General features: G+C 75.5%; 47 protein-coding genes and 1 pseudogene (2 of these 48 only partly in view). 18 read left to right on the forward strand and 30 right to left on the reverse strand.

Features of this window, described 5'->3' with window-relative positions:
- Both J0910_RS18440 and J0910_RS18445 read right to left on the reverse strand, forming a co-directional pair.
- Positions 1 to 433: the 5' end (the start) of a protein kinase domain-containing protein gene (locus tag J0910_RS18440; protein WP_420159778.1), read on the reverse strand. The gene continues 1259 nt to the left of window position 1, outside the view; the window shows 433 of its 1692 coding nt (coding positions 1–433); the start codon lies at positions 431 to 433; its stop codon lies beyond the left edge, outside the window.
- A 496-nt stretch (positions 434 to 929) separates the two neighbouring features.
- Complete coding sequence (locus J0910_RS18445; protein WP_420159779.1) at positions 930 to 1865, reverse strand: DsbA family protein; 936 nt, start codon at positions 1863 to 1865, stop codon at positions 930 to 932.
- 613 nt (positions 1866 to 2478) lie between these two features.
- Here J0910_RS18445 and J0910_RS18450 point away from each other — a divergent pair.
- Complete coding sequence (locus tag J0910_RS18450) at positions 2479 to 3150, forward strand: uracil-DNA glycosylase (RefSeq protein WP_420159780.1); 672 nt, start codon at positions 2479 to 2481, stop codon at positions 3148 to 3150.
- Between the two features lie 84 nt (positions 3151 to 3234).
- Here the strand turns inward: J0910_RS18450 and J0910_RS18455 are convergent, their stop codons facing one another.
- Complete coding sequence (locus J0910_RS18455; protein ID WP_420159781.1) at positions 3235 to 3633, reverse strand: VOC family protein; 399 nt, start codon at positions 3631 to 3633, stop codon at positions 3235 to 3237.
- 155 nt (positions 3634 to 3788) lie between these two features.
- Between J0910_RS18455 and J0910_RS18460 the strand changes: the two genes are divergently transcribed.
- The 3 genes from J0910_RS18460 to J0910_RS18470 all read left to right on the forward strand — a co-directional run bounded on the left by J0910_RS18460 (position 3789) and on the right by J0910_RS18470 (position 8235).
- Positions 3789 to 7055 (forward strand): NACHT domain-containing protein, encoded by a 3267-nt coding sequence (locus J0910_RS18460; protein WP_420159782.1) that lies wholly within the window; start codon positions 3789 to 3791, stop codon positions 7053 to 7055.
- A 29-nt stretch (positions 7056 to 7084) separates the two neighbouring features.
- Complete coding sequence (locus tag J0910_RS18465) at positions 7085 to 7561, forward strand: nucleoside deaminase (RefSeq protein WP_420159783.1); 477 nt, start codon at positions 7085 to 7087, stop codon at positions 7559 to 7561.
- Positions 7562 to 7656: 95 nt separating this feature from the next.
- Entirely contained in the window at positions 7657 to 8235 is a 579-nt protein-coding gene (locus tag J0910_RS18470) for a GNAT family N-acetyltransferase (RefSeq protein WP_420159784.1), read from the forward strand.
- Between the two features lie 595 nt (positions 8236 to 8830).
- Here the strand turns inward: J0910_RS18470 and J0910_RS18475 are convergent.
- Both J0910_RS18475 and J0910_RS18480 read right to left on the reverse strand, forming a co-directional pair.
- Entirely contained in the window at positions 8831 to 9934 is a 1104-nt protein-coding gene (locus tag J0910_RS18475) for a hypothetical protein (protein WP_420159785.1), read from the reverse strand.
- Positions 9935 to 10099: 165 nt separating this feature from the next.
- Positions 10100 to 10597, reverse strand: coding sequence for an FBP domain-containing protein (locus J0910_RS18480; protein WP_420159786.1), 498 nt, complete (start codon positions 10595 to 10597; stop codon positions 10100 to 10102).
- Between the two features lie 79 nt (positions 10598 to 10676).
- On the opposite strand from J0910_RS18480, the gene J0910_RS18485 reads away from it, so the two are divergent.
- Both J0910_RS18485 and J0910_RS18490 read left to right on the forward strand, forming a co-directional pair.
- Positions 10677 to 11264: a TetR/AcrR family transcriptional regulator gene (locus J0910_RS18485; protein WP_420159787.1), complete on the forward strand. Its 588-nt coding sequence runs from the start codon at positions 10677 to 10679 to the stop codon at positions 11262 to 11264.
- A gap of 509 nt (positions 11265 to 11773) precedes the next feature.
- Positions 11774 to 12247 (forward strand): hypothetical protein, encoded by a 474-nt coding sequence (locus J0910_RS18490; RefSeq protein WP_420159788.1) that lies wholly within the window; start codon positions 11774 to 11776, stop codon positions 12245 to 12247.
- 70 nt (positions 12248 to 12317) lie between these two features.
- Here the strand turns inward: J0910_RS18490 and J0910_RS18495 are convergent, their stop codons facing one another.
- A complete protein-coding gene (locus J0910_RS18495) occupies positions 12318 to 12980 on the reverse strand; it encodes a hypothetical protein (protein WP_420159789.1) in 663 nt (220 codons plus the stop codon).
- On the opposite strand from J0910_RS18495, the gene J0910_RS18500 reads away from it, so the two are divergent.
- Both J0910_RS18500 and J0910_RS18505 read left to right on the forward strand, forming a co-directional pair.
- Positions 12952 to 13872, forward strand: coding sequence for a hypothetical protein (locus J0910_RS18500; RefSeq protein ID WP_420159790.1), 921 nt, complete (start codon positions 12952 to 12954; stop codon positions 13870 to 13872). The two genes, J0910_RS18495 and J0910_RS18500, sit on opposite strands and share 29 nt — an antisense overlap.
- A gap of 124 nt (positions 13873 to 13996) precedes the next feature.
- Positions 13997 to 16873, forward strand: a complete 2877-nt coding sequence (locus J0910_RS18505) for a PEP/pyruvate-binding domain-containing protein (protein WP_420159791.1) — start codon at positions 13997 to 13999, stop codon at positions 16871 to 16873.
- A 12-nt stretch (positions 16874 to 16885) separates the two neighbouring features.
- On the opposite strand, the gene J0910_RS18510 is transcribed toward J0910_RS18505, so the two are convergent.
- The gene (locus J0910_RS18510) at positions 16886 to 17656 is read right to left on the reverse strand and encodes an SIR2 family NAD-dependent protein deacylase (protein WP_420159792.1); all 771 of its coding nucleotides are present in this window, start codon (positions 17654 to 17656) and stop codon (positions 16886 to 16888) included.
- A 124-nt stretch (positions 17657 to 17780) separates the two neighbouring features.
- Positions 17781 to 18617, reverse strand: a complete 837-nt coding sequence (locus J0910_RS18515) for a TetR/AcrR family transcriptional regulator (RefSeq protein WP_420159793.1) — start codon at positions 18615 to 18617, stop codon at positions 17781 to 17783.
- A 71-nt stretch (positions 18618 to 18688) separates the two neighbouring features.
- Here J0910_RS18515 and J0910_RS18520 point away from each other — a divergent pair, with 71 nt between their 5' ends.
- Positions 18689 to 20374, forward strand: a complete 1686-nt coding sequence (locus J0910_RS18520; protein WP_420159794.1) for a right-handed parallel beta-helix repeat-containing protein — start codon at positions 18689 to 18691, stop codon at positions 20372 to 20374.
- Positions 20375 to 20513: 139 nt separating this feature from the next.
- Complete coding sequence (locus J0910_RS18525) at positions 20514 to 20804, forward strand: MazG nucleotide pyrophosphohydrolase domain-containing protein (RefSeq protein WP_420159795.1); 291 nt, start codon at positions 20514 to 20516, stop codon at positions 20802 to 20804.
- Between the two features lie 13 nt (positions 20805 to 20817).
- Here the strand turns inward: J0910_RS18525 and J0910_RS18530 are convergent, their stop codons facing one another.
- Both J0910_RS18530 and J0910_RS18535 read right to left on the reverse strand, forming a co-directional pair.
- Positions 20818 to 22182 carry an MATE family efflux transporter gene (locus J0910_RS18530; protein ID WP_420159796.1) on the reverse strand — a complete coding sequence of 455 codons (1365 nt, stop codon included), beginning with the start codon at positions 22180 to 22182 and terminating at the stop codon, positions 20818 to 20820.
- A 506-nt stretch (positions 22183 to 22688) separates the two neighbouring features.
- Positions 22689 to 23507 carry an NAD(P)H-binding protein gene (locus J0910_RS18535; RefSeq protein WP_420159797.1) on the reverse strand — a complete coding sequence of 273 codons (819 nt, stop codon included), beginning with the start codon at positions 23505 to 23507 and terminating at the stop codon, positions 22689 to 22691.
- Positions 23508 to 23945: 438 nt separating this feature from the next.
- Between J0910_RS18535 and J0910_RS18540 the strand changes: the two genes are divergently transcribed.
- Positions 23946 to 24713, forward strand: coding sequence for an AfsR/SARP family transcriptional regulator (locus tag J0910_RS18540; RefSeq protein ID WP_420159798.1), 768 nt, complete (start codon positions 23946 to 23948; stop codon positions 24711 to 24713).
- Positions 24714 to 24716: 3 nt separating this feature from the next.
- Here J0910_RS18540 and J0910_RS18545 read toward each other — a convergent pair whose 3' ends face one another.
- From J0910_RS18545 to J0910_RS18600, 12 genes are all read right to left on the reverse strand, one after another.
- The gene (locus J0910_RS18545) at positions 24717 to 26438 is read right to left on the reverse strand and encodes an ABC transporter ATP-binding protein (protein WP_420159799.1); all 1722 of its coding nucleotides are present in this window, start codon (positions 26436 to 26438) and stop codon (positions 24717 to 24719) included.
- A gap of 80 nt (positions 26439 to 26518) precedes the next feature.
- Entirely contained in the window at positions 26519 to 29074 is a 2556-nt protein-coding gene (locus J0910_RS18550) for an ABC transporter permease (protein ID WP_420159800.1), read from the reverse strand.
- A gap of 106 nt (positions 29075 to 29180) precedes the next feature.
- Positions 29181 to 29888: an ABC transporter ATP-binding protein gene (locus tag J0910_RS18555; RefSeq protein WP_420159801.1), complete on the reverse strand. Its 708-nt coding sequence runs from the start codon at positions 29886 to 29888 to the stop codon at positions 29181 to 29183.
- 200 nt (positions 29889 to 30088) lie between these two features.
- Positions 30089 to 30562 (reverse strand): lasso peptide biosynthesis B2 protein, encoded by a 474-nt coding sequence (locus J0910_RS18560; protein WP_420159802.1) that lies wholly within the window; start codon positions 30560 to 30562, stop codon positions 30089 to 30091.
- The gene (locus J0910_RS18565) at positions 30504 to 30743 is read right to left on the reverse strand and encodes a lasso peptide biosynthesis PqqD family chaperone (protein ID WP_420159803.1); all 240 of its coding nucleotides are present in this window, start codon (positions 30741 to 30743) and stop codon (positions 30504 to 30506) included. Before J0910_RS18565 ends, J0910_RS18560 begins: the two co-directional genes overlap by 59 nt.
- A gap of 4 nt (positions 30744 to 30747) precedes the next feature.
- Positions 30748 to 32589 carry an asparagine synthase-related protein gene (locus J0910_RS18570; protein ID WP_420159804.1) on the reverse strand — a complete coding sequence of 614 codons (1842 nt, stop codon included), beginning with the start codon at positions 32587 to 32589 and terminating at the stop codon, positions 30748 to 30750.
- A 139-nt stretch (positions 32590 to 32728) separates the two neighbouring features.
- Complete coding sequence (locus tag J0910_RS18575) at positions 32729 to 32854, reverse strand: lasso RiPP family leader peptide-containing protein (protein WP_017592827.1); 126 nt, start codon at positions 32852 to 32854, stop codon at positions 32729 to 32731.
- A 437-nt stretch (positions 32855 to 33291) separates the two neighbouring features.
- Complete coding sequence (locus tag J0910_RS18580; protein WP_420159805.1) at positions 33292 to 33552, reverse strand: hypothetical protein; 261 nt, start codon at positions 33550 to 33552, stop codon at positions 33292 to 33294.
- Between the two features lie 202 nt (positions 33553 to 33754).
- Positions 33755 to 34816 (reverse strand): NAD(P)-dependent oxidoreductase, encoded by a 1062-nt coding sequence (locus tag J0910_RS18585; protein ID WP_420162018.1) that lies wholly within the window; start codon positions 34814 to 34816, stop codon positions 33755 to 33757.
- A gap of 436 nt (positions 34817 to 35252) precedes the next feature.
- Positions 35253 to 35774, reverse strand: coding sequence for an RpiB/LacA/LacB family sugar-phosphate isomerase (locus J0910_RS18590; RefSeq protein ID WP_420159806.1), 522 nt, complete (start codon positions 35772 to 35774; stop codon positions 35253 to 35255).
- Positions 35775 to 36008: 234 nt separating this feature from the next.
- On the reverse strand, positions 36009 to 37766 hold the full coding sequence (locus tag J0910_RS18595) for a dihydroxyacetone kinase family protein (RefSeq protein WP_420159807.1): 1758 nt from the start codon (positions 37764 to 37766) through the stop codon (positions 36009 to 36011).
- Positions 37763 to 38452 (reverse strand): HAD family hydrolase, encoded by a 690-nt coding sequence (locus J0910_RS18600; protein WP_420159808.1) that lies wholly within the window; start codon positions 38450 to 38452, stop codon positions 37763 to 37765. The genes J0910_RS18595 and J0910_RS18600 overlap by 4 nt, the downstream gene beginning before the upstream one ends.
- 116 nt (positions 38453 to 38568) lie before the next feature.
- Here J0910_RS18600 and J0910_RS18605 point away from each other — a divergent pair, with 116 nt between their 5' ends.
- From J0910_RS18605 to J0910_RS18625, 5 genes and pseudogenes are all read left to right on the forward strand, one after another.
- Entirely contained in the window at positions 38569 to 39360 is a 792-nt protein-coding gene (locus J0910_RS18605) for a DeoR/GlpR family DNA-binding transcription regulator (protein WP_420159809.1), read from the forward strand.
- 132 nt (positions 39361 to 39492) lie between these two features.
- Positions 39493 to 40845, forward strand: a complete 1353-nt coding sequence (locus J0910_RS18610) for an MFS transporter (RefSeq protein WP_420159810.1) — start codon at positions 39493 to 39495, stop codon at positions 40843 to 40845.
- Between the two features lie 181 nt (positions 40846 to 41026).
- Positions 41027 to 41929, forward strand: coding sequence for a sulfotransferase family protein (locus tag J0910_RS18615; protein ID WP_420159811.1), 903 nt, complete (start codon positions 41027 to 41029; stop codon positions 41927 to 41929).
- Positions 41930 to 41958: 29 nt separating this feature from the next.
- Positions 41959 to 43449: a sensor histidine kinase gene (locus tag J0910_RS18620; RefSeq protein WP_420159812.1), complete on the forward strand. Its 1491-nt coding sequence runs from the start codon at positions 41959 to 41961 to the stop codon at positions 43447 to 43449.
- A 74-nt stretch (positions 43450 to 43523) separates the two neighbouring features.
- Positions 43524 to 43847 (forward strand): annotated as a pseudogene (locus J0910_RS18625) (leucine zipper domain-containing protein); the annotation flags it as partial.
- 156 nt (positions 43848 to 44003) lie between these two features.
- Here J0910_RS18625 and J0910_RS18630 read toward each other — a convergent pair.
- From J0910_RS18630 to J0910_RS18645, 4 genes are all read right to left on the reverse strand, one after another.
- The gene (locus tag J0910_RS18630) at positions 44004 to 44777 is read right to left on the reverse strand and encodes an alpha/beta hydrolase family protein (protein ID WP_420159813.1); all 774 of its coding nucleotides are present in this window, start codon (positions 44775 to 44777) and stop codon (positions 44004 to 44006) included.
- A gap of 463 nt (positions 44778 to 45240) precedes the next feature.
- Entirely contained in the window at positions 45241 to 47628 is a 2388-nt protein-coding gene (locus J0910_RS18635; protein WP_420159814.1) for a bifunctional salicylyl-CoA 5-hydroxylase/oxidoreductase, read from the reverse strand.
- Positions 47629 to 47691: 63 nt separating this feature from the next.
- The gene (locus J0910_RS18640) at positions 47692 to 49344 is read right to left on the reverse strand and encodes an AMP-binding protein (RefSeq protein ID WP_420159815.1); all 1653 of its coding nucleotides are present in this window, start codon (positions 49342 to 49344) and stop codon (positions 47692 to 47694) included.
- Positions 49345 to 49378: 34 nt separating this feature from the next.
- Positions 49379 to 50566 (reverse strand): acyl-CoA dehydrogenase family protein, encoded by a 1188-nt coding sequence (locus J0910_RS18645; RefSeq protein ID WP_420159816.1) that lies wholly within the window; start codon positions 50564 to 50566, stop codon positions 49379 to 49381.
- Between the two features lie 102 nt (positions 50567 to 50668).
- Here J0910_RS18645 and J0910_RS18650 point away from each other — a divergent pair, with 102 nt between their 5' ends.
- Positions 50669 to 51574 (forward strand): PaaX family transcriptional regulator, encoded by a 906-nt coding sequence (locus J0910_RS18650; protein WP_420159817.1) that lies wholly within the window; start codon positions 50669 to 50671, stop codon positions 51572 to 51574.
- A gap of 1056 nt (positions 51575 to 52630) precedes the next feature.
- On the opposite strand, the gene J0910_RS18655 is transcribed toward J0910_RS18650, so the two are convergent.
- Both J0910_RS18655 and J0910_RS18660 read right to left on the reverse strand, forming a co-directional pair.
- Positions 52631 to 53197 carry a barstar family protein gene (locus tag J0910_RS18655; RefSeq protein WP_420159818.1) on the reverse strand — a complete coding sequence of 189 codons (567 nt, stop codon included), beginning with the start codon at positions 53195 to 53197 and terminating at the stop codon, positions 52631 to 52633.
- Positions 53194 to 54285, reverse strand: a complete 1092-nt coding sequence (locus J0910_RS18660; protein WP_420159819.1) for a TetR/AcrR family transcriptional regulator — start codon at positions 54283 to 54285, stop codon at positions 53194 to 53196. The genes J0910_RS18655 and J0910_RS18660 overlap by 4 nt, the downstream gene beginning before the upstream one ends.
- An 89-nt stretch (positions 54286 to 54374) precedes the next feature.
- On the opposite strand from J0910_RS18660, the gene clpX reads away from it, so the two are divergent.
- Complete coding sequence (gene clpX, locus J0910_RS18665) at positions 54375 to 55646, forward strand: ATP-dependent Clp protease ATP-binding subunit ClpX (RefSeq protein ID WP_420159820.1); 1272 nt, start codon at positions 54375 to 54377, stop codon at positions 55644 to 55646.
- A gap of 16 nt (positions 55647 to 55662) precedes the next feature.
- On the opposite strand, the gene J0910_RS18670 is transcribed toward clpX, so the two are convergent.
- Positions 55663 to 56097: a RidA family protein gene (locus J0910_RS18670; RefSeq protein ID WP_420159821.1), complete on the reverse strand. Its 435-nt coding sequence runs from the start codon at positions 56095 to 56097 to the stop codon at positions 55663 to 55665.
- A gap of 3 nt (positions 56098 to 56100) precedes the next feature.
- A protein-coding gene (locus J0910_RS18675; RefSeq protein WP_420159822.1) for an enoyl-CoA hydratase family protein crosses the window boundary here: on the reverse strand, positions 56101 to 56619 show its 3' portion. It continues 309 nt past the right edge of the window; only the last 519 of its 828 coding nucleotides appear in the window; its start codon lies beyond the right edge, outside the window — the gene reads right to left on this strand; its stop codon occupies positions 56101 to 56103.

Raw genomic sequence — 56619 nt, forward strand, 5'->3', positions numbered from 1 at the left:
CGGTCCGCTCCAGGGCCGCGAGCACCGCGTCGGCGGCCTGCGGGCCGTCGACCGGGTTCTCCTTGCGCCAGGCGCGCAGCGGGACCCCGGCGACGTAGTTCATCACCAGGTACAGCGACCGGGTGGCGGGGTCCGCCCGCCCGGCGGGGTGCTCGCGCGGCCCCTGGAAGTACTCCCGGATCCCCACCACTCCGGGCACGTTGATGAAGCGCAGCAGCTCGGCCTGCTCGGCCCAGCGGGCGCCGAGCTCCCCGAACTGCTGCTCGTCGGCGGCGATCTCGGCGTGCAGCGCCTTGACGATCACCGGCTCCCGGGCGCCGGCGAGCACCACCTCGGCGAGGTGGAGCATGCCCTCGCCGCCGCGTCCGACCTCCCGGACCAATCGGTACTTGTCCGGTCGGTCCTCGGGGCCGACAAACAGCTCAGAGCTCACTGGTTCGCCTGTTCCACGGTGTTCGGCGGGGTGATCGGGGAAAGCGGGGGCGGCCGCGTCGGCGGCCGGCCAGCGTCCCCGGCCCGTCCGTCCGGACACCGGGGGCGGCGGACATCGTAGCGGAGCCCGCCGACCCCGGGACGGCCGGGGTGAGCCGGGACGGGACCGGCTCTCCGCTCGGAACCGGGCGAAAGCGGCCCCGCCCCTGGGATCGGGCGGAGACGGCCCCGTACCAGCGCTCTGCACACCTCAGGGAAGAGAAGGGAAGAGAACCGCGCCCGGCGAAGCGCCGGGCCGGCCGCCTCCGAGGCCGTTGGACATGCGCCCGGCCGGTCGCCCACTGGGGCCGCCTCGCGCTTCCCCGCCCGTCCTCGTTGATCTTGGGGTTGCGGGGGCATCAGAGCGCTCTGATGCCCCCGCAACCCAAGATCAACGAGGGGGCGACGCGGCGGCTCCCGGCACCGGTCCGAGTGCGTCGCCGGGGCCGGGGCCGGGGTCAGGGGTCGATCCGGCCGGGGCCGGCGCCCTTCAGGCCCTCTTCGAGTTCTTCGAAGAGGTCCGGGCCGCCGACCGACTCTCCGTTGAGGTAGACGGCGGGGGTGCCGGAGAAGGCGTCGGCGCCGCTGTAGCGCGCCGTGGCCGCGTCGGTGGCGCCGAGCAGGGCCGCCGCCAGGGAGCCGTCGGGCGCGCTCCTCTCGGTGCCGGCGGCCTGCGCGGCCGGCATCTCGGCGTCGATCCGCTCGGCGAAGGCCGGGCCGTCGATGCCGGCCTCGGCACCCCACCCCTTCAGCTCCTCGGGGGAGAAGCCCTCGGAGCCCTCGGCGGGCTGGTTGCCGAAGAGGAGGTCCTGGTACTCGACGAACCGGCCGGCCTCGGCCGCGGCCATCGCGGCGACGCCCGCCCGGACCGAGTTGGGGCCGATCGGCTCCGGCTGCCCGGCGAAGATGCTCACCGGCCGGTAGTGCAGGGTGACCTCGCCGTCCTCCGCGAGCTTCTTGAGGTCGGCGCCGCTCTGGGCGTGGAACTGCGCGCAGGCGGGGCACTGGAAGTCCATGTAGACCTCCACCACCGGCAGGCCGGTGTGCTCGGCTCCGTAGACGACGCTGCCGTCCGCCTGCATGACCTGCATGCCGTCCTCGGAGGTGCCGTCACCGGCCGGGGCGCCGCCCCCGGCGGGGGCCTGTGCGGCTCCGTCCTGCCCGGTGCCGCCGGCCTGCTCCTGCCCGCCGGCCGGCAGCAGGAGGTACAGCGCGGCCGCGGCGACCAGGGCCAGTACCAGCCCGCCCGCTACGAGGCCGATGACCAGCGGCGCCTTGGACCTCTTCGGTGCGGGCGGCGGAGCGCCCGCCGGCCCCTGCGGCCACGGTGCCCCCTGCGGGGCGCCGTGCGGCGGCCCCTGCGGCGGGTAGGGCGGCGCTCCCCCGGGCGGCACCGGGCCGGGAGCGTCGTGCCGCGGAGGCGGGCCGTGCGGCGGGCCGGAGGGGGGAGGCCCGTACGGCGGAGGCGGTCCGTGAGCCGGGCCCTGCGGGAGGCCGCCGGCCGGCGGAGCGCCCGGCGGGAGCGGTCCTCCGGGCGGAACGGGGCCGGGCCCCTGCGGTCCCGGAGGCCCCGGCGGCGGTCCCTGCGGGCCGGGAGGCGGCGGTCCGCCCGGCGCCGCCTGCGGGCCGGGCCGCGGGGCGGGCGGCCCCGGTACGCCGGGCGGTCCCTGCGGGCCGGTCCCCGGGGGCCGCACCTCCTCCGGTCGCCCTCCGTCGGGCCGCTGATCCATGGGCGTCTCCCTGTGCTTCGCTCGTCACCGCCGGGCATGGGTCCGGTGCAGAGCCTAGATGCACGTTCCGCCCGGGGCGGGCGGCCCGGGGCTCCGGGCGGGCCCGCCCGGAGCGCCCTTCCAGGGGCTCACCTGGCCTTGTGCCCGGCCCGGACGTCCCGGACGGCCGGAATCAGCCAGACCGCGAACAGCACGGGCGGCGCCGCCGGCGCCGATCCTCCCGCCGGGTCGGCGGTTCCGTGCTTTTTCGTCCCCGGGCGCCGCTAGGTTTGTCCGCATGGCACGACCTTTGAACGAGATCATGGACGAGGGCTGGGCGAAGGCGCTGGAGCCGGTCGCCGGGAAGATCGCGGAGATGGGCGAGTTCCTCCGCAACGAGGTCGCGGAGGGCCGCACCTACCTGCCCGCCGGGGACAACGTGCTGCGCGCCTTCCAGCAGCCGTTCGACGAGGTGCGGGCGCTGATCGTCGGGCAGGACCCCTACCCCACCCCCGGGCACGCGATCGGGCTGAGCTTCGCCGTCGCACCGGACGTCAAGCTCCCCGGGAGCCTGCGCAACATCTTCAAGGAGTACTGCGAGGACCTGGGCCACCCGATGCCCTCCAACGGCGACCTCACCCCCTGGACCGAGCAGGGCGTGCTGCTGCTCAACAGGGCGCTGTCGGTGATGCCGCGCAAGCCCGCCTCGCACCGCGGCAAGGGCTGGGAGGAGATCACCGACCAGGCCATCCGCGCGCTGGCCGCCCGGGACAAGCCCATGGTCGCGATCCTGTGGGGGCGCGACGCCCGCAACCTGCGCCCGCTGATGCCCGAGGTGCCGTGCGTGGAGTCCACCCACCCCAGTCCGATGGCGGCGCACAACGGCTTCTTCGGCTCGCGCCCGTTCAGCAAGGCCAACGCCCTCCTGGAGCAGCAGGGCGCCGAGCCGATCGACTGGCGCCTGCCCTAGCGCGCCCGGTCCGCGCGCCGGCACCGGTGCCCGCGCCTCTCCGGGGCCTCCGGGGCGGCACGGGCGCCGGCGGCGGCGCGGCGGTCAGCCCTGGCGGGCGGCCCGCTCCGCGATCTCCGCGTCACTGATCTCCACGCAGAACTCGTTGCCCTCCGGGTCGGCGAGCACCGCGAACCCGCCGCCGTCCTCCCGCCGGTGGTCGGCGACCCGCGTCGCGCCGAGCCCGATGAGGCGCTCCACCTCCGCGTCCCGGCGGCGCTCCCCCGGTCCCAGGTCGAGGTGGACCCGGTTCTTCACCGACTTGCCCTCCGGCACCTTGAGGAAGAGCAGCTCGGGGCCGCCGCCGGGGGCGATGACCGATGCTTCGTCCCCTCCGGGGACGTCGTCGGGGTGGATTCCCCCGTCCAGGACGCGGGCCCAGAAGACCGCCAGCGCGTGGGGATCGGCGCAGTCGAAGGTGATCGTCCTGATGACCGATGGCAAGTTTCCTCCCGAGGGGACCGGTTCCGGCCGAAAAAGCCGATTTCCAAGGGCTTTTCGTGGCATGCTCCCATCCGGGGCCGCGGCCCGGCATCCGGTTTTCCCGGCGGTCCGCGCCCCCTGAGACGCCCGCCCCCGACCCCTCGGAGCCCCACTCGATGGCGAAGAAGCAGCTCACCTACGCCGACGCGCTGAAGATCCTCGGCCGGGACGACTCGGCCGTCCTGGACTTCGCGGAGAGGCTGGTCGACGGCGGCCTGGGCGCGGTCGGCGTTCCCGACCTGTTCGGACTGCGCAGCGAGATGGTGTACCGGGGCCGCCAGGCCCTGGTCTCGCTGCGGGAGAAGGTCTCCGGCGCCAGCCGGATGGACCGGATGGAGCGGATCGAGGCCGCGCTGAAGATCATCGCGGTGGAGGCCCTGTTCACCTCGGTCGCCGAGCACCTGGCGGGGCAGGGCGCCCCGCTCTCCCTGGACGACCTGGAGATGACCGGCGAGGAGCAGCTGCTCCTGCTGGAGAAGGTGGGCGGCAGGATCCAGGGGGCGGCCCTCGGCCTGCCGCGCGGCCGGCGGGGCGGCGGGCGGAGGAAGGAGCTCTCCCGGCGCCCCTTCTTCCGCTCCGCCCTCGACGAGGCGTTCATCCCGCACCTCAAGGGCCTGGCCGCCTGGGACCGGCTGAACGACACCGAGCGCTCCCGGCTGCTCTCCGCGCTGCGCGACGAGCGGATCGAGGAGGCCGCCGACCGCAAGTACGCCGACTCCTACCTGGGGCTCAGCGCCGACCTGCCGGAGCTGCGGCTCTGGGCGGAGATGGCGGAGCGCGCGGAGGACCGGGGCCGGCTCGCCGACGTCGCCGACGGCCTGGAGGAGCTGCACCGGCTGCTCGACCAGGTGGCGTCCGGGCGCCCGGTGCCGCGCCGGCTCCGCGAGCTCGCCGACGCCAACCGGGCGGTGCTGCACCGCCCCATCCTCCGCTCCGCGGGCACCGACGGTGGGCTCGCCTTCCCCAGCACCGCGGAGGCCTACGTCGCGCCGTGCGCCCGGTTCGCCTACGCGTTCGGCGCCGCCCCCTCCTCCGATGCCTGGTGGGAGGAGCAGGAGCTGCGGGAGGACACCCCCGCGCTGCTGGCCGCGCTGCTCACCGAGCCGCGGAGCACCGAGTCCCCCATCGTCGTCCTCGGCCACCCCGGGGCGGGCAAGTCCAAGCTGACCGAGATGATCGCCGCCCGGCTGCCCGCCTCCGACTTCTTCACCGTCCGGGTGGAGCTGCGCGGGGCCGCGCCCAACGCGCCGATCCACCGGCAGATCGACGAGGGCCTGCGGTCGGTCCTGCACGACGACACCTCCTGGCGGGAGCTGGCCGACGCGGCCGAGGGGGCGCTGCCCGTGGTCATCCTGGACGGGTTCGACGAACTGCTCCAGGCCACCGGGGTGGACCGCTCCGACTACCTGGAGCAGGTGCAGGAGTTCCAGCGGCAGCAGCAGGCGCTCGGGCAGCCGGCCGTGGTCATCGTGACCGCCAGGACCGTGGTGGCGCACCGGATGCGCTTCCCCGCCGGGTGCCCGCTGATCCGGCTGGAGCCGTTCGACGAGGCGCGGGTCGCCCGGCTGGCGGGGGTCTGGAACGCCACCAACGCCGAGGCGCTCGCCGCCGCCGGGCTGGCCCCCGCGCGGCCGGAGTCCCTGATGGCCTACCGCGAGCTGGCCGAGCAGCCGCTGCTGCTGATGATGCTGCTGGTCTACGACGGCAGCGGCAACGCGCTGCAGCGGGCGGAGGGGGCGCTGTCCCGGGGGTCGCTCTACGAGGAGCTGCTGGCGATGTTCGCCCGCCGGGAGATCACCAAGCACCGGCCGCACCTGAACGGCGCCGACCTGGAGGAGGCCTGCGACGCGGAGCTGCGCCGGCTGGAGATCGTCGCGATGGCGATGTTCGCCCGGCACCGGCAGACCGTCTCCGCCGAGGAGCTGGAGCAGGACCTGCGGGTGCTCTTCCCCGACGCGGCGGTCCGCCCGGACGACGCCCAGCTGCACGGCGCGATCAGCGACGCCGAGCAGGTGCTGGGCCGGTTCTTCTTCGTGCACGAGTCCCAGGCCCGGCAGCGGGACCGCACCGCGAGCGTCTACGAGTTCCTGCACGCCACCTTCGGCGAGTACCTGGTCGCCCGGTTCGTCGCCGGCACCCTGGACGACCTGGTCGCCGACCACGCCCGGGAGCGCCGCCGCCGGTTCGCCCGGCCGCTGGACGACGGGCTGCTCTACGCCATCGCCTCCTTCGCGGCGTTCTCCGGGCGCGCCCCGGTGGTGGAGTTCCTGGAGGAGCTGCTGCACCGCAGGTTCGACGGCGACCCGGGGCTCCGGGAGGACTACGCCGACCTGCTGCTCTCGCTGTACCAGGCGGCGCCGTTCCCGAGCGGGAACCGCAGCTTCACCGGGTACGCCCCGGCGCGGGCCACCGTGGTCTACCGGCAGGCGGCCTACTCCGCCAACCTGGTGGTGCTGCTCGTCTGCTGCGCCGACGAGCTGGACATGGAGACGCTGTTCCCCGAGGCCGGGACCGACGCGGCCTGGACCGAGTGGCGGCGGCAGGCGTGGCTGTGGCGGAGCCTGCAGCACGACGAGTGGCACGGCTTCGTCGACACGGTCCGCGTCCGCTACCTGGGCGGCATGGACGGGCCGGTGAGCGCGGTGGTCTCCCGGGAGCGGGGCGGCCCGGTCAACCTGGGCGAATGCGTGGGGTTCGAGATCCGGGCGGAGGGCCCGGGGAGCAACGACGTCCTGGACCCGTACCGGATCGAGCTGCCCGAGGGGACGGTCACCTCCAAGCTGCTGCGCAGCGTCGCGGTGCGGGCCATCGGCAGCGCGGCGCGGATGATGCTCATGTTCGGCCCCTACCTGCGCTACGTCGGGGACGACCTGCTGGCCTGGTACTCCGACCCGGAGGACCCGGGCATCTCCTGGAGCGAGTCGCACGACGTGCTGCTGCTGCGGCTGTCACCGCCCGCCAAGGACCCGGAGGGGCGCCGCACCGCCTTCCGCCGCCTGCTCGGCACCAGTGCGCTCGGCCGTCTGGAGCTGCTCGCGCTCCGGCAGGCGGCCGAGGACCTCGAAGCCCTCGAAAGGGGGAACTTCGATCTCGACCGCGTCGATCTCGAGCGCCTGGTCGCGAAGTACCTGTCCGAGGTCGAATCGCTGGTCCACGGCCCGCTGCTGTCGCGGTCCGCCCTGAGCACCGCCCTGGACCGGCTGGAGCCCTTCCTCGGGCGGTCCCGCCCTTCCCCCGGGGACTTCTCCGAGGCCCGCGGGCGCATCCTCGACCTGGCCGCCGGGAACGGAGCGGACCCCGCCGCCCCCGGCGAACGGCCGCACCGGCGCCCGAGCACGCACGAGCAGAGCGACCACCAGGGCTCCTACTCCTCGCTGTCCTGAGGACCCCGCCCGCGGAGCAGAATGGCCCCATGGACGGAACCGATCTTCAGCACCTGCGCCGCTGCGTCGAACTGGCCGAGGAGGCCCTGGAGGGCGGGAACTCGCCCTTCGGGTCGGTCCTGGTCTCCGGGGACGGCCGGGTGCTGGCCGAGGGGCACAACGAGGAGGCCGGCGGGGACGCCACCCGGCACCCGGAGTTCGCGCTGGCCAGGTGGGCGGCGGAGAACATGTCGGCGGAGGAGCGCGCCGCCGCGACCGTCTACACCTCCGGGGAGCACTGCCCGATGTGCGCGGCCGCGCACGGCTGGGTGCGGCTGGGGCGGATCGTCTACGCCGCCTCCACCGAGCAGCTGACCGGCTGGCTGGACGGGTTCGGGGCGGAGCGGGCCCCGGTCCGGCCGCTGCCGGTCGGGGACGTCGCCCCCGAGGTCGCGGTGGAGGGCCCCGCCCCCGAGCTGGCCGATGAGGTGCACGCCCTGCACGCCCGGTTCCACGGCGCCGGGTGAGCGGTCCCGCCGCCGGCCGGAGGGGGCCGCGCCCGTTCCCGGGGCGCGGCCCTCCCCGGTTTCCCGGTCGCGCCCGGGTCTGCCAGGATGCCCCGATGAGCACTTCGGACGAGGCTTCGAACGGCGTCCCGGACGACGCCGGCGACGCTCCGGACACCGCCCGGACCACCGTACGGCGGGCGGACGAGGAGGACCTGCCGCTGCTGGAGCGGCTGGGCCAGTTGTACATGCACGACCTGTCGGAGTTCCGGGGGAGGCTGCCGGAGGCCGACGGCGGGTTTCCGTTCCCCCGGCTGCCGCTGTTCTTCACCGAGCCGGGGCGGCGGGCCTACCTGATCGAGGTGGGCGGCGCCCCGGCCGGGTTCGCGCTGACCCGGCCGCTGGACGACGGGACCGAGTCGATCGGCGAGTTCTTCGTGGTGCGGGCGGTGCGCCGGCTGGGCGTGGGCCGGCGGGCCGCCGAGGACGTGCTGAGCCGGCGGCCGGGGCGCTGGGGCGTGGCGTTCCAGGAGGAGAACCCCGGCGCGGCGCGGTTCTGGCGGGAGGTGGCCGCCTCGGTGGCGGTGGACGGCTGGGACGAGGAGACCCGGCCGGTCGCCGGGCGCCCCGAGCTGCCGCCGGACGTGTGGATCTTCTTCGAGACCGGCCGGAGGGGCGCCTCAGGGCGGCGCTGAGCCCGGTTCGCCGTGCCGGCGCCGGTGAGCGGAGGAGCCCGTGTCTCGGGCGCTCCGCCCTCCGGGCCGGGAGCGGTGCCGCGCGGGCGCACGCGCCTCCGGGCGGAACACGGCCGCCGCAGGCGGCTCCCCGGCGGCGTCCGCCCGCAGCCGGGCGGGCCCGGCGGATCGGCCTCCGGAGCGGGCGGGCAGGGCGGCCGGCCCCGGCTCCGCCAGGGCGTTGAGCCGCCAGGGCCACCACCCGCCCGCGACGGCGCCCCGGGGCTTCGGGCGCCGGACCAGGGGGCGGCCTCTCTGCAAGGCGGCCACGGCGGGAGCCGGCCGGGGCCGGCACGGCCGGATTCGCGGCGGTGGGCATCCTGCCCGAAGCGGCTCAGGCCGGCAGGGCGTCTCCCGCCCCGCCCCTTCCCCAGCCGGCGGCGGAGGCCGCGATCCGCAGCCGGGCCCGCCGGGGCACCGGGCGAGCAGGAGCCCGGCCCGCGACCGCACGCGTTCGGCGGCGCTCCAGCGCATCGGACGGGGCCCGAGAGGCGGCCGCGACGGGCCGGGCGAAGGAGCACTTCCCCGCCCCGCCCCTTTCCCGCCGCCTCCGCCGCTACCTCCAGTCGCCGGTGCCGAGGACGACGCCGTGGTCGGTGAAGACGTCCGGGTCGCCCTCCTCGAAGGCGGTGCCGGCGGCGACGGCGCCGCCGCCGGGGACGCTCGCCAGCGCGGTGATCGACAGGTCGTACTTGCCGCCGTCCACGGTGTGGCGGGTGGTGGTGCCGTCCGCGGCGCGGTGCACGAAGACGGGGTTCCAGCCGCCGTCCTCGATCCACAGGCCGCCCTCGCCGTCCTCGGCGACCGCGACGTAGGACCCCTCGGCCTCGCCGTCGGTCTCCACGGTCCAGGACTCGCCGTCGTAGTGGCCGATGAGCGGCCGGTAGTGGTTCTTCTCCTCTCCGTCCTTCCAGAAGACGTGGCCGACCGCCCACACGTCGTCGGCCGCGAGCGCGACCACGTCGTCGAAGACCGCGTTGGCCTCGCCGCCGGGCAGCTCCACCGCGGGCACGTCCATCGGTGTCCACTCGGTGCCGTTCCAGCGGTCCGCCCCGGGCTGGTCGCCGTCGGCGCCGACCGCGAAGACGTCGTCCTCGGCGACGGCGGACAGCGCCCGGTCCACGGTGGGGGCGGGGTAGTCGCGCCAGATCTCGCCGTCGAAGAAGGCCGCCCGGTCCCAGCCGTCGACCGGCCGGGAGAGCATCCACACGGCGTCGGAGGAGGCGGCCTCGATGTCGGTGGGCCGCAGCGCCGGGTCGAGTTCCACGGCCGACCAGGAGGAGCCGTCGTAGTGCAGCGCCGAGGCGCCGTCCTGCGGGGAGGTTCCGGCCGCCCACACGTCGTCGGCGGAGGCCGCGTCGGCGGCGGTGGGGACCACCGTCCAGCCCTCCGGGACGGGCTCCCGGGTCCACTCCGAGCCGTCCCAGCGGTGGATCCGGGTGGCGCCGTCGCTCTGGGCCTCGTCGTCGCCGAACGCCCAGACCGCGTCGGGGCCGGCGGCCGCGACGGCGTCGAACGAGCCGCCGGCCTCCCCCGATCCGTGGACCTGCTCCCAGGCGGACTGCGCCTGGGCGGGGGCGGCGGCCGCCGCCAGGGCGAGCCCGGCCATCGCGGCCGTCCCCGCCGCGAGCATCGGTCGTGCCTCGGCACGTCGCGTCATCGCTTCACTCTCCAGTTCGCCTGCCGACCGTCGCTCCGCGCGGATCGCGGATCTTCGGTTGGGACGTCCGAAGAAGGCGTCCTGTTGTCCTCTGGGAGCCGAAAACCCCCGATTCTTCGGGGTTTCCGGCCGCGGACCGACGCGCCGCCGACCGGGGCGGAGCGGTCAGCCCAGCACCCGGCCCAGGAACGCGGACAGGTTGGCCCTGGTCCGCTCGATCTGCTCGGCGGTGGAGAGCGACTCGTCGAGCCGGCCGCCCGCGCCGGGGGTCTTCAGGCCCCGCACGTACAGCGAGCAGTCCAGGTCGGTGCAGGCGTACAGGCCGACGGAGTTGCCCTCGCGGCCGCTCTTGCCGGCCTTGCGCGCGGTCATCAGGGAGACCCCGCCGGAGGGGTGGGTGGTCAGGCAGAGCGAGCAGAGGCTGCGGTGCAGGAAGTTGCGCCTGCGCCGGGCCGGGGAGCCGAAGGCGACGCCGACCAGGCGGCCGCCGTGCTCGGCGACGAGGTGGCCGCGCTCGGGCGATCCCGGGTCGCGCCAGCCGAGGAAGTCCAGGTCGTCCCAGGACGTGTCGGGCAGGTCGCGCGGGAGCGGGGCGCGCCCGGCCTCCCCCTTGGAGCAGTTGACGAACGAGGAGCGGATGTCCTTCTCACTGAGCGGTCTCATGCCTCCGGACGCTAGCGCCGCCTAGGTATCCTAGGCAAAAGGTTATTCCCCCTAGGCGAACGGATACGGAGGTGGCAGCGTGCCCCGTGCCGGACTGACGACCGAGCGGGTCGTGGCGGCCGCGGCCGACATGGCCGACGAGGCCGGGCTCGACGCGGTCACGATATCGGCGCTGGCCCGCAGGTTCGGCGTCAAGGACGCCAGCCTCTACTCGCACGTGGCCGGCGTGCGCGACCTGCGCACCCGGATGGCCCTGCTCGCCTCGCGCGAGCTGGCGGACCGGCTCGGCGGGGCCGTGCAGGGCCGGGCGGGCAGGGACGCGCTCAAGGCCTTCGCCGACGCCTACCGGGGGTTCATGCTCTCCCATCCGGGCCGGTACGCGGCGATGCAGATCCGGATCGACCCGGACGCGGCCGCCGCCGGGGCGGGCGCCGACGCCGACGGGCCCCGCCGCGTGGTCGAGACCACCGGCGCCCTGTTCCGCGGGTACGGGCTGAGCGACCCCGACCTGACCGACGCGGTCCGGCTGGTGCGCAGCACTTTCCACGGCTACGCCTCCCTGGAGGCGATCGGCGGCTTCGGCCACCCCCGCGGCGTCCAGGACTCCTGGGAGCGCACGGTCGACGCGCTGGACTTCCTGCTCCGCAACTGGCCCCGGGCGGGGTAGCCGGCGGCGCACCTCCCACGGCGCCCACCGCCGGCACCCCGCGGACACGGGGGGCGGAGGCGCGGGGACGCAGGTGGGGCGAGGGCGCAGGGGCGCGAAGGGCCCGGAACGGCGGGGCCGGCACCCGCCCCGGCCACCCCGGGCCCCCGGTCCGATGAGGATCCCGGGGTTCCCCTTCTCCCCCCGCCTCCCCCGCCGACGAGCGGACACCACCGCAGGCAGACGGGAAGAGACCGGCCCGCACAGGAGCACGCCCCCGCCGGCCGCCCCTCCCCCGGTGATCCCGGCGTTGCGGAGGGCGGCCGGGCGCCCGGATGCCCCCGCAGCTCCGGGATCACCGCTGCGGAGGGCGGCCGGCCCCGCGGGCGGCCGGGGGCACCGCCGGCGCCGGTCCGAGGCCGGTCTGGCGCCGATCCGGCGCCGGTCCTCCCCCGCGCGGGGGAGCCGGTCCGGGCGATACCGCTCCCGGGGCGGAGCCGCGGAAGCGGCGGCGAGGCGAGACTGGGGCCATGACCGCCTCCGGCTCCCCCTCGGCCCCGGACACGCCGCGCACCCGGGGCCTCGTGCGCGCCGCCGGACTGCTCGCCGCCGCGCACTGGCTCTTCTACACCGCGGAGAAGACCTACCTGGCCGCGATCGGGCGGCTCGGCATGGTCGGCTCCCCCGATCCGCCCGCCTCGGCCTACCAGGAGATCCCGGACGTCTCCGCGGCCCAGCTGGGCAACGCGGCGGTCGGCGCGCTGGCCGCCGCCATCGTGATCCTGGCGATCACCCGCGCCGGGCGGCTCGTCCCCCGCCCCGTCCTGCTCGGCGCGCTCCTGCTGATCACGCTCGCCACCGCCGGCGCCGTCGCCCTGGTGGCCCCGCACGCCAATTGGGCGCACCTGGCCCTGTCCGCGGCCGGCGCGTGCGCCGCCGCGTACCTCGCCTACGCCTCCTTCCGCCGCCTCCCGGGCACGGCGCACGGGCCGGCGGATCCCTGACGGCCGCAGGCGGCCCCGGCTCCCGCCCTTCGGCGGCCCCTCGGGGCCCTCCTCCGTTCGGAGCCCCGCCTCAGCCGGCCGCGAGCACCGGGAAGTGCCGCCGCCACTCCGGGGCCGGACGCGGAGCGGGCCCCGTCCACGCCTCCCGGCACGGCGGTCCTTCCCGGTGGGCCTCGCGGGGCAGGTATCCGTCGAAGAGCGATCTGCTGCCGAAGCTCCTGTCGAGGAGCCTGGCGCAGTGCGAGACGGGCGAGACCTCTTCCGGGGGCGCCTCCCGGTAGGCGCCGGCCTCCAGGACGAAGGCCCTGCCGTTCGGGAAGTCGACGCCGCAGGCCGCCCGGAGCCCGCCTCCCGCGCACAGCGCCGCGTACTCGTGGGAGAGGGTGCCGCCGAACGCGGAGTCCTCGATCAGCACGACGGGCGCGGCCAGGCTGAGCAGGGAGGCCAGCCGGAGGTCGGTCTCATCGAAGGCGTCGAGCGGGTCCGGGTCCGCGGGGACTCCCGCGGCGGCCCGCCAGGCGCCGGGGTCGGCGACGTCGAGCGCCCTCTCCTCCACGGCGAGCGCGCCCCCGGTGCCGTACTCCAGCTCCCATGGCGACGGGAGCACCCACCCCTTCGGCCATCCGGGGCCGCCGGTGCGCAGGACGTGCCCCGAACCGCCCGGGATCACCGTGTCGAACAGAGCCAGCACGCCGGAGTCGAGCGTGAACACGCAGCTGAGGTCGGAAGCCATCCGGGGATGGTGGCACGCCCCGGGCGGGTACCGCACTCCGATTACGGCGGGGTGCGGCCCGTCCGGGCCCCTCCGGGACCGGGCGGCGCTGCTCCCCGGAGCGGCACCGCGCCGCTCCCGGCGGGGCGGATCCGCCCTCCGCCGCTTTCACGGCGGGCGCGGTCGCGGCAGGGCGGCGGTCCCGGCCCGCCGGTCCTCTGCGAGGACTCCCGCCCCGTCCTCGAAGGCGGCCGGAAGAGCCCGGGCCGGCGGCCTCGCCGCCATCCTCATCCTCGCCAACGCGATCGCGGTCCCCGCCGGGCTGCCCACCACCGGTGCCGGACCCGGCGAGGTCTCCGCCTTCTTCGGCGGGCAGAGCGGCGCCGCCGGGCTCTCCGCCGCGCTCGCCCCGGCCGCCTGGATACTGGCCGTGCTGTTCGGCGCCGGAGCGGTCGCCGCGATGCGCCGGGCCGAGCGCGAGCGGAGCGAGACCCGGCCCCTGGTCGGCTCCGCCGGCCTGCTCCTGCAGAACGGCGCGTTCGCCGTGGTCGTCTCGGCCCGGCTCGCCCTGGGGACGACCGGGGGCGACGCCTCCGCGGCCGCCGGGCTGTGGGCGCTGCACGAGGCGGTGTCCACCCTCAACGGCACTTTCCTGGCACTGGCCCTGATCGGGCTGTCCGTCGGCGGCCTGCGCACCGGGCTGATCCGCCCGTGGCACGGCACGCTGGGGCTGGTGTCGGCGGCGCTGCTGTTCGCCTCGGCCGCCCTCGCCCCGCTGATCGTCGGCGGGGACGGGCCGCTGGGCCTGCTGGGGCCGGTCGGCTGGCTGATGTGGGCGCTCTGGCTCTTCGGCTACGGCGCCGCGCTGCTCCGGCCCGCGGCGCCCCGGGCCGCGCAGCCGGTCGCCGCCTGACCTCCGCCGCCCGCCGCGGTCTTGGCGGCGCTCTCGGGCGGGAACCATATCGGCAGTAGGCCGGAGGGCCCGTCCGCGTCCCGGTGGCGGGGTGCGCCCTCCGGTGCGGCAGGGGGAAGGTCCGATGGAGGCAGCCGAGCGGATCGTCGCGGACCTCGGCGACATCGCCCCGGACGCGCTGGAGCTGGCCGGCGGAAAGGCCGTCAACCTGGGGATCCTGATCCGGGCCGGGCTGCCGGTGCCGCCCGGGTACTGCCTGACCACGGCCGCCTACCGGCGGGCCGTCGGCTCGGCGCTGGACGGGGTGGTCGGCGAGCTGGCCGCGGCGGCGCCCGCCGATATCGCGGCCCTGGACGAGCTGGCCGGGCGCGCCCGGGCGCTGGTGCTGGCCGCGCCGGTCCCGGAGGAGGTCGCCCGCGCCGTGCGGGAGCGGGAGGACGGCGGACCGGTCGCGGTGCGCTCCTCGGCCACCGCCGAGGACCTGCCGCAGGCAAGCTTCGCCGGCCAGCAGGACACCTTCCTGAACGTGGCCGGCGCCCCGGACGTGCTGGAGGCGGTCCGCCGCTGCTGGGCGTCGCTGTGGACCGACCGCGCCGTCGCCTACCGGGCCGCCAACGGGATCGACCACGCCTCGGTCCTCCTGGCGGTGGTGGTGCAGCGGATGGTGCCCGCCGAGGCCGCCGGGGTGATGTTCACCGCGGACCCGGTCGCCGGGACCCGGAACCGGGTGGTGATCGAGGCCGCCCCCGGCCTGGGCGAGGCGGTGGTCTCCGGGGCCGTCGACCCGGACCGGTTCACCGTGGACTCCGCCACCGGGCGGATCCTCCGGCGCCGGCCCGGGGCCCGGGAGGTCCCCGAGGGGGTGGAGGAGGTGGAGCCGGGCGGCGCGGGAACGGACCCCGGCGGAAGGAGGCGGAGCGCCGCGCTTCCCCAGGGGACGGAGCCGGGCGGGGCGGCACCGCCCACCGGCCGGAAGCAGGGCGGTACGGCCCCCGAAGAGGCAGGCCAGAGCGGTACGGCCCCCGGCCTCCCGGAGCGGGGTGGGACGGTCCCCGGAGGGGCGGAACGGGGCGGGGCCGCGGTGGCCTCCGATGCCCCGGAGCAGGGGGGCGGCTCCGGGCGGGGGTCCGCGCTCTGCCTCGACGACGGGCAGGTGCGCGCGCTGGCCCGGCTCGGCGAGCGGGTGGAGCGGCTCTACAGCGCCCCGCAGGACATCGAGTGGGCGATCGGCCCGGACGGGGCTCCGCGGCTCACCCAGGCCCGCCCGATCACCACGCTCTTCCCGGTCCCGGTGCGCCGGGCGCCCGGCGGCGGCCTGCGCGTCTACTTCAACTTCAGCCTGGCCCAGGGGGTGCAGCGGCCGTTCACCCCGATGGGGATCGAGGCGTTCCGGCTGATGTCGGCGGGGGTGGCCCGGCGGCTCGGGTTCCGCGTCGACGACCCCCGGGACGGCGCGCCCGCGGTGACCGAGGGCGGCGGCCGGCTGTTCATCGACGCCACCGAGGCGCTGTGCAGCTCGCTGGGGCGGGCCGTGCTGCCCCGGTTGATGGACATCATGGAGGCCCGCTCGGCGGAGGTGTTCCGCGCGCTCGCCGGCGACCCGCGCTTCCCGCTGCGGTACCGCTCGCCCCGGCCGGTGCTGCGCCGGGTGGTGCCGGCCGCGGTGCGCGGCGGGGCTCCGGGGGCGTTCGCCCGCGCCCTGGCCGACCCGGCGGGCACCCGGGCGCGCGCCCTCCGGCTCACCGAGGAGGTGCGGCGGCGCTCCGCCGTGCCGCGGACCACCGACCCGGTCCGGCTGCTGGACGATGCCGAGCGCCTGCTGGTGTCGGTCCTGCCGGTGGTGATGGTGCGGAGCGGGCCGGTGCTGATGGCGGCCGGGGCCGCGCTGCTGGCCGCGGTCCGGCTGCTCGGCCCCCGGCTGCGCCCGGGGGAGGTCGCCGAGGCGCTGCAGGGCGTGCCGCACAACGTGACCACCGAGATGGACCTGGCGCTGTGGCGGCTGGCCGAGCGGGTGCGCGCGGTGCCGGCCGCCGCCGGGGCGCTCCTCGGCGCCTCCCCGGAGGAGTCGGCCGCGCGGTACCGGGAGGGGTCGCTGCCCGAGCCGCTGGCGTCCGGGCTGGACGGCTTCCTCGCGGTGTACGGCCACCGCGCGGTCGCCGAGATCGACCTGGGCTCGCCGCGCTGGTCGGAGGAGCCACGGCACGTCCTCGGGGTGCTCGGCAACTACCTGCGGTCGGAGGACCCGGCGGCGGCGCCCGGCACCCGGTTCGCCGCGGGGGCCGCGGCCGCCGAGGCCCGGGTGGGGGAGCTGGCCGGGCGGGCCGGCCCGGTGCGGGGACCGCTGGTGCGCTTCGCCCTGGGCCGGGCGCGCTCCCTGGTGGGCCTGCGCGAGCTGCCCAAGTTCACCGTGGTGCTGGCGCTCACCGGGGCGCGGTACCGGCTGCTGGAGGTGGGGGCGGCGCTGGCCGCGGAGGGGGCCCTGGACCGCGCCGAGGACGTGTTCTTCGTGACCCTGGCCGAGGCGCGCGCCGGGCTGGCCGGGGCCGACCTGCGGGAGGCGGCCGCCCGGCGCAGGCGGGCCCACGGCCGCGAGTCGGCCCGGCGGCGGCTGCCCCGGGTGATCCTGTCCGACGGCACCGAGCCGGAGGCGGTGGCGGCCCCGCTGCCCGCGTCCGGCTCCGCGGTGGTCGGCGTCCCGGCCTCCCCGGGGACCGCGTCCGGGACGGCCCGGGTGCTGCTCGACCCGGCGGGCGCCCGGATCGAGCCGGGCGAGATCCTGGTCTGCCCCTCCACCGACCCGGGCTGGACGCCGCTCTTCCTCACCGCCGGCGGCCTGGTCATGGAGATGGGCGGCGCCAATTCGCACGGCGCGGTGGTCGCCCGGGAGTACGGCATCCCGGCGGTGGTGGGCGCGGCGCACGCCACCGGGCTCATCCCCGACGGCGCCCGCGTCACCGTGGACGGCACCTCGGGGACGGCCGCCCTGGAGGAGGGCGCCTGACCCGCCGGGCGCTCAGGCCGCGCCGGTGGCCGCGCGGACCAGGGCCGGGACCGTGTCGGCGATGGGCCCGCGCAGTACCGCGGCGGCGAGGTCGTCGTAGGGGGTGGGCTCGGCGTTGGCGATGACCAGCGGCGCGCCGTGCTCCAGGGCGACGCCGCACAGCCCGGCGGCCGGGTGGACGGTCAGCGAGGTGCCGATCGCCAGGAACACGTCGGCGCCGGCGGCGGTGGCGGCGGCCGCCTCCAGCACCTCCGGGTCGAGCATCTGCCCGAAGGAGACGGTGGCGGTCTTCTGCACGCCGCCGCACTCCGCGCAGTGCGGGTCGGACTCCTCGTCCAGGCGGGCCAGGACCTCCGGGGTGGGCGTGCGCCGGCCGCAGGAGGTGCACTCCACCTCGTGGATGGTGCCGTGCACCTCGATGACGCGCTCCGCGGCGACGCCGCCGGCCTGGTGCAGGCCGTCGATGTTCTGGGTGACCAGGCCGAGCAGGCGGCCGGAGCGGTCCAGTTCGGCCAGCGCCCGGTGGGCCGCGTTGGGCTCGGCGGTCCAGGCCGGGGCGGCGCGCCGCATCAGCCACACCCGCCGGCGCACGTCGACGTCGCCCATGTAGGTGTCGTAGTCGAAGAGCGCCGCCGCCCCGGGGTCCCGGGTCCACACCCCCTGCGGGCCGCGGAAGTCGGGGATCCCGGAATCGGTGGAGATCCCCGCCCCGGTCAGCACGCCCACCCGCTCGGCCCCGCGGATCAGCGCCTCCGCCTCCGCGAGGCCCGCCTCCAGTGGCATGGGCCGATCACCGCCCTTCCGACGCGCCGTCCGGCGGCGCCGCCGGGGCCGCGCCGCCGCTCCACCGGGACATTGTGCCAGTGCCCGCCGCGCCCCGGCGGCCCCGGCGAGCGGTCGTCTCCCGTCACCCCCTGCGCATCCGGTAGGCGCGCTGGCGGCAGGCGCGGGAACAGTAGTCGCGCGGCCGCCCGGTGGCCGCCGCCGCGACGGGCTCCCCGCACACCTTGCACCCTGTTTCGTCACGCGTTTGGTCACGCCCTTCGCTGCGGACGAGCATCTCCACCCCGTCCAGGACCCGCTGCAGGCCGAACTCGAACGGGTCCGGCGGGGCGTCGTAGGCGCCGTTGCGGTACAGCCGGGTCAGCACCGGATAGCGGTCCATGTGCGCGAAGAGGGAGTCCCGGCCGCTCCACCACTCCTCGTGCCCGACGCCGCTGCGCTCCTCGGCGCGGGACCGCTCCGCCTCCTGGCGGGCGGCGCTATCGACGAAACCCCCGACCAGCGTCACCACCGCCACCACCTGGGCGGGCGGCAGCCCGGTCGGCTCGACGGCGGCCAGCGCGCGCTCGAACAGGGCGACCGCGTTGGGGCCGGGGATGCGCCGCTCCTCGGGCGCCTCGGAGAGCCAGGGGTGCCGGCGGCGCAGCGCGATCCCGGAGCGCGCCCAGGCCTCCAGCGACTCCCGCCAGCCGCTCCCGCCCGCGGGCGCCTCCCCGCCGCCCTCCTCGGGGGCCAGCACCGCGTCGCACATCAGCGCCACCAGCTCGGCCTTGCCGGGCACGTGCCGGTAGAGCGACATCACGGTGACCCCGAGCTCCCTGGCGACGCGCCGCATGGAGACGGCGGCCAGCCCCTCGGCGCCGGCCACCCCGATCGCGGTGCGCACGACCAGCCCGGCGCTCAGCCCGCGCCGGGCGCCCTCGCCCCAGAGCAGCTCGGTGCTGCGCTCCGGATCCGCCATCTTGACCCCCTTCCGGTATGCACTGTATATCAAAGGTCTACAGTGCATACCTCGTTGAAGGGACGACCCCCATGTTCTTCGTCGATCCGTCCGGAGACGACTCCGGCCCGGGGACGGCCGAGCGGCCGTTCGCCACGCTGGAGCGGGCCCGCGACGCGGCCGGTCCGGGCGACACGGTGGTGCTCCGCGGCGGTGTGCACCGCCTGGACCGGACGCTCCGGCTCACCGGCGCCGACTCCGGCGTCACCTACCGGGCCCACGGCTACGGGACCGCCGAGCAGGAGGAGGTGGTGATCAGCGGCGGCCGCCCGGTCACCGGGTGGCGGGAGGGGCCGGGCGGGACCCTGCTGGCCGGTTCGCCGGGGCCGGACGTGCGCCGGCTCCGCATCGGCGGGCGCACCGCAGAGCGCGCCTCCGTCCCCATCGAAGGCGGCTTCACCAGGACCGCGACCGGATACCGCTTCGACGACCCTGCGGTCGCGGAGTGGGGCGACGGGGTGGAGTTCGTCTACCGGGGCGTCTACCCGTGGTCGGAGGCGCGCTGCCCGGTCGCGCGGATCCGCCGGGACGGCGGGGCGGCCTGGGTCGAGATGGCCCGGCCCGCCTTCGAGCGCGCCGCGCGGCTGTACCGCTCGGTCGGCGACTGGGACGGCCAGGGGGTCCGGGAGCACAGCGGCGCCGACTCCCCCACCACCGCCGAGAACAGCCCCGCGTTCCTGACCGAGGGGACGTTCGCGCTGGCCGGCGGAGTCCTGCACTACCTGCCGATGCCCGGAGAGCGGCCCGACGGGGCGGTCGCACCGGTGCTGGAGACCCTGCTGCACGTCCAGGGCGCCCGCGACGTCTCCTTCCTCGGCATCGGCTTCGCCGATGCGGCCTGGTCCCGCCCCGGCTCCCCCGGCGGCTTCCTGCACTACCACGGCAACGGCCACTACGACGGCGGGGCGCTGGTCCGGGTCGACGTGTTCGAGGGGGCGCACGTCACCGTCCCCGGCGACCAGGAGTCGATGCCCGGCAACGTGCTCGTCGAGGAGTCCTCCCGGATCACCCTGGAGGGCTGCCGGTTCACCCGGCTGGGCGCGGTCGCCGTGGAGTTCCGCGGCGCCGGGGAGGACAACGCGCTGCGCGGCTGCGAGATCGACGACGTCTCCGGCGGCGGCGCGGTGGTCGGCGGGGGCGCGGTGCGCCACCGGGTGGAGGCCAACCGGATCCGCCGGGTCGGCCGGGAGTACCGCGGCTCGCCGGCCGTGCTGGTGGACGAGGGCACCCGGGACACCGTCGTCGCGCAGAACCTGGTCGCCGAGGCCCCGCACGCGGGCATCGTGGTCTACGGCGGGCGGGGCGCCCAGGTGCTGGGCAACCTGGTGCACGACACCATGCAGGTGCTGGCCGACGGCGGCGGCATCTACCTGTCCGGGCCCCAGGGCGGCTCGTACGCCGACGGCGCCCTGGTCCGCGGGAACGCCGTCCTCGACACCGTCACCCCGTACAACTTCGGCCTCTACACCGACTACGGCGCCTCCTGGGTGACCGTGCAGGGCAACGTGGTGCGCCGGGCCGACGCCCCGGTGGCGCTGGAGGTGTCCCCGCCGCTGGAGCACGTCGCGTTCATCGGCAACTTCTGGGACGCCGACCCGGGCCCCGCCCCCGGCGGGGTGCTGCTCGCCGAGAACACCGCGCTGGAACCGGAGGCCTTCGACGCCGACCCGGCCGCCGCCGCCATCGTCGCCGCGGCCGGCCCGCCGGCCGGCCGCTGACCCGGCCCGGGGCACCGGGCGCCGCCCCCTCGCACCGGGGGCGGCGCCCGGTGCCCGGTGCGGGTAGGCAGGAGGGGAGAGGCGCAGTCCTCGGACCCGCCGGGCGCGGCCCGGCACCCCGCCGACCCAGGAGGCCCCCGTGCCGAACCCCGACACCCCCACGCCCGAGGCCGTCGCCGAGCTCTTCGCGCACATGCGCATCGACGACCAGGGGCCGCGCGAGTGCATCGCCTTCCTCGCCGAGGAGCTGGGCGAGCTGGCCAAGGCCGTCCGCACCGGCGAGCTCCCCGCGATCGCCGAGGAGATCGGCGACGTCGGGATCCTGCTGCACCGCATCGCCCTGCTGCACGGCATCGACGTGGACGAGGCGGTCCGGGCCAAAGCGGATCTGCGCCGGGCCCGCTACGACGCCGAGCGGGCGGGCGGCTGAGCGGGCGGCCCGGTCAGCGGAGCCCGGTGGCCCGCAGGAACCCGGCCGCCTGGCCCGCGACCAGCCCCGCGGTGGCGGCGGTGAAGGCCGTCCACAGCCAGGCCAGCCCGCCCGCGGCGGCCAGCGGGAAGGCCGCCGCGGCCAGCGCCCCGTAGCACAGCGCGAAGGAGTACAGCGTCGGAGAGGTCCGCTTCACCGCGATCAGCCCCATGCCGGGCAGCGCCTGGGCCGCGTCGGCCAGCACCAGCAGGAGCAGCAGCGGGAGCAGGGAGAGGACGAGCCCCTGCACCCGCGGGTCGGGGGTGAGCGCGCCGAGCAGCGGTCCGGCCGCCGCGGCGGTCGCCGCCGCGGTCAGCGCGACCGCCGGCAGCGCCACCGCCGCCCCGGCCAGCAGCGGCCGGCGGGCGGCTCGCGGTCCCCGGGCCGCGGCGGCGCGGGCCATGAACGGGACGGCCGCCTGCCCGGCCGCGGTCGCGGGCAGGAAGGCGAACCCGGCCAGGGAGGCCGTGATCTGGTGCGCGGCGGCCTCGGCCGCGCCCGCTCCCGCGGCCGCCATCACGAGCAGGCCGAGCACGCCGAACTTGATCAGCATGGTCGTGCCCAGCGGCAGGCCGACCCGGGCGATGCGCAGCACCGCGCGCCAGTCGGGCCGCCCGGGGCCGGAGCCGCCGCCCTCCTCCGCCACCGCGCGGCGGAGCAGCAGGTGGCCGGTGGCCGCCGCGGCGGCTGAGCCGAGCAGCATGCCGGCGCCGGCGCCGGCGGTGCCCAGCACGGGGAGCGGGCCGGCCCCCGGGACCAGGGCGAGGACGAGGGCGACCGAGAGCCCCGTCCCGACCAGGCCCGTCCGCATCGCCTCCCGGGACCGGCCCAGGGCGACGAGCAGGGTGGTGGCGCAGGACTGGAGGGAGGCGGCCAGCAGCGCGCACCCCATGAGCAGGGGGAGGGCGCCGAAGGCCCCGGCGGCCGCCTCCGCCGCGCCGGCGGCCGCGGCCAGCTCGGGCGCCGCGGTGACCAGGAGCCCGCCCAGGGCCCCCGCCGACAGGGCCAGCCAGGCGGCGTCGCGGACCACCGGGCCCAGTTCTCCCCCGCCGGCCTCGGCGATGAACGGCATCGATCCGCGCAGCGCGCCCTGGACGGCCATCAGCACCGGGTTGAACACCGCGGCGGTCAGCGCGTAGGCGGCCAGTGAGGAGGTCCCGGCGTGCCCCAGGGCGGCCGCGGCGGCCAGCACGCCGGCCACCCCGGCGGCCATGGACAGGTAGAGCGGGACGGCCTTGCCGAGGACCCCGCCTGCCAGCTCCGCGAACCCGGGGAAGGCCTCGGCCGCCCTTCCCGCGCCGGCGGGCGGCGTCCCGCGCTCCCCGGTCCTCCCGGCCATCCCACCGTCCCCGTCCGTCGCCCGCGTACCGACCGGGACCCTAGCCGCACAGCGCCGCGCCCCCGCCGCCGCCCCGGGGCGGCGGCCTCCCCCCGTCCGGCGATACCGCCTGCTCAGTGCCCCGGCCCGCGGGGCGCCTCCGCCCCTCCCGGCCACGGGCCCCGAATGGCCGGTTGAGGCCGCCCCGGGGCCTTGCCTTTCCGGAGCCGGCCGGGGCCGGGCGTCCGGAGGCGCTCCGGTGGGCGCGGGTGCGGTGATCGCGGGGGCCCGGGGATGCTTCCCGGCCTCTCCCGGAACCGCCCGCCGGAACGGGCGCACCGGTCGGAACGGCGGATTCCGGTCGCCCTTTCCCTCCCCCGCTCCCGGAGGAGGCCCCGGTGCCGGGAGTCGTGTGCTCCCCTTCGAAGGGTTCCGGCCCTCCGGCCGGAGGGCCGGGAGGATCGGGAGGACGGGAGGTCCGCGGAGAACCGGGGGCACCCCGTCCCGCCCCGGGCCGCCCGAGCGGGTCAGCGGAACGCCGCGGCGTTCTCCCCGGCCCAGTCCGCGAAGGTGCGCGGCGGGCGGCCGGTGACCTGCCGGACGGTGGGCAGGACGGTGCGGCCGGCCTCGGGGCGCTCGGTGGTCATGGCGGTGAAGAACGCGATGTCGTCCTCGCCGTAGCCCTCGGCGCGCCAGCCCCTCCGAAGCTCCTCGATGGAGAGCTCGTCCACCCGGACCGGCCGGCCCAGCACCTCGCCGAGGATGCGCGCCCTGTCCCGGACGGTCAGCGCCTGGGGGCCGGTCACCACGTGGGTGGCGCCCGCGTGGCCGCCCTCGGTCAGAGCGGCCGCGGCGACCGCGGCGATGTCCTCCTCGTGCACCATCGAGCTGGGCACGTCCACCGCGCCCTCCCGGATGACGCCCTCGGACCGGACCGAGCCGGCCCACTCCAGCGCGTTGGACATGAACTCCACCGGCGCGATGCGCGTCCACTCCAGGCCGCTGCCGGCCACCGCCCGCTCCACCGGCCCGGGCTCGACGGAGCCCATCAGCACCGTCACCCGCCCCACCCCGGCCCGGGCGGCCCCGGCCAGGATCCGCGGCGCGTCCTCCAGCGGCGCCTGGTCGTCGCCGGCGAAGGTGATCAGGTGCAGCGCGGTCGCCCCGCGCAGCGCCGGCCCGAGCGTCCCCGGGTCGGCGAGGTCGCCGCCGACGACCTCGACCCCCGCGGGGAACCGCGCCGCCCCGGGCCGCCGGGTCAGCGCGCGGACGGGGTGCCCGCCCTCGGCGAGCAGTCCCACCAGACGGCTCCCGACCTTCCCGGTCGCTCCGGTCACAAGGATCATGGCGTCCTCCCGATCATGCGTCCCCGCCCCGGTCGAGGCGGTCGAAAGGACGGTAGGCCGGATCGCGGACCTTTCCCGTCCTGGTTCAGCTCAGAGCACTGCCGGCTCGGGGAACCGGCCGCAGAGACCACTCCGCCCTCCAGGTCCGCGCTCCCCGCGAATCCGCCCCCCAGAAGAAGGGCCCGGCTTTGACCCGATCCGGCCAGGAACAGGGGTGGGCCAACTTCACCAGCAAAAACAATGCCGAAGCCAACAGGCCCCCTTTACCGCAACTTGATCCGACTTGCACATTTCGCTAAAGTCCACAACAGGGAAAGTGGGTAAATTTCACACAAAAGATCACAAGCCGGCAGCGAAGTCGACGCTTGAACGTGAAATGTCTTCGACTTCTCGGAGAAGCCAAGGCCGCGCATCAAACGCGAGGAGCACCCCCACACCATGTGCAACGGCATCACCTATTCCGTCCTAGGCCCCCTCACCCTGAGACAGGATGGGAACGATGTCCCCCTACCGACCCGCCGTTCCCGGATCACCCTCAGCCACCTCCTCGCCGACCTAGGCCGATATACGCACAAAGACGCTCTCCTCGAGTCACTCGACACGGGAAGGGAAAACCGGAGCGGCCACTCCCAGCTACACAAGGCCCTGAGTGAACTCAGAAAGACGGCAGTCCCCGTCGAACGGCACGGCGAGGCCTACCGACTCATCGCCGACCGCACCGACGTCGACTGCCATGTTTTCGATGACCTGCGCCGCCAGGGGGAGAAGCACGCATCCGATGAACGCCTAGACGAAGCAGCCGACTGCCTTTCCCGATCACTCTCCCTATGGAAGGGGAAACCTTTCTCTGAACTGGATTCACCCCACCTGGCAGCAAATTCTGATTTCTGGTGCGAGTTGCACGTATCCACCTTGGAAACCTTCATGGACGTACAACTTCGCCGTGGCCGCCACCGAGAGGTGATCGCCGACCTACGGAAGCTGACACGGCAGTACGAGCTCCGGGAGGCCTTCTTCGCGCAGCTGATGATCGCCCTCTACCATTCCTTCCGGATGAGCGAGGCGCTCATGGTCTTCGATGACCTGCGAAGCCGACTGCTCGAAACCTTGGGCACCGACCCCAGCCCGGACCTCCAGCTGCTCCGGCTGCGCATCCTCCGCCAAGAACCTGATCTACCCGCTTCCCGAGTGACCTGCACGAGTTAGGGATCACGCCATCACCTGCGACCCGGCGAAGCGGCGGTACAGCTCATCCGAGGCGAGCAGCTCACCATGCGTCCCCCGGGCCCGGATTCGCCCCCCTTCGAAGACGAGCACCTCGTCGGCGTCCACCACCGTGGACAGCCGATGTGCGATCAGAAGTACCGTCGTCTCTCCCGCGACCTCTGAGATCGTCTCCCGAAGCGCCTTCTCATTGGCTGCGTCCAGCTGTGAAGTCGCCTCATCGAGGAGGAGCAGCCGGGGCCTTCTCAGTAGCGCCCGGGCGATGGCGATCCGCTGCTTCTGCCCACCGGAGAGATTCACACCCCTGTGCCCGACGGGAGTCTCGACACCCTGCGGCAGCGCAGCGACGGTCTCGGCCAGCCGGGTCTTCTCCAGCACGCTCCACAGCTCGTCATCACCGGCGTCCGGGGCCGAATAGAGCAGGTTCTCCCGAAGGGTTCCCTGAAGCATCGGTGCGTCCTGCTCAACGTAGCCGATCTGCGCGCGCAGGCGATCCAGTGGCCACTCCCGGAGATCCGCGCCATCGAGCCGCACCGCTCCCCCGTCCGGGTCATAGAACCGTTCCAGAAGAGAGAATGCAGTGGTCTTGCCGCCGCCCGACTCTCCGACGAGCGCGACCACCGAACCGGCCCGGAACTCGAACGAAACCCCGTCCAGGACCCGTCCCGCCCCATAGCCGAAACGCACACCCTCGAAACCCCCTGAAGCCGGCCCCTCGGTCCGCGGTCGCTGAGCAGTGGCGCTCCCCGAAGAGGCCTCCTCAACCGGCAGGTCCTCCACCTCACGTATCCGCCGCACCGCGGCAAGACCCCCCTGCAGCTCTGTGACCCCCTGCACCAGTACGCCCAGAGGCTGCGCCATGTTGAAGAGATAGAGCAGGAAGGCGATCAGCGCCGAGACTTCCAGGTCTCCGCCGGCCACCCGAGCGCCGCCCACTCCGAGCACGGCCAGGAACGCCGTCTGGGTGGCCAGGCCCGCTGCCACCCGCGCCACCGCGGTCCACTTCGCGGTGGTCACGGTGTCGCTCATCGCGCGCTCCGCAGCGCGGTCGATCCGAGCGCTCTCCGCCTTCTCCGTCCCGCTCGCCTTCATGGTGCGGAAGGCCCCCAGCATCCGCTCCAGGCCTGACCCGATATCGCCGACCGACCGCTGCACCTTCTCTTGGGCGCGCGCGATCCGTGGCATGGCCGTGGCCGCGACACCGAGAATGGCAGAGAAGACCAGGACCGTGATCCCGAGGAGAACCACGTCGAGCAGCGCCATCAGCACCACGGCCCCGATGATCATCACGACCGCGTTGGCTGAATCGGCCACGGCGCGCGTCGCCACCCGGCTCAACAAGGTCGTGTCGGCCGTGACCCGGGAGATCAAGTCGCCTGGACGGTCGACCGCCTCCACCCGGAGCCGCACCAGGTGTCGGACCATCTGTCCACGGACCCGGCGCACGACCCGCGCCGCCATCCGTTCGAGCAGGTAGGCACCACCGGCGGCAAGAATCCCACCGAGTACCACCAGAACCGCGAGGGTCGCTACCGGCCCGGGGTCGAGCCCTCCCTCACCGACCGACTCGATGACCTGCTTCGCGACCATCGGCTGGGCCAAGGCAACCGCATTGCCCACCAGCCCCAGCGCAGCGCCGGCGAGCATGGTCCGCCAGTGCGGCCGCAGATGGCGCCAGAGTTCCCCCAGTTCACTCTGTCCTCGCACCGATACTCCGGTCCTCTCTCGCCGCACTGCGGCCTCCTTTCCTCGTTCGCCGGCAAAGGTTCAAGGATTCCCGGGCGCGGTCACCGCGCATCCGCGGCCCGCAGGGCCGACCGGGTCGCCGCCAGCGCGCCGAGCAGGGCCGCGGCCAGCCCTGTCGCGCCGAACGCGAGGAGCACCGCCGCCGGGTAGGCCCACAGCGCGGCTCCGAGGTCCCCACCGGCCATCGCCGCGGCCATCCAGCCTGTCGCGAGCCCGCCCAGCAGCCATGCCGGGACGACCGTGAGGGCCATCTCCCAGGAGACCATCCGGCTCAGTCGGGGCCCGGTCACCCCGATCCGGCGGATCGAGGCGAGCTCGGAGCGGCGGTCCGCGGCCGACAGTGCGAGGGCGTTGACCGAAGCGATCACCAGGAACCCTCCGACCATGGCGGTGGCCAGGGTGCCGAGGTTGTCGATCGCGCCCTGCCGCTCCTGGACGTAGGCGCGGAGGAACTCCTCGGGATCCTCGGCGGACGCCGTCCCTCGGTCGGCGACGGCGGCGGAGGCGGCCTCCGCCGCCCGGCCCGCCTCCTCCTCGCCGACCAGGATGTAGTCGTACCAGCCTTGCGGGGCTCCCCGGAGCGCCTCGGACGCGACGACGATCCCCTCTCCGCCGCCCTGGTCCCGTCCGAAGAGCGCGACCACCGGCAGCACCGTCGGCCGGGAGGCCCCAGCGGTCCGCACCTCCACCTCGTCGTTGAGTCCGATCCCGGCCTGGCCCGCATAGTCCGCGCCCAGGGCGACGCCCCGCCCCGCGTCGACGGAGGCGAGATCCCCCTTCACCTCGCCCAGGTCCAGCAGGGCGCCGGCCTGGCCGGTCACGATCGTCCCCCGGGTCACCTCCGGTGCGCCGCTCCCGCCCGAACCGACCGGGTCGGCATGCGCCCACAGCTCCCGCAGGCCGACCGCCGCTGAGACCCCGGCCGCCTCCTCCAGCCGCTCCCGGACCGGTTCCCCCAGGCCGGTATGGGCGTCCCGCACGATGGGAGTGCGCAGCACCTGGTCGGCGGCGAAGCGCTCGGCGACGTCCTGGGAGTTGCCGAGGGCGAAGAGCGGGAGGCCGGCCAAGGCCCAGCCTGCGATGGCGGTGCCCACCGCGATCGGCACCGCCGCCCCGGCGTAGCGCCGGTGGTGGAAACCGACGTTGGCGGCGGCGAGGTGCCCGGTGACCGGGGCCAGTCGGGAGAGCGCCGGGCGGGCGGCGCGGGCCGCGGCGTGGATCGCCCATGAGCCGAGCAGCCCCAGGCCGACGATGACCAGGCCACTGGCGATCATCCCGTAGGCCCCCCGCAGCATGGCCGGGACCAGACCGGCCATCCCGAGCGCCTGCAGGACCCCTGCGGCGGCGAGCAGCAGCACGCCGGTGATCCGGCCGGCCCGTCGGCGGCCCCGGGTCACCGGGACGGCGGCCTGGCCCGCCAGCACTTCCGCTGGACGGATGCGCAGCGCGGCACGGGCGGCGAACCAGGCGGCCGCCTGGCCGACGATCAGTGCGATCGCCCCGGCGAGCAGCAGGGCGCCGGGCCCGTAGTGCACCCGCAGCACCGGGCTGACCACCCCGATCGCCCGGAAGCCCTCCAATAGGAGGCGGGCGAGCAGCATGCCGGACAGCGCCCCCGCGACCACACCCGCGACGGAGAGCAGGAACGCCTCGGCCAGGCAGAGCAGCCGCACCTGCCCCGGGGTCGCTCCCACCGCTCTGAGCAAGGCGAACTGGGCGGCCCTGCTGCGTACCGAGGTGATCAGGGCGCCGCCGATCACGGCGACCGCCATGAAGGCCACGATCCAGATCAACATGGCCATGGCCTGCGCGGAGGCCCGGTGGTCGGGGAGCGCCCGCTCCATCTCGCCTCGCTCGGCGCCGGCGCCCACCCGGTAGGCGGGGACGCCCGAAGGGCTGTCCACGTCCCCGGCGAGGGCGGTTCGCAGGTGCTCGTCGAGCGCTGCCGCCACGGCGCCCGGATCGGCGCCGGGTTCCAGCCGCAGGCCGATGGCGTCGACCCGCCCCTCGCCCCGGTCGGCCAGCTCCGCCGCCCGCCGGTCGGTGAAGAACAGGGTGCGCTGGTACTCCGCCGGTCCGGCCTCCGCCTCCGCGATGCCGACCAGGCGGTGGCCGCGGACGGTTCCGGCGACCTCCACATCGACCCGGTCGCCGACGCCCGCTCCCGCCTCGGCCGCGGATTCCGCATCCAGGACGACTTCGTCGGAGGCGCCTGGCGCCCGGCCCTCCAGCAGTGTGAAAGGGGTGAGCCCGGCGCTGGACCAGCCGTGCCCGAAGCGGGCGGTGTCCTGCCAGTCGGCGGGAGGGGCGCCGTCCGCGCCGAGGACGAGGGCGGGGAAGGAGAGCTCCGGTACGGCCTCGGCCACCCCGGTCAGGGCACCGGCCTCCTCGACCGCCTCAGGGGTGAAGACCCCGGCTTGGCCGGAGGCGACGACGTCGGCGGCCGCATAGCGCTCCACCGGGGCGGTGGTCCGGGATATCGAGTCCTGGACGATGGCGAAGGCGGCGAGCAGCGCCGTCCCCACCGTGATCATGATGAAGGCGCCGAGCAGCGTTCCCGGGCTGCGGCGCAGGATGCGCCATGCGATGCCGATCACCGGTACCCGCCTCTCCGGTCCGTTCCAGGTGTCCGGGAAGGTGTGTTCCGCCCCGTCCCCGCGGTCGGTGCAGTCCGCATCGGCACGGTCTCGGTGCTCAGCCGGCTCACCGGACCTCCTCTACCAGGGCGGTCATCCGCTCGGCGACGGTGTGCGGCGCGGGCCGATCCATCTTTTCGACGATGCGCCCGTCCACGAGGAAAAGGACCGTGTCGGAGTAGGAGGCGGCCACAGGGTCGTGGGTCACCATGACCAGGGTCTGCCGGTAGACGTCCACCGCTTCGCGGAGCAGCGCCATGACCTGGCGTCCGGAGGAGCCGTCCAGGGCGCCCGTCGGTTCGTCCGCGCAGATGACCGCGGGCCGGGTGACCATGGCCCGGCAGATCGCCACCCGCTGCTGCTGACCGCCGGAGAGCTCGTGCGGCAGGTGCGACAGGCGGTGGCGGATCCCGGTGCGTCCGGTGATCTCGTCGACCCATTCCCGGTCGGGTCTGCGGCCGGCCAGGCGCATCGGCAGGAGCATGTTCTCCAGTGCGGTGAGCGCCGGGATGAGGTTGAACTCCTGGAAGACGAAGCCGACTCTGCTACGGCGCACCTTGGCCAGCCGCTTCTCCGGAAGTCCGTCGATCCGGACGCCGCCCAGGGCGACCGTCCCGGCGGAGGGGCGGACCAGTCCGGCCAGGCACTGCAGCAGTGTCGTCTTTCCCGACCCGGACGGCCCCATCACCGCGGTGAAGGTGCCTTCCCGGAAACCTGCGGTCGCCTCGTCCAGAGCGGAGACGGCCGCATCGCCCTCACCGTATGTTCGACTCACATTCCGCAGTTCCGCCGCCGCTCCGCTTCCCGCCACGGGCCTTCCGCCTTCGGTTCGCTCTTCCTGTTCCGCCATGTCTCCGAGTGTTCTCCCGAGCACGCACCGAACGCATCCGCCTGCCGGGTGAGCCGCCCCCTGCCCCTCAGGGGGTACACGGCGGGAAGGCGGGAGCCCGCCCTCAGGCCGGCACGGCCGAATGGTCATGTCCCCCGCCGCGTCACACGCATCGCCGCAACGAACAGCGCGATGTCCTGTTCGTCCTCACCGATCGGCCTTCCCTCCGCTTCGACCCAGGCGTGGGCGCGGAACGGCCGCAGCGCAACACCGGTACACCAGTCCGGCCATGTCCCGCCGACGCGGCAGAGCAATGCGGTGGCGATGGAGCGCTCCAGGCACCGAGGGCCCGCGCAGCGCATACTCGTTCCCACCACGACATCGCGGGCATGGGCGGTCCGCTCAGCCGTGGCCGGGCCCGCTCCCCGGGCGAGGACGCCCAAGACCGCTCTGATCCGGGCCGGCCTGCACCGCGCCAGCAACCGAGCGGCGCCGATGACCGGAAGAGCTTGAAGCCGAGCGCCCAGCGGAGGGCGGGGAGCGGTCTCCAGGGCGGTCATCCTAGGACTCATCTCTGACCATCCCCGAGGCCTCGAGCCTGCCGACCACCTTCTGCACATCGACGGCGACCGTGTCGCCGACGGAGGGGTATCTGCGTCGCAGTTCAGCGACCGCCTCTTCCACCCCTCCTCCGCCCAGCAGAGAGCGGAGCACCACTCCCCCGGTGTCGTTCAACTGCCAATACCTGCCCTTATGCTCATCCAGCAGGACGACGCCGTCGGGCGTCTCCGCCAGCGTCACCCCGTCACTCAGCGACCAACCCACCCTCATTCCCCTCTCCGGCTCGTATCGGCGACCCGCTCGGCCCCTCCACTCCGCGCAGCCACAGCTCGGTCCCGAGAGTCGCATCGAAAGGCATGAGCGGCCTGGTGTCAGCGTGCAGTCCGAGGACGACCTCTCTCATCGCCTCGGCATCGATCAGCCCCAGCTCTGCCAGCCGGGACTCCCGACAGAACCGGTCCAGTTCGGCCCTGTTCCGGCGTATTCCGGTATAGATCTCAACGCTTGCGTCACCCTTGGTCCGGCGCTCGAAGACGTGCGGGACGAGGCCCCGCATCGCCTCGGCCAGGACCGGTTTGGGCTGCTCGCCCGCGACACGGTCCTCCAGCCGTACCGACATGGCCGCCTGAATGACCGCATCGTCGCAGTAGGGCGCTTCCAGAACCACACCGAAGTGTTCCGCGATTCGGGAGTTCATCCGCATAGCCCGGCCGTTGACCTGCATGAGCCGGAGCATCTCGTGGTTGACCGGGAGCTCGTCCAGCGGCGCGGCTCCCCTTTGCGCCGCTTCCCGGAGCATCCCGGCGACCCGCCGGATCGCGCGCTCGCTCGCCCACGGAGGCATCCTCGGCGCGATCTCCCAGTCGGTGTCCGGGCACGCCCCCCAGGAGCGGCCCCCGGTCAACCGATCCGCGCACTCGGCCAGCCAGGCACGATAGGGCTTCTGCCGCTCCAGCACTCGGGCCGCACGGCGCAGGCTCCACCGGTATCGGTGCCGGAACCTCCGGATGTGCGGGAGCGTACGAAGCGGTGCACTGCGCAGGAGCGCGGTCAGGTTCAGCACAGAGGGCTGGAAGAGTTCATCTCCACCGACTCCGCCGAGATGGTACCGGGCCCCGGTCCCGGCGACCCGCCGGGCGATGTCCTCGTAGTGGGAGCGGGCCCGGGCGAAGGAGAGCGGTCCTTCGTCGTCGAGACGGGCCTTCTCCAGTGGGGAGTACAGGGCTGGGGCGGTACCGCGCCGCACGACCAGGTGCCGGGAGTCCGGGAGGGCCTGGCGGCAGCGCTCCGCCCACTGCGCGTCGTCGTTGGCGCTGCCGAGCGCCTCGGTGTGTACGGTCACCACCTGGGACGAGTGCTCGGCTGCGAGGAAAGCCAGGCTGGTGGAGTCCATCCCGCCGGAGAAGTCCACGGCCACCGGACCCCCGCCACCGGTGCGGGCTCTGACCGCGGCCTCCAGTGCGGCCCGGACCCGCTCCCCGCCCTCCCTCAACGGTGAGGCCGGGGAGGGCGGACTCCACCAGCGAGTGACCCCGGCCACCCCTCGCTCGGAAAGGGAAAGGTAATTTCCCGGCGATACCGAATATACGCCTTTCCACAGCGTTTCTTCACTCAGCGGCCACGGCGGACCGAAGGGCGCGAGGAGGTGGAGCGGAAGGCGGTCCACGTCGATGTCCGCCCCCACGGCTCGGGCCAGGGCCTGCGGCCGGTCCGCAACGACGACCACCTCGCCGAACCGCCCGTAGAAGACGTGGCGGGCGGTGGAAAGCGTCCCCTGCACCCTCATACGCCCATCCACAGAGGCGAGCATGTGGTAGGAGCCTGGAACCGCAAGGGAGAGGGGGTCAAGGTCCTCGATGCTCCGGACGGTCGCGATCCTGCGCTGCAGCTCCCGGGAGGAGACGCCGACGGCGCCCAGCAGCACGACCCGTGTCCGACCGGAGCATGCTTCGACGACCTCCGGTTCCTGCCAATCACCGATGATCCAGGGCCGCCCCGACCGGTGCTCCAGGACTTTTCCGAAGCGGTCCGCCCCTATCTTTCCGAGGGGCGCCCCTTCGACGTCGGGAAGGATTATGAACGTCATCTGCTCCTCAACCAGGCCGGCAGCACACTCACCCGAGCGCGAGAAACATGCAGAACAGAAAGAGAGAGGCAGGACGGAAAGCCCAGGAGGGCACCGCCCCGCCCCTCACGATTTCACTCGTGGCCTTCCCCTGAAGGCGTTAGAGCCACCAACCCCAGCCGGGGCTGTCCACCCAGTTCCCATCACGGGTCAGGCGGGTGAGCTCGGCGAAGTCACCAATCTCGATGAACTCCGGCGGCTCGTACACCTCCATCGCGTTCTCCATGCCTTCTCCTTACCCATTGGTTTCAAGTGCTTTTTCAGCGACACACCGAAAAGCACTGGAACAAAGATTGCACCCCGCCCTCCAGCAGGCCTCCCGCCCGGTTCCAGAAGCACACGGCCTCAACTTCTGTTCCACTTCCCGGCGGCTTCCAGCCGGCCATTCGGCCGCCACCGGTGGCAGCCGGTACCTCCCCCCTCCGGCCGGGCCGCCGCGGCACCGATGCCGGACACCGAGCCGCCCGGTTCCGGCTCTCTGCCAAGCGGTGTCCGGGTCTGCGCCGACGCGGTCAGGGCTGCACGGACCACAACCGGACCGGTGGTGCACGGGGCCGCTCCTCTCGCCTTCTTCGGCCACCGACAGCGGGAAAGGCGAAAGGCCGACGCGGCGAGCGCCTGGCGACGGCGTTCCGTCCCCGGTCTCCCAGAGCGGTTACGGCGCTACGGATCCGTCGAAGCGTCCAGACGGGTCCGCGGCACCGGCCGCTCCGTCCTGGAGCGCTCCCGTGAGCGGGGAGGGACGTGGCGAGGTGCGGGGCAGGCCGCCCAGGCGCGGCGGACGGCGGTGAGGGAGATCCGGTAGCCGGTGTAGGCGCGCTCGTAGAAGGCGGTGTTCTCCGGGCGCGGGGCGACCGTGCGGGATCCGGAGGCCCGGCGGTCCTCGTCGACCGGGCGGCCCAGGGCGCGGGCGGCGGTGATCACCGCGCCTCGGGCGCCGGCGCCGGGATCGGCCGGGCCCGGGGCGCCCGGGAGCGGCGGCCTGCTGTCCGGGGCGGGGCGGGCGGCCTCCGCGCGTGCACGGGCGGGCGACACCGGGCCGGCGTTCCGTCCCGGGGGGGCGGCGCGGGCGGGTCCTGCCCGGTGGGCGGCGGTCCCGTCAGGGGGGACCGCCGCCCGGGGCGGGTCAGCGCCGGAACCGGTCCAGCACGTCGGGGTTGGCGACGTTGGCCAGGTCCTCGCCGCGCACGTACCGGCCGACCTCGGCCGCGACGATGGCCGCCGCGCGCTCGGCGGTCTGCCGGCTGGCGCCGGCCAGGTGCGGGGTGGCGATGACGTTGGGGGCGTCGCGCAGCGCCCAGTCCGCGGGCGGCGGCTCGACGTCGTAGACGTCCAGGGCCAGTGCGCCCAGGCGGCCGGAGCGGAGCAGGCCGGGCAGCGGCGCGTAGTCGAGCAGCCCGCCTCGGGCGCTGTTCACCAGGACCGCGCCCTCGGGCATCAGGGCGAGCCGGTCGGCGTCGATGAGGTGCCGGGTCTGCTCGGTGAGGCGGGCGTGCAGGCTCACCGCGGCGCTGCGGCGCAGCAGGTCGTCCAGTTCGGCGGGCTCGGCGCCGTCCGCGGTGATCTTCGCGGGGTCCGCGAACGGGTCGGAGACCAGCACCTTCGCGCCGAAGGCCACCAGGACCCGGGCCACCCGGGAACCGATCGCGCCGTAGCCGACCAGGCCCACGGTGGTGCCCTCCAGCTCCACGCCGGCGTTGGCGTAGGCGTAGTGGTCGCCGCGCCAGGTGCCCTCCAGCAGCTCGGCGGAGGAGGTGGAGATGCGGCGCATCGCGGCCAGGAGCAGGCCGACGGCGAACTCGGCGGCGGCCGCGGCGTTGCGCCCGGGGGCGTAGGTGACCGCGACCCCGGCGGCGGTGGCCGCCTTCAGGTCGATGTTGACCGGGCCGCCCCGGGACACCGACACCATGCGCAGGTCAGGGGCGGCGGCGAACACCTTCCCGGTGAACGGCGCCATCTGGGTGACCGCGACCTCGGCGCCGGCGACCGCCTCGATCACCTGCTCCTCGGTGCCGCTGGCCTCCTGCACCCCGCCGACCGGGCCGAACGGCTCGATCGGCCAGGGCAGGGAGAGCTCGGCGAACTCGGGGTCGCCGTCCTGCCCGGGGGCGGTGCCCAGCTCCGCCCGCACCGCCGAGGTCAGCAGCCCGGTGCCGACGAACTCGTCTCCAGCAGCGAGAATCCGCAACGTTGTCCCTTTCATCAGGTTCCTTCCGAGGGTCCCTCGGCCTCCGGGCCGGGGAGGGGTCGCCCTGGCGGAGCAGGGCCGGAACGGTGGCCGCCCTGGGGCGGCCGCCGCCCCGTCGTTGTTTCCCGGGCCTGCGGCCGGGTGCCCGAATCGGAGCCGGGGCCGTTCCCGCCCCGCCGCCGGCCCGGCGGTCGCGGGCCCTCCGCGCGGGATGCCCCTGCGGCCGGGCGGGGCGGCGGAACCGCCCCTCGTGCCGGGCCCGGGCCCGCCGGCCGGTCCGGTCCCTGCCGCTTCAAGCGATTGTCGCAACAGGTGCCGAGGACCGGGAGAGCGGCTCCCGCGCCGCCCGGCGGCGGACCGGCCCGGCGGGGCCGGCTCCGAAGCCCCGGACCGGGGAACCGCCCTCTGCCGCGGCGGCCGGCGGCGGCGCGGGTGCTCAGCCGCAGCCGGTGCCCGCGGCTCCGGCCCCGGCGTGCTCGTTCTCGTACTCGGTGATCCGGGCGACCTTGGCGGCGCTCGGCGAGGCGGCGTCGAAGCGGTGGCCCAGCCACTCGGTGAGGATCTTCTCCGCGGCGTGCGGGCCGATGACCCGCGCGCCGAAGGTGATGACCTGGCAGTCGTTGGACTTGATGGACCGCTCGGCCGAGTAGGAGTCGTGCGCGACCGTGGCGCGGATGCCCGGCACCTTGTTCGCGGCGATGGCCACCCCGATGCCGGTGCCGCAGACCAGCACGCCCCGGTCGGCCTCGCCGCGGGCGATCATCTCGGCCGCCGCCGCGGCCGGGACCGGGTAGGCGGTGTCGTCGGCGGTGTCGCTGACGCCCACGTCGACCACCCCGGCGACCCGGGGGTCGCCGTGCATCAGCTCGCGCAGCCGGTCCTTCAGCTCGACGCCGGCGTTGTCGGCGGCGACCACGATGCGCAGCGGCTCTTCGCCGCGCGCCTGCTCAGCGCTCATCGGATACCTCCTCGTCGGGAACGGGCCGGAGCCCGGTGGTGTCGATGCGCCCCGCCGGAGCGGGGCGGGCGGCGGGGTTCCCGCCCGTGCTCCTCCGCCGCGGAGCCGGCCCGGGGGCCGCCTCCCGGTCGGCGCGCCCGCCGGTCGGCCGAGGCCTCCTCCGGGTGCCCGGCGGACCTCCCGGTACCGGTCCCGGCGCCCCGGGGCGGGCCCTCCGGCGGGCGCCGCGCGGGTTCACGGCGCGGGCTCCGCGGCGCCGGAGTCCGCCCGCTCCTTCAGCGCGGCGCGGGCGGCCTCGGCGACCGCGCCGACCAGGTGCGCGAAGGAGGTGGCGCCGGGGTCGGGGTGGCCCTGGCTGCGGGCGGCCAGCCGGGCGGCGCGGCCCCTGGCCGGGAGGAGGCCCGCGGTGCCGCGGGCCGCCTCGGCGGCGCAGTCGGCCGCCTCGCCCCAGGCGGCCGCGGCCTCGGCCGGGCCGGCGCCCGCGCCGGCCCGGGCCGCGTGCGCGGACAGCTCGGCGCGGAACGGGCCGATCGCGTCCAGCATGGTCTTGTCGCCCGGTTCGGCGCCGCCCAGCTCGGTGAAGGCGGCGACGGCGCCGTCCACCGCCCGGGAGAGGGCGACCGGGCCGATCTCGGCGGGGGCCAGGCCGGCCAGCCCGGCGCCGGTCTCGGTGAGCAGCACCCCGTACAGCGCCCCGGAGGCGCCGCCCGCCGCGTCGGCGAAGGCGGTGCCGGCCGCGAGCAGCGCGCCGGAGACCGGTTCGCCGCCCCGCTCCGCGGCGCGGGCCGCGGCGACGGCGGCGCGGATGCCGCGGGTCATGCCCAGGCCGTGGTCGCCGTCGGCGGCGACCGCGTCCAGCCGGCCGAGCTCCTCCTCCTGCTGCTCCAGGCGGAGCATGGCCGCGGTGAGCGCCCGGTCGACCGGCCCGGCGGCCGGCGACTCGGCGGGCCGCTCCAGGCCGGCGTCCTCGGTGCGCTCGGTGGCGACCGGCCCCAGGACCGCGCCGGTGCTGCGGTGTCCGGGGGTGTCGCAGGGCGCGGCGTACAGCTCGGCGAGCTCGTCGTCGAGCACCATGGCCGACAGCGAGAGCCCGGCCATGTCCAGCGAGGTGACGAACTCCCCGACCTGGCTGTCCAGCACGGTCAGCCCGGCCTCCGTCAGCCGCCGGTGGATCCGCGGGAAGGCGGCGAACATCTCCTCGTACTTGGTCCGGCCCAGCCCGTTGAGCAGGAGCGCGACCCGGGCGCCGGAGGGCAGCTCGGGCAGCAGGCCGTCGACGAGCTCGTCGGCCAGCGCCTCGGCGCCCAGCCGGCCGACGGTGCGCACGCCCGGTTCGCCGTGGATGCCCAGGCCCAGCTCCATGGCGTCCGGGGCGACGGTGAACAGCGGCTCGGCGGCGCCGGGCAGGGTGCACCCGCCGAACGCGGCGCCGAAGGTGCGGGTGGCCGCGTTGGCCTTGGCCGCGGCGGCGTGCACCCCGTCCAGGTCGTCGCCGCGCTCGGCGGCGGCGCCGGCGGCCTTGAAGACCAGCAGGTCCCCGGCGACGCCGCGGCGGCGCTCCGGGCTCTCGGGCGGGCCGCTGGCGATGTCGTCGGTGACCAGGACGGTGCGGCTGTCGATCCCCTCGGCGGCCAGCCGGCGGGCGGCCAGGCCGAAGTGGAGCACGTCGCCCTGGTAGTTGCCGTAGCAGAAGAGCACGCCGCCGCCCTGGTCGGCCTCGCGGGCGGTGCGGTAGACCTGCTCGGCGCTGGGGCTGGTGAAGACGTCGCCGACCACCGCGCCGTCGGCCAGGCCGGGGCCGACCAGCCCGGCGAAGGCCGGGTAGTGGCCGCAGCCGCCGCCGATGACCACGGCGACCTTGCCCGGGCGGGGGGCGCGGCGCGCCACCACGCCGTAGGCGCCGGGGACCTTGCGCACGGTGCGGCCGTAGGCGGTGGCGAAGCCGTCGAGCCAGTCGCGCTTGAAGGTGGTGGCCTCTCCGAGGACGGTCATGCGCGCACCTCCGGGGTCCGGCGCTCGCCGCCGAGGCGGCCGAGCAGCCTGAGCCGGGCGTCGTCGTTGCTCGCGGCCACCTCGGCGGCGAGTCCGAGCGCCTCGGGCTTGGGCGGGTAGGCGGGGTTGGGCAGGGCGATCACGGTCAGCCCGGCCGCGGCGGCGGCGCGGATGCCGTTGCCGGAGTCCTCCACCGCCAGGCATTCGGCCCCGTCCCGGCCCAGCCGGGAGGCGGCCTCCAGGTAGACGTCGGGGCTGGGCTTGCCCCGGGCGACCTCGGCGCTGGAGACGGTGGCGGTGAAGCAGGCGGTGAGCCCGTAGGCGTCCAGTACCGCGTCGATCACCGGCCGGGCCGCCGAGGAGGCGAGCGCGACGGGGGCGGCCGCGGCGACGTCGCGCACCATGGCGCCGGCGCCCTCCAGCAGCGGGGCGCGGCCGTCGGCGATGGCGGCGATCATCCCGTCGACCACGGCCTTCTCGGCCTCGGCCGCGCGGTCCGGGACCCCGCTGCGCTCGGCGAGGTAGGCCGCCCATTCAGGGGCGCTCTTCCCCTGGCAGGTGGCGGTGTCGGCGGGGGTCCATTCGACGCCGTGCCGTGCCGCGTAGGCGGTCCAGTTCTCCTCCCAGAGGTGCTCGCTCTCGACGAGTACCCCGTCCATGTCGAAGACGACCGCGGCCAGTGTCATCGATACAACCCCTTTCACAAACTCAACGCGAAGTTAACATGCTAGTTGTTAGTTGTCACCACTCGGGATGCGGTGAAGCGCGCGGAGTCCTGCGGGGATGCGCGATCCTGGTCGGCATGAGCAAGGAGACGCACGGCGGAAGCACCCGCTCACGGACCATCAGGCAGCAGCGGATCACCGATTACGTGATCAACCGGGGGTCGGCCTCGGCGGCCGAGCTGGTCGAGCTGACCGGGGTCAGCCTCATGACGGTCCACCGCGACCTGGACGAGCTGGCCCGCCGCGGCCTGCTGCGCAAGTTCCGCGGCGGGGTCTCCGCGCTGCCCTCCACCGTCTTCGAGAGCAACGAGGAGTACCGGCGCGGCGCGCACGTGGAGGCCAAGGCGGCCATCGCGCGGCGGGCGGTGGAGCACGTCGAGCCGGGCATGTCGGTGCTGCTGGACGACTCCACCTCGGCACTGGAGCTGGCCCGGCTGCTGCCCGAGGTGGGGCCGCTGACCGTGGCCACCAACTACCTGGGCGCGATCGAGGTGCTCAAGCGGGCCGACGAGATCCGGCTGATCTGCATCGGCGGGGACTACTCCGGCACCCACGACTCCTTCATCGGCATGGCCTGCATCGAGGCGGTGGAGCGGCTGACCGTGGACGCCGCCTACGTCTCCACCTCGTCGATGACCCCGGAGATGACCTTCCACCAGGAGCCGGAGATCGTGATGGTCAAGCGGGCCATGCTGGCCAGCGCCCGGACCAGGGTGCTGCTGATGGACTCCAGCAAGATGCCGCGGCCGGCCCTGCACCGGCTCTCCCCGCTCTCCGACTACGACCGGCTGATCGTGGACGCCGACACCCCCGCCGAGCTGGTCGAGGAGGCCCGGCAGCACGTCGAGACCGAGGTCGCCCCCTGGTGAGCCGGCTCCGCCGCGGGCGCACCGGGCCCGGTGCGCCCGGCCGCGGAATGTTACGGCAATAGAACCGACTCACGTATTGCATGTTAATTTAACAAGGTCCATGATGTGCCCCGGATCTCGTCTGGAGGACACATGACCACTACCCCTGTGCCGCCCGGCGCCGCCGAGCGCGGTCCCCTCACCCGCCTGCTCGCCCGGGCGGGGCTGCCGATCCCGCTCGCGCTGGGCTACCTGGGCCTGCTGATCTTCATGATCGGCGACGGCATCGAGTCCGGCTTCATCGCGCCGTTCATCGCCGACAACGGGGCCGGGAGCGACATCCGGGCCTCCTACGTCGTCACGCTCTACGGCGTCGCCGTGATGCTGGCGTCCTGGCTGTCCGGGGCGCTGTCGGAGCTGTGGGGGCCGCGCCGGGTCATGTTCGTCGGCCTGGTGATCTGGCTCGCCTGCCACGTCGGGTTCCTCATCGTCGCGGGGTCCGGGAACTACCCGCTGATGCTGCTCTTCTACGGGCTCCGCGGGTTCGGCTACCCGATGTTCGCCTTCGGCTTCCTGGTGTGGATCACCGCGGTGGCCCCGGCCAGGCGGCTGGGCGCGGCCGTCGGCTGGTTCTACTTCGCCTTCACCGGCGGCCTGCCCACGCTGGGCGCGCTGGTCGCCAGCTTCACCAACCCGCTCCTGGGCCACTACGGCACGCTCTGGCTGTCGCTGGGCGTCATCGCCCTGGGCGGCCTGGTCTGCCTGCTCGGGGTGCGCGAGCGCACCGGCTACTCCCGGCTGGCCCCGCCCGAGGTCAAGCCGGTGCAGAGCCTGATGTCCAGCATGGCCATCGCCTGGCGCAACCCGCGGGTGGGCATGGGCATGGTGGTGCGCGTCATCAACACCGCGCCCGAGTTCGGCATGCTGGTGCTGTTCCCGACGATCTTCGCCGAGCAGATCGGCTTCGGCGAGAGCCGCTGGCTGCTGCTGGTCTCGGTCATCTACGGCACCAACATCTTCTTCAACCTCATCTTCGGCGTGATCAGCGACCGGCTGGGCTGGCGCAACACCATCTTCTGGTTCGGCGCCCTGGGCTGCTCGGTGACCACGCTGCTGCTCTACTTCGTCCCGGTCGCCGCCGGCGCCGACCACTACTGGCTGGCCCTGCTGGTCGGCGCGGCGTACGGCGCGACGCTGGCCGGGTTCGTGCCGATCTCGGCGCTGCTGCCCTCGCTGGCCCCGGAGAACAAGGGCGGCGCGATGGCGCTGCTGAACTTCGGCGCGGGCGCCGCCGCCTTCGTCGGCCCGGCCATCGTCAGCCTCTTCCTCGGCCCGCTGGGCGCCGGCGGCGTGGTGATCGTCTTCGCGGTGCTCTACGTCGCCGCCGCGGTGATGACCTGGTTCCTCAAGCTCCCCGAGAAGACCCAGGCGGCCATGGAGACCGGCGCCGACCTGCAGGAGATCGCCGGCGGGGCGGCCGCCCCGCCGCGGTCCCCGGCCGGCTGAGCCGCCCCCTTCCGCGGGCCGCCCGGACCCCGGTCCGGGCGGCCCGCCCGCACGGAACGCGCCCGAATACCCGTCCTTTGCCCTGTTTTTCCGCGCTGACCTGGTGGTACCGTCCGAACAACCGCACAACGGCGGCGGGGTGCGCAGCGGAGTCCGGCAAAGAGTGTAAAAATCGACCAACATGAAGCAGCCGCCGTACATCCTCGTCGTGAACGGGACGAAGGTCAGACGCCCGGTCTTCGTGCTGGGCGCACCCCATTCCGGGGTCGGCCTCCTCGCCCGCGCGCTCGGCCGCGCGCCCGGCCTGCTACTGGGATCCGGGCACGAGGCCGTGATGAACGCGGTGTACACGGTGGCCCGCCGCCCCTCCGTCGCCGAGGAGCGCGCCTCGGGGACCGCCGCCCTGCTGCGCGACGCCTTCGCCGAGTCCTGGCAGCTCACCCCGGGGAACTGCGAGCGCTGCCCGGACGCCCGCCGGCCCGCCCGGGAGACCGCCGAGCCCTGCCCGCACGCCTCCGGCACCACCGCCTACGGCGACGCCAGCCCCGACCTGCTCTACACCGCCCCGGTGCTCGCCGCGGCCTTCGGCGACGCGGCGTTCGTGCAGATCATCCGGGACGGCCGGGACGTGGTGGCGGACATGCTCGGCGACGAGCGGGAGACCGCCTGGTTCCGGCCCGGCGGGATGAGCCTGGACGGCGAGCTGCCGCACCCCTTCTTCGGCGTGGAGACCGAGGAGGAGCGCGACCGCCACCCCTCGCTCTCCGAGGCCGCCAAGTGCGCGATGCGCTGGCGCGGAGCGGTGCGGCTGTCCGCCCGGCTCCGCTCCGAGCTGGGCCCCGACCGGCTGATGACGCTGCGCTACGAGGACCTGGGCGGCCGCGAGGTGGAGACCGCCGAGCAGCTGCTCGCCTTCACCGGAATCCGGGTCTCCGCGGTGGAGCTGGTGGAGGCCGGCGCCGCCCCGCCCGGGTCGCACCGCGCCCGCCTCACCGCCGAGCAGCGCGCCGACGTGCACGCGGTGGCCCGCACCGAGCTGTCCCGGCTGGGCTACACCAAGAGCTCCGCGAGGGCCTCCCGCTGATGCCCGTCGGAACCGGAGAAGGAGCGCCCGTGCCGTCGACGCCCCCGGCCCCCGGGGCCCTGCCCGGAGCCCCGGCGCGGCCGCCCCTGGACCTGCGCGCCGCCGCGCTGTCGGCCGCCTTCCTGGTGCTGCTGGTGCTGCCGGTGCTCTCCCCCTGGTTCCTCTTCTCCATCGCCCCCTGGTTCATGCCCGCCCTGGCCGCGGCGGCCGCGGCCACGGGCCTGCTCGCCCCGGACCTCCGCTACGGCGCGGTGCCGCTGCTGGGCGGGGTGCTCGCCGCCGCCCTGGCGCTGCTGTGGGGCGCGGAGTCGCTGCTGACCGTCTACAACGCCCTCGTCGCGGGGGTGGCCTTCGGCGCACTGCCGTGGCTGCTGGCCGGGGCATGGGCCCGGAACCGCCGGTCGCTGGCCCGGGAGTGGGAGGCGCTGGAGCGGGCCGAGGAGTCCCGGCGGCACGAGGCCGAGGCGGCCAGGATGCGCGAGCGCAACGCCGTCGCCGAGGAGCTCCACGACGACCTCGGGCACGCGCTGAGCCTGGTCGCGCTCGGCCTGGGCCGGCTGGAGCTCAGCCCGGACCTCGGCGAGGAGCACCGGGAGGCGGTGGCACGGGCCCGGCGCGGGGTGGGCGAGGCGGTGGAGCGGCTCGGCGCCTCGGTGGAGCTGCTGCGCGGCGACGCGCCCCCGCCCGCCGAACCGCCCGCCGGCGGCGTCGCCGAGCTGGTGGCCGGCGCCCGCGCGGCCGGCGCCCGGATCGACGTCGAGGACGAACCCGGCGAGGAGCGGCTGGCCGCGTTCGGCGCGGCCGGCGTGCACCGGGTGGTCCGGGAGGGGCTGACCAACGCGCTCAAGCACGCGCCCGGCCGCCCGGTGCTGGTCCGCTTCGCCGACCGGGGCGAGAGCCTGGCCGTCACCGTGCGCAACCCCGCCCCCGACCCGGCGGCCGGGCCGCGCCCCGGCGGGACGGGGCTGGCCGCGCTGCGCGAGCGGGTGCGCTCCCTGGGCGGGACGATGACCGCCGGGCACGCCGGCGGCGCCTTCACCCTGGAGGCGGTCCTCCCCCTCGCCGCCACCCGCCCGCCCGGCTCCCCGCCCCCGGAGGCCCCCGCCGGCGGGGAGGACGGGGTCTCCCCGCCCCGCCTGACCTCCGAGATGCGCCGCAGGCTGGAGAAGGCCCGCCGCAGGAGCGCCCTGAGGTTCGGCGCGGCCCTGGCCGCACCGGTCGCCGCGGTGGCCCTGGTCGCCGCCATCGCCCAGGCGGTCAACGTCGGGGAGGCCTCCCGCTCCCTGCTCTCCCCCGCCGCCTACGCGGCCATCTCCCCCGGCGACCCCCGCGCCGAGGCCGAGGCCCTCCTCCCCGCCCACCAGGCCGACGTGGTGGACCCCGACCCCCCGCCCGGCGACTGCCGCTACTACGCGGCCACCGCCGACCCCCTCGACGACGCCTTCGGCGACACCTACCGGATCTGCTTCACCGCCGACCGCGTCTCCTCCAAGGCCCTCCTCCCCGGTTCGGCCTCCTAGCTGTACTGACCACTGAGGTTGGTTACACAACGGACAGAGCATGAAAAAGCGAAGGACCTCCGGTATCGGTGTGGATGTCTGACGTCCCACCAACGACCAGGAGGTCCTTCGTGGCCCACAGTACCCATGCCAACGCCCCGCTCACACCCCGCGGCCGCCTGGCCCCGGCCCGCTGCATCGTCGAGGGCGGGTGGCCCCTGCGCCGGGCCGCCGAACGCTTCCAGGTCAGCCACACCACCGCCAAGCGCTGGGCCGCCCGCTACCGCGCCCAGGGCGAGACCGGCATGCGCGACGCCTCCAGCCGCCCCCGCCACTGCCCCCGGCGCGCCCCCGCCCGCCGCGAGCGCCGCGTCGTCAAGCTGCGCGTCCTCAGAAGGCGGGGCCCGGCCCGCATCGCCGGGCGCCGATGCCGGCCAGGGCCCGCCTGAAGGCCCGGCCCCGCTCGGCGGCCGGCACCCGCTCGGCGGCGGTGCCGCGGCGGGCGGAGAACGCGGCGGCGCCGGTCCGCTCCGGCGTCGGGGCCGCCGCGCCGGAGGGGTGGCCGGGAGCGCCCCTCACCCCTGCGGCGGGGCCTCCATCCAGGCGCGGGCCCGCGCCCAGGCCGGGCCGGCCGGGTCGATCACCGCGAAGTGGTCGACGCCGTCCAGGACCTGCAGCTCCACCGGGTCGCCGGCGGCGCGGGCGGCCTCGGTGTAGGCGAGGCTCTGCTGCAGCGGGACGCGCTGGTCGCGGTCGCCGTGCAGGACCAGCTGCGGCAGGCCGAAGGGGGCCTGCGCCACCGGTGAGGCGGCGCGCAGCTCCGCCCCACCGGGTTCGGGGCCGAGGAAGTCGGCGACGGCGCCCTCGCCCAGGCCGCGCCGGTGGGTGTCGGCCAGGTCGGTGACCGGGGCCAGGCAGACCACCGAGGTCAGCGGCGATCCCGGGGCGGCCAGCAGCGCCAGGTGGCCGCCGGCCGAGTGGCCGACCGCGACCACCCGGTCCGGGCGGTCCGCGGAGCCCTCGGCGGGCAGCCGCTCCGCCAGCAGCGCCAGGGCGGCGCGCACGTCGTCCAGGGTCTGCGGCCAGCCGCCGCCGTCGGAGCCGGTGCGCCGGTACTCCGCGTTCCACACCCGCCACCCGGCCTCGGCCAGGTCGGCGGCGATCGGGTCCATCAGGTCGGCCGCCCGGATGTCCCGCCAGAACCCGCCGTGCAGCAGCACCGCGACCGGCGCGGGCCGGCCGTCCGCCCTCCGCACCGGGCCGCCGGCCTCGATCCTCTGGCTGGGGTGCGCCCCGTAGCGCAGGACCTCCGCCCGCCCCGGGGCCCGCTCTCCGCTCTCCGCTTCCATGCCCGCCATCCTTCCACCGCCGGATGCCCTCGGCCGCCCTCCGGGCCGCCGGACCGCCTGCACGCTCCCGCCGGCCCCGGTCGACGCTCCCGGGCGCCTGCGCTGAGAGGCTGCCGGGTGTGCGAGCGGACGCCCGGAGCGTCCGGGCGCGGGCCGGGGGAAGCGGCGGTCCGGGTCCCGGTGCCGCAGCGGGAAGGCTTCACGGAGGCAGGCCGCGGCGGGCGGTGTGCGCCTCCGGCGCGGGCCGGCCGGGCGGGGAAGCGCGAGGCGGCCCCACCGGGCGGCCGGCCGGACACCCGACGGCCTCTGAGGCGGGGCGCGCACGGGACGTCCGGGGGCCGGCCCCGGTCCGCCGCACCTCCGCGGCCCTCTCCGGGCCTTCTCTGGGCCCTCCGGAGAGCCTTCCCTCCTTCCTGCGGCACCGGTCCGCCCCTTCCCGGGGAGGGGCCGCGAGGGCGCCGCTTCACCGCCGGGACCCGGGGCGCCAGCGGCGGTGGGCCGGCCCCTGGTCGGGGTGGCGGAGCAGCTCCAGGCGGGGGCGGGGGCCGTCGGTGCGGCCGGTCGGCGGGCGGCGGGAGCCCCGGGAGAACTGGACCGGCCAGTCCGCCCCGGGGCCGGCGTAGTCCTGCTCGGCGGCGGCGTGCAGGGTCCACTGCGGGTCGTAGAGGTGGGTGCGGCCCAGCGCGCACAGGTCGGCCCGGCCCGCCAGGATCAGCGAGTTGACGTCGTCGTGGGAGGAGATCGCGCCGACCGCGATCACCGGGATCCCGGTCTCGGCGCGGATCCGGTCGGCGAAGGGCACCTGGTAGCTGCGCCCGTAGGCGGGCTCCTCGTCCGCGACCACCTGGCCCGTGGAGACGTCCACGGCGTCCGCGCCGGCCGCGGCGAAGGCGCGGGCGATGCGCACCGCGTCGTCACCGCCGGTGCCGCCCTCGGCCCAGTCGGTGGCCGAGATGCGCACCGTCATCGGCCGCTCGGCGGGCCAGGCGGCGCGCACCGCCTCGAAGACCTCCAGGGGGTAGCGGAGCCGGGCGTCCAGGTCGCCGCCGTACCGGTCGGTGCGCCGGTTGGTCAGCGGGGAGATGAACCCCGACAGCAGGTAGCCGTGGGCGCAGTGCAGTTCGAGCAGGTCGAAGCCGGCCCGAGCGGCCGATTCGGCGCTGCGCGCGAACCGCTCCCGGATCCCGTCCATGCCGGCCCGGTCCAGCTCGGCCGGGACCTGGCCGACGCCGGGCCGGTACGGGATCGGCGAGGGCGCGACCACCGGCCAGGCCCCCTCCTCCAGCGGGTCGTCCATCCCCTCCCACATCAGCCTGGTGGCGCCCTTGCGGCCGGAGTGGCCCAGCTGCACGCCGATCGCGGCGGTGCTGGAGGCGTGCACGAAACCGGTGATCCGCCGCCAGGCCTCCTCGTGCTCGGGGGCGTACAGCCCGGCGCAGCCCGGGGTGATCCGCCCCTCCGGGGAGACGCAGACCATCTCCGTCATCACCAGGCCGGCCCCGCCGAGCGCCTTGGAGCCCAGGTGGACCAGGTGGAAGTCGCCGGGGGTGCCCTCCTCGGCGGAGTACATGTCCATCGCCGAGACCACGATCCGGTTCTTCAGCTCCAGGCCGCGGAGGCGGAACGGGTGGAACATGGCCGGCCGGGGGCCGCTCTCCGCCCCGCTCTCCCCCTCCCCGCGCGGCCCGGCGGTCCGGGCGGCGGCGCGCTCGAAGGCGGCGTCGACCGCGGCGACGAACCCGGGGTCGCGCAGCCGCAGGTTCTCCCGGCCCACCCTGCGGCTCCGGGTGAGCAGGTTGAACGCGAACCGGAGCGGCTCCTGGCCCATGTAGCGGCCGATGTCCTCGAACCACTCCAGGCTGGCCTGGGCGGCGCGCTGCAGGCTCTGCGCGACGGGGCGGCGCTCGGCCTCGTAGGCCTCCAGCGCCGCGTCGGGGTCGGGGTGCTCGTGCAGGCAGGCCGCCAGGGCCAGGGCGTCCTCCATGGCGAGCTTGGTGCCCGAGCCGATGGAGAAGTGCGCGGTGTGCGCGGCGTCGCCGAGCAGCACCGTGCGCCCCCGCCGCCAGGTGCGGTTGCGCACCGTGGTGAAGGAGCGCCAGCGGGCGCCGTTCGGGATGAGCCGGTGCCCGCCGAGCACCCCGGCGAAGAGCTCGGCGCAGCGCCGCACCGATTCGGTGTCGTCGGCGCCGGGCGGCAGGCCCGGGTCGCGGAACCCGGCGGCCCGCCACACCTTCTCGTGCATCTCCACGATGAAGGTGCTCTCCCGCTCGGAGTAGGGGTAGGCGTGCGCCTGCACCACCCCGTACGGGGTCTCCAGGACGTGGAAGTTGAAGGCGTCGAAGACCAGGTCGGTGCCGAGCCACATGTACCGGCAGGCCCGGCGGTCCAGGGTGGTGCCGAAGTGGCCGGCGTGCGCGGTGCGCACCGCGCTGCCGGCGCCGTCGGCGGCGACCACCAGGTCGTGCCCGCGCTCCAGCTCCTCCAGCGGCGGCGCCTCGGTGCGGAAGCGCAGTTCGACGCCGAGCTCGGCGCAGCGGTCGCGGAGGATGCCCAGCAGCACCCGGCGGTCGACCGCAGAGAAGCCGTGCCCGCCGGAGGTGGCGGTGGTGCCGCGGTAGTGCACGTCGATGTCGTCCCAGCGGGCGAAGGACTTGGCCAGCGCGGCGTGCACGTCCGGGTCGGCGTGCTCGATGCCGCCGAGGGTCTCGTCGGAGAGCACCACCCCGAACCCGAAGGCGTCGCCGGGCGCGTTGCGCTCGTAGACGACCACCCGGTGGCCGGGGTCGAGCCTCTTCACCAGGGCGGCGAGGTACAGCCCGCCGGGGCCGCCGCCGATGCAGGCGATGCGCATGGGGCCTCCGTGACTGGTCGGGCGGCCGGGCGCCGCCGGTGTGCTCGGTCGCGGGCCGGCGGCTCAGCCGCTCTCGCGGAGCTTGAACCGCTGCAGCTTGCCGGTCTCGGTGCGGGGCAGCGCCGCGGTGAACTCCACCGCCCGCGGCGTCTTGTAGGGGGCGATGCGCTCCTTGACGAAGGCCTTCAGCGCCTCGGCGGCGGCCTCGTCGGAGGGGGAGCCCTCCGCGGGGACGACGACGGCCTTGACGATCTGCCCGCGCTCGGTGTCGGGGACGCCGACGACCGCGGCCTCGGCCACGTCCGGGGAGCGCATCAGCACCTCCTCCACCTCGATGGCGGCGATGTTGTAGCCGGCCGAGACGATCATGTCGTCGGAGCGGGAGCGGTACCAGAAGTAGCCGTCGGCGTCGCGCACGTAGGTGTCGCCGGTGATGTTCCAGCCGCCGCGCACGTAGACCGCCTGCCGGTCGTCGTCGAGGTAGCGGCAGCCGACCGGGCCGCGCACCGCGAGCCGGCCGGGCGTGCCGTCGGGCACCGGGCGGCCGTCGTCGCCGAGCACCTCGGCGGTGAACCCGGGGACGGGGCGCCCGGTGGAGCCGGGCCGGATGTCCTCGTCGGCGGCGGAGATGAAGATGTGCAGCATCTCGGTGGCGCCGATGCCGTCGATCAGCCGCACCCCGGTCGCCTCGTACCAGGACTGCCAGACCGCGGCGGGCAGGTGCTCGCCGGCCGAGACGCAGCGGCGCAGCGGGGACAGGTCGCGCCGGCCGGCCTCGGCCAGCATCGCCCGGTAGGCGGTGGGCGCGGTGAACAGCACGGTGACGCGCTCCTCTTCGATCGCCCGGGCCAGCCGCTCCGGCCCGGCCTTCTCCAGCAGCAGGGTCGCGGCGCCGGCGCGCAGCGGGAAGATCAGCAGGCCGCCCAGGCCGAAGGTGAAGCCGAACGGCGGGCTGCCCGCGAACAGGTCGTCCCGGCGGGGCTTGAGCACGCGGGCGGAGAAGGTGTCGGCGATGGCCAGCACGTCGCGGTGGAAGTGCACGCACCCCTTGGGCCGGCCGGTGGTGCCCGAGGTGTAGGCGATCAGGGCGACGTCGTCGGCCGCGGAGGGCAGCGCGGCGAAGGGCGGCTCGCCCTCGGCGGCGGCCTGCTCGGCGAGGGCCGCGGGGTCCTGCGGCCCGCCGTCGCCGTAGACCGCGACCCGGGTGCGGCCGCCCAGGTCGCCGGCGGCGCGGTCGGCAGCGGTGTGCAGGTCGGCGGCGAACCGGGCGTCGCACAGCGCGTGCGAGACGCGCGCCGCGCGCAGCACCGCCTCCAGCTCCTCGGCGCGCAGCACCGGCAGGACGGTCACCACCACCCCGCCGGCCTTGAGGACCGCCAGCCAGCAGGCGGCCAGCATCGGCGAGTTGGGGCCGCGCAGCAGCACCCGGTTGCCGGGGCGCACGCCCATCTCCTCGACCAGCAGCCGGGCGATGCGGTCGGTGCGGGCGCGCAGCCCTCCGTAGGTCCACGCCTCGCCCTCCCCGCCGCGGACGCAGGGCCGGTCGCCGCCGTACCGGTCGATGGTGCGGTCCAGCAGCTCCTCGGCGCAGTTGAGCCGGGCCGGGTAGTGCAGCTCGGGCAGGGTGAACAGCAGGCGCGGCCACTGCTCGGCGGGCGGGAGGCGGTCCCGGGCGAAGGTGTCGGCGTAGGCGGACGGGGAAAGACTCGGCTCCATCGCGGTCTCCTGCTGGTCCGACTGTCGGGTCTGGTCAGGCGTCCGGTGGCCGGCGGGCGTCGGCGCGGCGGAACATCTCCCGCGCGATGATGCCGCGCTGCACCTCCGAGGCGCCCTCGTAGATGCGCGGGGCGCGGACCTCGCGGTAGAGGTGCTCCAGCAGGTGCCCGCGCCGCAGGGCGCGGGCGCCGTGGATCTGCACGGCGGCGTCGACCACGTACTGGGCGGTCTCGGTGGCGTGCAGCTTGGCCATCGCGGCGCGCTCGGTGGGGGCGGCGCCCTCCGGGGCACCGCCGCCGGCCGCGGTGTCCTGGGCTTCGGCCGCCCAGTAGACCAGCAGCCGGGCGGCCTGGGTGCGGACGGCCATCTCGGCCAGGGTGTGCGCGACGGTCTGCTGGTCGCGGAGCGGGCCGCCGAAGGCGTGCCGGGCCGCGGCGTGCCGCTCGGCGGCGTCCAGCGCGGCCTGGGCCATGCCCACGGCGAACGCGCCGACGCTGGGGCGGAACAGGTCGAGGGTGCGCATCGCGACCCGGAAGCCGCGGCCCTGCTCGCCGACGAGGTCGCCGGGGCCCACCGGGACGCCGTCGAAGACGAGCCGGCCCAGCGCGTGGTCGGCGAGCATGTCCAGGTGCTCGCCGTGCAGGCCGGGGCGGTCGGCGGGGACCAGGAACGCCGAGACGCCGCGCGCCCCGGGGTCGGGGCCGGTGCGCGCGAAGACGGTGTAGAAGTCGGCGTCGGGGGCGTTGGAGATCCAGGTCTTCTCGCCGTGCAGCCGCCAGCCCCCGTCCCGGCCGGGGCGGGCCTCCAGCCGCAGCGCGGCCGCGTCGGAGCCGGCCTCCGGCTCGCTGAGCGCGAACGCGGCGACCGCCTCGCCGGCGGCGGCGCGCGGGATCCACTCCGCGGCCTGCTCGGGGGTGCCGGACTGGAGGATCGGGTAGGCGCCCAGGCCCTGCAGGGCCAGCGCGGTCTCGGCGGCGGTGCTGACCCCGGCGGTGTGCTCCCGCAGCAGGCACAGCTCCAGTGCGGAGGCGCCCTTGTCCGGGAAGAGCCGGGCGAGCAGGCCGGCGCCGGCCAGCCGGCGCAGCAGGGCGCGGTCGACGCGCCCGGCGGGTTCCGCCCGCTCCCCGCCGTGCGCGGGGGCTCCAGGGCCGAACGCGCGCTCGGCCGCGGCGCGGACCGACGCGGCGAAGCCGCGCTGGTGCGGGCTGAGCGTGAACGCCATGCGCCCTCCCCGGGTCGCCGATGGTCCGCCTCCGAATATACCGAGTGCGTGACGGCCGTCAATGGTTCGTCACTCGCGGGTTCCCGGCGGTATCGTGCAAGCGTGACGACGGCACCCGGTACGGCACTCGACGGCCCCAACGGCACCCCCGGGGAGACTCCGGACACCGCGGGGCGGTCCGGCGGGGAGCGGCGCAACCGCCGCCCCCGCTCCCTGATCGTCTCCTTCTTCGGCGGCTACGGCCGGGAGATCGGCGGCTGGGTCTCGGTGGCCGGGCTGATCTCGCTCATGGCCGGCCTGGAGGTGGACGCGCCCGGGGTCCGCTCGGCGGTCTCCCGGCTCAAGCGGCGCGGGCTGCTGGAGGCCGAGCGGCGCGGCGGCGCGGCCGGCTACCGGCTCTCCGAGGCGGGCGTGCGCATCCTGGCCGACGGCGACCGCCGCATCTTCGAGCGCCGCACGGCCGAGCTCTCGGCCGGCTGGGTGCTGGTGGTCTTCTCCATCCCCGAGGCCGAGCGCGGCCTCCGGCACCGGCTGCGCTCCCGGCTGACCTGGCTGGGCTTCGGCAGCACCGCCGCCGGGGTGTGGATCGCCCCGGCCCACCTGGCCGACGAGGCCCGGCGCGCCCTGACCGAGCTGGGCGCGCGCGGGTACGCCCAGCTCTTCACCGGGCAGCGGCTGGGCTTCGGCGACCTGGCCGACGCGGTCGCCGACTGGTGGGACCTGGACGCCCTGCAGGGCATGTACCGCGCCTTCCTCGGCGAGTACGAGCCGGTGCTGGCCCGGCACCGCCTCTCCGGCGAGGACTCCGGCGACCCCGCCGCCGCCTTCGCCGACCACCTGCGCGCGGTGGACGCCTGGCGCCGGATGCCCTTCCTCGACCCCGGCCTGCCCCCCGAGGTCCTCCCCTCCGCCTGGTCCGGCACCCGCGCCGCCCAGGTCTTCCTCGACCTGCACGCCCTGCTCCGCCCCCCGGCCCTGGAGCACGTCCGCACCGCCACGGGCGGCTGAGGCCCGGGGGCCGCCTCCCCTCCGAACGGGACGGGTTCCCACTTCCGAGCCGAGCCCTCTCCCCGAGCAGGGTCCTGCTCGGCGGCGAGGGCGAGTGGGGGACCGGCTGGTCGGTCCGGCGCGGGCCCCACAGGGCGAAGGTTCAGACCAGCGGCGACGGCGCCGGTAGAGGCGGGGCCGGGCACTCCGGCCGGGTGCGGCGCCTCGCGGAGCGAGGGTTCAAGCAGGCGGCGAGGGCGGGAGGGGCCGGCGCCGTGTTCGCCGGCCCGGCAGGGCACGTGCATCCGGCAGGAGAAAAGCGGCGCCCCGGTGAAGGCAGGGCGGGCGCTCGCCCGCACCCGCCTGGGGGTTATGCCTTATATGTCGGATCAGTGGCGGGGTCGGGCAGGCGTGGGGGCTCCCTGCGCATCTCCACGGCGACCCCGATGACGCCTACGCGCGAGTAGTACCCCCTGAAGCCCTCATCCTCCCCCCAACGATTACCTAAAGTGACCAAGAAGAGCTCCGCGGGAGCACAAAAGCGACATCTCACTTCCAGCCTTGACCTTCCCGGGATTCGGCCCGCCAGTTTCCGGCTTTGCCATCGGCACGAATCCCCGTCCCTCGACCCGAACGGCGCCGTTCGAGCCCTCAGAGGCCGAATCCGGCCCGAGATGCGCGCCCCGGCGCCGCCAGGGTGATGTGGAGATGCGCAGGGCACCCTAGCCAACCATCACCCTGCGTATTTATCCAGGTCAGGAAGGGGTGAGGTTTCCAGATGGCCGCCCGAGGCGACGCGGGAGCGGCCATCCCGCCGTCCCGGCCAGCACCGGCCCCCTCGACCGCCCCGCCGCGCCTGACCGACCGGCCGGTCCCCCTCCCGCCATCGCCGCTTGCTCGAAGCCCGACCCCGTGAGACGCCGCGCTCGGCCGGAGCGCCCGGCCCTGTCCCTTCCTGCGCCGTCGCCGCCTGCTCGAACCCTCACCCCGTGAGGCTCCGCACCCGACCGACCGGTCCCGCCGGGTGGCCGGGGCTCGCCTGGCTTCGCTGACCAGGGCACACCGCCCCTCAGAGGGCTAGGCGTAGGTCACCAGTGGCCGGGGCTCTCCGCCTGCGGTGCGGTGGAAGTCGGCGAGGTCGGTGAGGAGGGAGCGGAGCGTCTCGGCGTCCTCGGGAAGGCGGGCGGCGAAGTCGGGCCAGCCGGTGAAATGGAGTGCGCCCGGCGTCTCCACCAGGCCGGTGACCGCGTCCCAGAAGGCGTTCCAGTTCCGGCCGTAGAAGGCGGGGAAGCCCAGCTCCCGCTTGAGCAGCCGGTGCAGGCCGTCCGCGTCGGCCACCCCGGAGAGGTCGATCCGGACGGTGACGCCGGACAGGTCGTCGCCGAAGGTCGCGACGGTCCCGGGGCGGGTCTCCCGGACCGCTTCGACCAGGTCGAGCAGGCCGGCGGCGTCCTCCGGCCGGTTCTCCACCAGTGCGCTCCAGCCCACGATGTGCAGCTCGTGCGGGATCCGCGCCCGCTCCTGGGCCGGCAGGCGCAGGTCGGCCCAGGTGCGCGGGGCGCAGGCCTGCACCGCCAGCCGGGCGGCCACCACCCGGACCAGGGAGGCACCGTCGAGCTCCTCGGGTGAGACGTCGATGATCATTCCGCCGCCCCCTCCCCCGCGCCGGGGCGGACGGCGGCGGCCGCGTGGCAGGCCAGGCGGCCCTCGGCGCGGGCGGTGATCCGGCCGTCCGCGATGCGGACCGCGGTCTCGGTGCCGTCGCCGGGGTCGGCCGCGCCGGCCGCGGCGGCGATGGCGCCCTCCGGGTCGCAGACCACCTGGAGCCGGGGCAGCGCCTCGGCGGGGAACGCGCCGCGCAGGCAGCCGGTCAGGTCGGCGACGGCCAGCCGGGCCAGCGGGAGCAGTTCGCCGGGGGCGGCGGCGGTGACCGCGGCGGTGACCCGGTCGCCGGGGCGGGCGGCGCGGACCGCCTCCTCCACGGCGCCGAGCCGGTGCACCCCCAGCACGCACAGCACCCCGTCGGCGGCCAGGTCGGCGGGGGCGGCGGCGACCAGGTCGGCCGCCTCCGGGGGCGACCAGGGCTCGTCGGTCTCCCGCACCGGCGGCGGGTAGGCCGGTTCGGGCCACGCGTCGTCGGGGTAGACGCCGTCCAGGTGCTCGCAGGCGCGGACCACGTCGAACGGATCGGTGAACCCGGGCGCCGCGGCGGCGGTGCGGCCCGCCCCGTGCAGCAGGGTGAGCGCGGCCTCGGCGGTGCGCACCCCGCGGGCCGCCGGCTCCGGGCCGAGCCGCTCCAGGGCCAGCCCGAGCAGCAGCGCGTCCACCTTCATCAGCTGGGCGAAGGCGCGCCGGGCGGGCTCGTCGGCCTGGACCTCGGGGATGAGGTCCTCGTCCATCCGGGCCTCGCCGGGGCGGCCGTCGGCACCGGCCAGCGGGAGCCGGGACACCCAGGCGCGGGCGAACGCGCCGAGCGCCTCGCGGGCGGTGCGGCCCGGCGCCGGGGGCGGCGGGGCGGGGGCGCGCTCGGCCCGCTCGGCGAGGACCGCGAAGTACAGTGCGCGCTTGCCCGGGAAGTTGGAGTAGACCGCCCCGCGGGTGAGTTCGGCGCGCTCGGCGATGGCGTCCACCTTGGCGTCGCGGAACCCCCGCTCGGCGAACTCCGCGTCCGCCGCGGCCAGCACTTTCGCCCGGTTGACCCCCTGCAGCTCCGCCCTGCTGAGCCTGGCCATCGCGCTCCTCGCCGCCGCTTTGCCGTTCCGCACCGCCCAAGATATCGTCATCATCCAGATGATGGGATCATCTAGAGGGGCGGGGGCGTGTGGCGCGCATCGGGGACGGCGACGAGCTGCTGAAGTGCTCGTTCTGCGGCAAGGGCCGGCGGCAGGTGCAGCGGCTCATCGCCGGACCGGTCGGGGTCTGCATCTGCGACGAGTGCGTCGGGCTCTGCAACGAGCTGGTCGACGAGGAGTTCGGCGAACCCGCGCCCCCGGTCCCGGCCGACCTGCCCAGGCCCCGGGAGGTCCATGCGTTCCTGGATTCGCATGTGATCGGTCAGGAGCAGGCGAAGAAGGCCTTGTCGGTGGCGGTGTACAACCACTACAAGCGGGTGCGCTCGGAGGGGGAGCGCCCGCGCGATGAGGACGTGGAGATCGCCAAGTCCAACATCCTGCTGCTGGGGCCGACGGGGTCGGGCAAGACGCTGCTGGCCCAGACGCTGGCCAAGATCCTCAACGTGCCGTTCGCGATCGCCGACGCCACGGCGCTGACCGAGGCGGGGTATGTGGGCGAGGATGTGGAGAACATCCTGCTGAAGCTGATCCAGGCGGCCGATTACGACGTGAAGAAGGCCGAGACGGGGATCATCTACATCGACGAGGTGGACAAGGTCGCCCGCAAGTCGGAGAACCCCTCGATCACCCGGGACGTGTCGGGCGAGGGGGTGCAGCAGGCGCTGCTGAAGATCCTGGAGGGGACCACGGCCAGTGTTCCGCCGCAGGGCGGGCGGAAGCATCCGCATCAGGAGTTCATCCAGATCGATACGACCAATGTGCTGTTCATCTGCGGGGGCGCGTTCGCGGGGCTGGACGGGTTGATCGATCAGCGGGTGGGCCGGCGGGGGATGGGGTTCAACGCGGTGCTGGGTCCGGAGGCCGGCGGTGCGGACCTGTTCGGCGAGGTGATGCCGGAGGATCTGCTGAAGTTCGGGATGATCCCGGAGTTCGTGGGGCGGCTGCCGGTGATCACGAGTGTGCATGATCTGGATCGGGGGGCGCTGATCCGGATTCTGACCGAGCCGCGCAATGCGCTGGTGAAGCAGTATCAGCGGTTGTTCGAGCTGGACGGTGTGGGGCTGGAGTTCTCGCCGGGGGCGCTGGAGGCGATCGCGGAGCAGGCGATCATCCGGGGGACGGGGGCCCGGGGGCTGCGGGCGATCATCGAGGAGGTGCTGCTGTCGGTGATGTACGAGGTGCCCTCGCGTGAGGATGTGGGGCGGGTGATCATCACGCGGGAGGCGGTGCTGGAGCATGTGAATCCGACGATCGTGCCGCGTGGGGGCCGGGGCGAGGAGCCCGAGGAGAAGACCGCCTGACCGCACCGCCCCCGCCCTATTCCGGGACCACCGCCGTGCCGACCAGCTCCACCACCGCTTCGGGGTCGAACAGCTCGGCGACCCCGAACAGCGCCATCGCCGGGTAGTGCCGGCCCAGGTGGCGTCGGTAGACCGCGCCGATGCCCCTCAGGTCGGCCCGGTAGTCGGGGACGCTGGTGGTGTACACCGCCAGGGAGACCAGGTCGCCGGGCCCGCCGCCGGCCGCGCGCAGCGCGGCGACCATGTTCCCCATCGCCAGGTCGAACTGGCCGCGCAGGCCGCCGCCGCCGATCGACCCGTCGGGCAGCTGGGCGGTCTGCCCGCCCAGGTAGACCGTGCGCCCCGCGGCCGGCACCACCGCGTGCGCGAAGCCCACGGCCGGCGCCAGCCCTCCGGCCTCGACCAGGCGGTGCGGGGTGCGCACCTCCGCCTCCGTCCGCTCCTCCGCCACGGGCTACCTCCCCTTCCACTCCGGCTCGCGCTTCCCGGTGAACGCCGCGTGGAACTCGGCGTAGTCCTCGGTCTTCATCAGCAGCGCCTGGGTGACCGCCTCCAGCTCGACCGAGGCGGACAGCCCCATGTCCAGCTCCCGGGAGAGCAGCGCCTTGGTCTGGGCGTAGGCGAACGCGGGGCCGGCGGCCAGCCGCTCGGCCAGCCGCGCCGCGGCCCCGCCCGACTCCCCGTCCTCCACCAGCTCGCTGACCAGGCCGATGCGGTCGGCCTCCTCGGCGCCGACGGTGTCGCCCAGCATCAGCAGCCGGGTGGCGTGGCCCAGGCCGACGACCCGGGGCAGCAGGTAGGCCGCGCCCATGTCGCCGCCGGCCAGGCCGACCCGGGTGAACAGGAACGCGAACCGGGCCGAGCGCTCCACCAGCCGGAAGTCGGCGGCCAGCGCCAGCACCGCCCCGGCGCCGGCGGCGATCCCGTGCACCGCCGCGATCACCGGCACCGGGCACTCCCGCATCGCCCGGAC

It is taken from the genome of Nocardiopsis oceanisediminis (genome assembly GCF_048595525.1).
GTDB classification, from domain to species: Bacteria; Actinomycetota; Actinomycetes; order Streptosporangiales; family Streptosporangiaceae; genus Nocardiopsis_A; species Nocardiopsis_A oceanisediminis.

Bases quoted from the DNA above. Each gene is read 5' to 3' on its own strand.
- J0910_RS18630 (WP_420159813.1), bottom strand. From the start codon at position 44,777: ATGGAAGCGGAGAGCGGAGAGCGGGCCCCGGGGCGGGCGGAGGTCCTG.
- J0910_RS18450 (WP_420159780.1), top strand. From the start codon at position 2,479: ATGGCACGACCTTTGAACGAGATCATGGACGAGGGCTGGGCGAAGGCG.
- J0910_RS18560 (WP_420159802.1), bottom strand. From the start codon at position 30,562: ATGTGCAGAAGGTGGTCGGCAGGCTCGAGGCCTCGGGGATGGTCAGAG.
- J0910_RS18475 (WP_420159785.1), bottom strand. From the start codon at position 9,934: ATGACGCGACGTGCCGAGGCACGACCGATGCTCGCGGCGGGGACGGCC.
- J0910_RS18515 (WP_420159793.1), bottom strand. From the start codon at position 18,617: ATGGCGGATCCGGAGCGCAGCACCGAGCTGCTCTGGGGCGAGGGCGCC.
- J0910_RS18575 (WP_017592827.1), bottom strand. From the start codon at position 32,854: ATGGAGAACGCGATGGAGGTGTACGAGCCGCCGGAGTTCATCGAGATT.
- J0910_RS18655 (WP_420159818.1), bottom strand. From the start codon at position 53,197: ATGATCATCGACGTCTCACCCGAGGAGCTCGACGGTGCCTCCCTGGTC.
- J0910_RS18605 (WP_420159809.1), top strand. From the start codon at position 38,569: ATGAGCAAGGAGACGCACGGCGGAAGCACCCGCTCACGGACCATCAGG.
- J0910_RS18590 (WP_420159806.1), bottom strand. From the start codon at position 35,774: ATGAGCGCTGAGCAGGCGCGCGGCGAAGAGCCGCTGCGCATCGTGGTC.
- J0910_RS18535 (WP_420159797.1), bottom strand. From the start codon at position 23,507: ATGATCCTTGTGACCGGAGCGACCGGGAAGGTCGGGAGCCGTCTGGTG.
- J0910_RS18460 (WP_420159782.1), top strand. From the start codon at position 3,789: ATGGCGAAGAAGCAGCTCACCTACGCCGACGCGCTGAAGATCCTCGGC.
- J0910_RS18600 (WP_420159808.1), bottom strand. From the start codon at position 38,452: ATGACACTGGCCGCGGTCGTCTTCGACATGGACGGGGTACTCGTCGAG.
- J0910_RS18540 (WP_420159798.1), top strand. From the start codon at position 23,946: ATGTGCAACGGCATCACCTATTCCGTCCTAGGCCCCCTCACCCTGAGA.
- J0910_RS18470 (WP_420159784.1), top strand. From the start codon at position 7,657: ATGAGCACTTCGGACGAGGCTTCGAACGGCGTCCCGGACGACGCCGGC.
- J0910_RS18570 (WP_420159804.1), bottom strand. From the start codon at position 32,589: ATGACGTTCATAATCCTTCCCGACGTCGAAGGGGCGCCCCTCGGAAAG.
- J0910_RS18615 (WP_420159811.1), top strand. From the start codon at position 41,027: ATGAAGCAGCCGCCGTACATCCTCGTCGTGAACGGGACGAAGGTCAGA.
- J0910_RS18530 (WP_420159796.1), bottom strand. From the start codon at position 22,182: ATGGCCGGGAGGACCGGGGAGCGCGGGACGCCGCCCGCCGGCGCGGGA.
- J0910_RS18495 (WP_420159789.1), bottom strand. From the start codon at position 12,980: ATGGCTTCCGACCTCAGCTGCGTGTTCACGCTCGACTCCGGCGTGCTG.
- J0910_RS18595 (WP_420159807.1), bottom strand. From the start codon at position 37,766: ATGACCGTCCTCGGAGAGGCCACCACCTTCAAGCGCGACTGGCTCGAC.
- J0910_RS18480 (WP_420159786.1), bottom strand. From the start codon at position 10,597: ATGAGACCGCTCAGTGAGAAGGACATCCGCTCCTCGTTCGTCAACTGC.
- J0910_RS18465 (WP_420159783.1), top strand. From the start codon at position 7,085: ATGGACGGAACCGATCTTCAGCACCTGCGCCGCTGCGTCGAACTGGCC.
- J0910_RS18505 (WP_420159791.1), top strand. From the start codon at position 13,997: ATGGAGGCAGCCGAGCGGATCGTCGCGGACCTCGGCGACATCGCCCCG.
- J0910_RS18610 (WP_420159810.1), top strand. From the start codon at position 39,493: ATGACCACTACCCCTGTGCCGCCCGGCGCCGCCGAGCGCGGTCCCCTC.
- J0910_RS18490 (WP_420159788.1), top strand. From the start codon at position 11,774: ATGACCGCCTCCGGCTCCCCCTCGGCCCCGGACACGCCGCGCACCCGG.
- J0910_RS18510 (WP_420159792.1), bottom strand. From the start codon at position 17,656: ATGCCACTGGAGGCGGGCCTCGCGGAGGCGGAGGCGCTGATCCGCGGG.
- J0910_RS18640 (WP_420159815.1), bottom strand. From the start codon at position 49,344: ATGGAGCCGAGTCTTTCCCCGTCCGCCTACGCCGACACCTTCGCCCGG.
- J0910_RS18635 (WP_420159814.1), bottom strand. From the start codon at position 47,628: ATGCGCATCGCCTGCATCGGCGGCGGCCCCGGCGGGCTGTACCTCGCC.
- J0910_RS18660 (WP_420159819.1), bottom strand. From the start codon at position 54,285: ATGGCCAGGCTCAGCAGGGCGGAGCTGCAGGGGGTCAACCGGGCGAAA.
- J0910_RS18645 (WP_420159816.1), bottom strand. From the start codon at position 50,566: ATGGCGTTCACGCTCAGCCCGCACCAGCGCGGCTTCGCCGCGTCGGTC.
- J0910_RS18520 (WP_420159794.1), top strand. From the start codon at position 18,689: ATGTTCTTCGTCGATCCGTCCGGAGACGACTCCGGCCCGGGGACGGCC.